This window comes from Pseudomonas sp. S2_E01, from assembly GCF_054668365.1.
In genome coordinates this window covers 5253719-5311389 of sequence record NZ_CP162762.1, presented here as the reverse complement: position 1 = coordinate 5311389, position 57671 = coordinate 5253719, and the positions used below count along the sequence as shown (strand labels likewise).

48 protein-coding genes and 3 pseudogenes (2 of these 51 running past the window's edge) are annotated in these 57671 nt (G+C 60.5%); 29 read left to right on the top strand and 22 right to left on the bottom strand.

Annotated features, from left to right (window positions below; translation table 11 throughout):
• From hutI to AB4O36_RS24415, 11 genes and pseudogenes are all read left to right on the top strand, one after another.
• Nucleotides 1–305, top strand: the final stretch of a protein-coding gene (gene hutI / locus AB4O36_RS24465) for an imidazolonepropionase (RefSeq protein WP_460118881.1). The gene continues 919 nt to the left of window position 1, outside the view; only the last 305 of its 1224 coding nucleotides appear in the window; its start codon lies beyond the left edge, outside the window; the stop codon is at nucleotides 303–305.
• The gene (hutG, locus tag AB4O36_RS24460; protein ID WP_460118879.1) at nucleotides 298–1101 is read left to right on the top strand and encodes an N-formylglutamate deformylase; all 804 of its coding nucleotides are present in this window, start codon (nucleotides 298–300) and stop codon (nucleotides 1099–1101) included. The genes hutI and hutG overlap by 8 nt, the downstream gene beginning before the upstream one ends.
• 419 nt (nucleotides 1102–1520) lie before the next feature.
• A complete protein-coding gene (locus tag AB4O36_RS24455; RefSeq protein WP_460142172.1) occupies nucleotides 1521–2468 on the top strand; it encodes a choline ABC transporter substrate-binding protein in 948 nt (315 codons plus the stop codon).
• Nucleotides 2469–2489: 21 nt separating this feature from the next.
• Nucleotides 2490–3416 (top strand): alpha/beta hydrolase, encoded by a 927-nt coding sequence (locus tag AB4O36_RS24450; RefSeq protein WP_460140456.1) that lies wholly within the window; start codon nucleotides 2490–2492, stop codon nucleotides 3414–3416.
• 104 nt (nucleotides 3417–3520) lie between these two features.
• Nucleotides 3521–4492, top strand: a complete 972-nt coding sequence (pip, locus tag AB4O36_RS24445; RefSeq protein ID WP_460140455.1) for a prolyl aminopeptidase — start codon at nucleotides 3521–3523, stop codon at nucleotides 4490–4492.
• Complete coding sequence (gene dtd / locus AB4O36_RS24440) at nucleotides 4489–4926, top strand: D-aminoacyl-tRNA deacylase (protein ID WP_460140454.1); 438 nt, start codon at nucleotides 4489–4491, stop codon at nucleotides 4924–4926. Before pip ends, dtd begins: the two co-directional genes overlap by 4 nt.
• Nucleotides 4927–5202: 276 nt before the next feature.
• The gene (locus AB4O36_RS24435; RefSeq protein WP_460118871.1) at nucleotides 5203–7026 is read left to right on the top strand and encodes a glucan biosynthesis protein G; all 1824 of its coding nucleotides are present in this window, start codon (nucleotides 5203–5205) and stop codon (nucleotides 7024–7026) included.
• Nucleotides 7019–9588 (top strand): annotated as a pseudogene (mdoH, locus tag AB4O36_RS24430) (glucans biosynthesis glucosyltransferase MdoH). Before AB4O36_RS24435 ends, mdoH begins: the two are co-directional and overlap by 8 nt.
• 222 nt (nucleotides 9589–9810) lie before the next feature.
• The gene (locus AB4O36_RS24425) at nucleotides 9811–10608 is read left to right on the top strand and encodes a transporter substrate-binding domain-containing protein (protein ID WP_460118869.1); all 798 of its coding nucleotides are present in this window, start codon (nucleotides 9811–9813) and stop codon (nucleotides 10606–10608) included.
• Nucleotides 10609–10751: 143 nt separating this feature from the next.
• On the top strand, nucleotides 10752–11711 hold the full coding sequence (locus tag AB4O36_RS24420) for an amino acid ABC transporter permease (protein ID WP_460140453.1): 960 nt from the start codon (nucleotides 10752–10754) through the stop codon (nucleotides 11709–11711).
• Nucleotides 11704–12438, top strand: a complete 735-nt coding sequence (locus tag AB4O36_RS24415; protein WP_460118865.1) for an amino acid ABC transporter ATP-binding protein — start codon at nucleotides 11704–11706, stop codon at nucleotides 12436–12438. The genes AB4O36_RS24420 and AB4O36_RS24415 overlap by 8 nt, the downstream gene beginning before the upstream one ends.
• 126 nt (nucleotides 12439–12564) lie before the next feature.
• Here the strand turns inward: AB4O36_RS24415 and AB4O36_RS24410 are convergent, their stop codons facing one another.
• From AB4O36_RS24410 to ubiE, 11 genes and pseudogenes are all read right to left on the bottom strand, one after another.
• The gene (locus AB4O36_RS24410) at nucleotides 12565–13278 is read right to left on the bottom strand and encodes a methyl-accepting chemotaxis protein (protein WP_460126845.1); all 714 of its coding nucleotides are present in this window, start codon (nucleotides 13276–13278) and stop codon (nucleotides 12565–12567) included.
• Nucleotides 13279–13422: 144 nt separating this feature from the next.
• Nucleotides 13423–14469, bottom strand: a pseudogene (locus AB4O36_RS24405) (methyl-accepting chemotaxis protein); the annotation flags it as partial.
• A gap of 93 nt (nucleotides 14470–14562) precedes the next feature.
• Nucleotides 14563–15270 (bottom strand): 16S rRNA (uracil(1498)-N(3))-methyltransferase, encoded by a 708-nt coding sequence (locus AB4O36_RS24400; protein WP_460140452.1) that lies wholly within the window; start codon nucleotides 15268–15270, stop codon nucleotides 14563–14565.
• Nucleotides 15267–16061 carry a twin-arginine translocase subunit TatC gene (tatC, locus tag AB4O36_RS24395; protein ID WP_460118861.1) on the bottom strand — a complete coding sequence of 265 codons (795 nt, stop codon included), beginning with the start codon at nucleotides 16059–16061 and terminating at the stop codon, nucleotides 15267–15269. Before tatC ends, AB4O36_RS24400 begins: the two co-directional genes overlap by 4 nt.
• Nucleotides 16058–16486, bottom strand: coding sequence for a Sec-independent protein translocase protein TatB (tatB, locus tag AB4O36_RS24390; protein WP_460140451.1), 429 nt, complete (start codon nucleotides 16484–16486; stop codon nucleotides 16058–16060). The genes tatC and tatB overlap by 4 nt, the downstream gene beginning before the upstream one ends.
• Before the next feature lie 10 nt (nucleotides 16487–16496).
• Nucleotides 16497–16775 carry a twin-arginine translocase TatA/TatE family subunit gene (locus AB4O36_RS24385; RefSeq protein ID WP_460118857.1) on the bottom strand — a complete coding sequence of 93 codons (279 nt, stop codon included), beginning with the start codon at nucleotides 16773–16775 and terminating at the stop codon, nucleotides 16497–16499.
• A 25-nt stretch (nucleotides 16776–16800) separates the two neighbouring features.
• Entirely contained in the window at nucleotides 16801–17133 is a 333-nt protein-coding gene (locus AB4O36_RS24380; RefSeq protein WP_460118855.1) for a phosphoribosyl-ATP diphosphatase, read from the bottom strand.
• Complete coding sequence (hisI, locus tag AB4O36_RS24375; protein WP_175375321.1) at nucleotides 17126–17527, bottom strand: phosphoribosyl-AMP cyclohydrolase; 402 nt, start codon at nucleotides 17525–17527, stop codon at nucleotides 17126–17128. Before hisI ends, AB4O36_RS24380 begins: the two co-directional genes overlap by 8 nt.
• A gap of 207 nt (nucleotides 17528–17734) precedes the next feature.
• Nucleotides 17735–19339, bottom strand: a complete 1605-nt coding sequence (gene ubiB, locus AB4O36_RS24370; protein ID WP_460140450.1) for a ubiquinone biosynthesis regulatory protein kinase UbiB — start codon at nucleotides 19337–19339, stop codon at nucleotides 17735–17737.
• Nucleotides 19336–19959, bottom strand: a complete 624-nt coding sequence (locus tag AB4O36_RS24365; protein ID WP_460118850.1) for a ubiquinone biosynthesis accessory factor UbiJ — start codon at nucleotides 19957–19959, stop codon at nucleotides 19336–19338. Before AB4O36_RS24365 ends, ubiB begins: the two co-directional genes overlap by 4 nt.
• Nucleotides 19959–20729: a bifunctional demethylmenaquinone methyltransferase/2-methoxy-6-polyprenyl-1,4-benzoquinol methylase UbiE gene (gene ubiE / locus AB4O36_RS24360; protein WP_460118848.1), complete on the bottom strand. Its 771-nt coding sequence runs from the start codon at nucleotides 20727–20729 to the stop codon at nucleotides 19959–19961. Before ubiE ends, AB4O36_RS24365 begins: the two co-directional genes overlap by 1 nt.
• A 153-nt stretch (nucleotides 20730–20882) precedes the next feature.
• Here ubiE and AB4O36_RS24355 point away from each other — a divergent pair, with 153 nt between their 5' ends.
• From AB4O36_RS24355 to AB4O36_RS24345, 3 genes are all read left to right on the top strand, one after another.
• Nucleotides 20883–21158, top strand: a complete 276-nt coding sequence (locus tag AB4O36_RS24355; RefSeq protein WP_460118846.1) for a polyhydroxyalkanoic acid system family protein — start codon at nucleotides 20883–20885, stop codon at nucleotides 21156–21158.
• 211 nt (nucleotides 21159–21369) lie between these two features.
• The gene (locus AB4O36_RS24350; protein WP_460118845.1) at nucleotides 21370–21792 is read left to right on the top strand and encodes a phasin family protein; all 423 of its coding nucleotides are present in this window, start codon (nucleotides 21370–21372) and stop codon (nucleotides 21790–21792) included.
• A gap of 10 nt (nucleotides 21793–21802) precedes the next feature.
• Nucleotides 21803–22765 (top strand): phasin family protein, encoded by a 963-nt coding sequence (locus AB4O36_RS24345; RefSeq protein WP_460140449.1) that lies wholly within the window; start codon nucleotides 21803–21805, stop codon nucleotides 22763–22765.
• A gap of 98 nt (nucleotides 22766–22863) precedes the next feature.
• On the opposite strand, the gene AB4O36_RS24340 is transcribed toward AB4O36_RS24345, so the two are convergent.
• The 10 genes and pseudogenes from AB4O36_RS24340 to AB4O36_RS24295 form a co-directional block, all read right to left on the bottom strand.
• Nucleotides 22864–23484: a TetR/AcrR family transcriptional regulator gene (locus tag AB4O36_RS24340; RefSeq protein WP_460118841.1), complete on the bottom strand. Its 621-nt coding sequence runs from the start codon at nucleotides 23482–23484 to the stop codon at nucleotides 22864–22866.
• A 58-nt stretch (nucleotides 23485–23542) separates the two neighbouring features.
• The gene (gene phaC, locus AB4O36_RS24335; protein WP_460140448.1) at nucleotides 23543–25225 is read right to left on the bottom strand and encodes a class II poly(R)-hydroxyalkanoic acid synthase; all 1683 of its coding nucleotides are present in this window, start codon (nucleotides 25223–25225) and stop codon (nucleotides 23543–23545) included.
• A gap of 111 nt (nucleotides 25226–25336) precedes the next feature.
• Nucleotides 25337–26191 (bottom strand): poly(3-hydroxyalkanoate) depolymerase, encoded by an 855-nt coding sequence (gene phaZ / locus AB4O36_RS24330; RefSeq protein WP_460118838.1) that lies wholly within the window; start codon nucleotides 26189–26191, stop codon nucleotides 25337–25339.
• 93 nt (nucleotides 26192–26284) lie between these two features.
• The gene (gene phaC / locus AB4O36_RS24325) at nucleotides 26285–27964 is read right to left on the bottom strand and encodes a class II poly(R)-hydroxyalkanoic acid synthase (protein WP_460118836.1); all 1680 of its coding nucleotides are present in this window, start codon (nucleotides 27962–27964) and stop codon (nucleotides 26285–26287) included.
• A gap of 250 nt (nucleotides 27965–28214) precedes the next feature.
• Entirely contained in the window at nucleotides 28215–28592 is a 378-nt protein-coding gene (locus AB4O36_RS24320; RefSeq protein ID WP_460118834.1) for a gamma-butyrobetaine hydroxylase family protein, read from the bottom strand.
• Between the two features lie 136 nt (nucleotides 28593–28728).
• Entirely contained in the window at nucleotides 28729–30063 is a 1335-nt protein-coding gene (gene hslU / locus AB4O36_RS24315) for an ATP-dependent protease ATPase subunit HslU (protein WP_460118832.1), read from the bottom strand.
• A gap of 55 nt (nucleotides 30064–30118) precedes the next feature.
• Complete coding sequence (gene hslV, locus AB4O36_RS24310) at nucleotides 30119–30649, bottom strand: ATP-dependent protease subunit HslV (protein ID WP_003186641.1); 531 nt, start codon at nucleotides 30647–30649, stop codon at nucleotides 30119–30121.
• A 237-nt stretch (nucleotides 30650–30886) separates the two neighbouring features.
• A pseudogene (locus tag AB4O36_RS24305) lies at nucleotides 30887–31573 on the bottom strand (SPOR domain-containing protein); the annotation flags it as partial.
• 12 nt (nucleotides 31574–31585) lie between these two features.
• Complete coding sequence (gene argS, locus AB4O36_RS24300) at nucleotides 31586–33322, bottom strand: arginine--tRNA ligase (protein ID WP_460140447.1); 1737 nt, start codon at nucleotides 33320–33322, stop codon at nucleotides 31586–31588.
• A 208-nt stretch (nucleotides 33323–33530) separates the two neighbouring features.
• Nucleotides 33531–35750: a primosomal protein N' gene (locus AB4O36_RS24295; RefSeq protein ID WP_460140446.1), complete on the bottom strand. Its 2220-nt coding sequence runs from the start codon at nucleotides 35748–35750 to the stop codon at nucleotides 33531–33533.
• Between the two features lie 286 nt (nucleotides 35751–36036).
• Here AB4O36_RS24295 and rpmE point away from each other — a divergent pair, with 286 nt between their 5' ends.
• From rpmE to AB4O36_RS24280, 3 genes are all read left to right on the top strand, one after another.
• On the top strand, nucleotides 36037–36255 hold the full coding sequence (rpmE, locus tag AB4O36_RS24290) for a 50S ribosomal protein L31 (protein WP_008025207.1): 219 nt from the start codon (nucleotides 36037–36039) through the stop codon (nucleotides 36253–36255).
• Between the two features lie 35 nt (nucleotides 36256–36290).
• Entirely contained in the window at nucleotides 36291–37082 is a 792-nt protein-coding gene (locus AB4O36_RS24285) for a thermonuclease family protein (protein ID WP_460140445.1), read from the top strand.
• A 179-nt stretch (nucleotides 37083–37261) separates the two neighbouring features.
• The gene (locus AB4O36_RS24280; RefSeq protein ID WP_460118822.1) at nucleotides 37262–38530 is read left to right on the top strand and encodes a malic enzyme-like NAD(P)-binding protein; all 1269 of its coding nucleotides are present in this window, start codon (nucleotides 37262–37264) and stop codon (nucleotides 38528–38530) included.
• Nucleotides 38531–38661: 131 nt separating this feature from the next.
• Here the strand turns inward: AB4O36_RS24280 and AB4O36_RS24275 are convergent, their stop codons facing one another.
• The gene (locus AB4O36_RS24275) at nucleotides 38662–41100 is read right to left on the bottom strand and encodes a penicillin-binding protein 1A (protein WP_460140444.1); all 2439 of its coding nucleotides are present in this window, start codon (nucleotides 41098–41100) and stop codon (nucleotides 38662–38664) included.
• A 216-nt stretch (nucleotides 41101–41316) separates the two neighbouring features.
• On the opposite strand from AB4O36_RS24275, the gene AB4O36_RS24270 reads away from it, so the two are divergent.
• From AB4O36_RS24270 to gbpA, 12 genes are all read left to right on the top strand, one after another.
• Entirely contained in the window at nucleotides 41317–42381 is a 1065-nt protein-coding gene (locus tag AB4O36_RS24270; protein WP_460118816.1) for a pilus assembly protein PilM, read from the top strand.
• The gene (locus tag AB4O36_RS24265) at nucleotides 42381–42947 is read left to right on the top strand and encodes a PilN domain-containing protein (RefSeq protein WP_460118814.1); all 567 of its coding nucleotides are present in this window, start codon (nucleotides 42381–42383) and stop codon (nucleotides 42945–42947) included. Before AB4O36_RS24270 ends, AB4O36_RS24265 begins: the two co-directional genes overlap by 1 nt.
• Nucleotides 42944–43567 carry a type 4a pilus biogenesis protein PilO gene (gene pilO / locus AB4O36_RS24260; RefSeq protein WP_460118812.1) on the top strand — a complete coding sequence of 208 codons (624 nt, stop codon included), beginning with the start codon at nucleotides 42944–42946 and terminating at the stop codon, nucleotides 43565–43567. Before AB4O36_RS24265 ends, pilO begins: the two co-directional genes overlap by 4 nt.
• Nucleotides 43564–44091 carry a pilus assembly protein PilP gene (locus tag AB4O36_RS24255; RefSeq protein ID WP_460118810.1) on the top strand — a complete coding sequence of 176 codons (528 nt, stop codon included), beginning with the start codon at nucleotides 43564–43566 and terminating at the stop codon, nucleotides 44089–44091. The genes pilO and AB4O36_RS24255 overlap by 4 nt, the downstream gene beginning before the upstream one ends.
• A 13-nt stretch (nucleotides 44092–44104) precedes the next feature.
• On the top strand, nucleotides 44105–46192 hold the full coding sequence (gene pilQ, locus AB4O36_RS24250; RefSeq protein WP_460118809.1) for a type IV pilus secretin PilQ: 2088 nt from the start codon (nucleotides 44105–44107) through the stop codon (nucleotides 46190–46192).
• A 4-nt stretch (nucleotides 46193–46196) separates the two neighbouring features.
• Nucleotides 46197–46715: a shikimate kinase AroK gene (aroK, locus tag AB4O36_RS24245; protein ID WP_460118807.1), complete on the top strand. Its 519-nt coding sequence runs from the start codon at nucleotides 46197–46199 to the stop codon at nucleotides 46713–46715.
• Nucleotides 46716–46867: 152 nt separating this feature from the next.
• Nucleotides 46868–47968 (top strand): 3-dehydroquinate synthase, encoded by a 1101-nt coding sequence (aroB, locus tag AB4O36_RS24240; RefSeq protein ID WP_460118805.1) that lies wholly within the window; start codon nucleotides 46868–46870, stop codon nucleotides 47966–47968.
• A 10-nt stretch (nucleotides 47969–47978) separates the two neighbouring features.
• A complete protein-coding gene (locus AB4O36_RS24235) occupies nucleotides 47979–49574 on the top strand; it encodes an AAA family ATPase (protein WP_460118803.1) in 1596 nt (531 codons plus the stop codon).
• 347 nt (nucleotides 49575–49921) lie between these two features.
• Entirely contained in the window at nucleotides 49922–54367 is a 4446-nt protein-coding gene (gene gltB, locus AB4O36_RS24230; protein ID WP_460118801.1) for a glutamate synthase large subunit, read from the top strand.
• 124 nt (nucleotides 54368–54491) lie between these two features.
• Nucleotides 54492–55910 carry an FAD-dependent oxidoreductase gene (locus tag AB4O36_RS24225; protein WP_460140443.1) on the top strand — a complete coding sequence of 473 codons (1419 nt, stop codon included), beginning with the start codon at nucleotides 54492–54494 and terminating at the stop codon, nucleotides 55908–55910.
• Between the two features lie 223 nt (nucleotides 55911–56133).
• Nucleotides 56134–57201: a uroporphyrinogen decarboxylase gene (hemE, locus tag AB4O36_RS24220; RefSeq protein WP_460118797.1), complete on the top strand. Its 1068-nt coding sequence runs from the start codon at nucleotides 56134–56136 to the stop codon at nucleotides 57199–57201.
• Between the two features lie 290 nt (nucleotides 57202–57491).
• Nucleotides 57492–57671, top strand: partial view of an N-acetylglucosamine-binding protein GbpA gene (gene gbpA, locus AB4O36_RS24215; RefSeq protein ID WP_460118795.1) — the 5' portion only. 1287 nt of this gene lie beyond the right edge of the window; 180 of the gene's 1467 nt are visible here — the first part of the coding sequence; it begins with the start codon at nucleotides 57492–57494; its stop codon lies off the right edge, out of view.

Below are 57671 nucleotides of genomic sequence, written 5' to 3'. Positions count from 1 at the left end.
CCATCGCCAGCGATCTTAACCCCGGCACGTCGCCGGCGTTGTCGCTGCGCCTGATGCTGAACATGGCCTGCACCTGTTTTCGCATGACTCCGGAAGAGGCCCTGGCCGGTGCGACCATTCACGCGGCCACCGCATTGGGCATGGCCCGGACCCATGGCTCGCTGGAAGTGGGCAAGGTGGCAGATTTCGTCGCCTGGCAAATCGATCGTCCCGCCGACCTGTCGTACTGGTTGGGCGGTGAGCTGGAAAAACGCGTCGTGCGTCACGGCGTTGAAACACACTTCCAGGAGAGCATTCGTGGATAAAGTTCTGAACTTCAAACAAGGCAGCGTGCCGTTGCTGATCAGCATGCCTCACGCCGGCGTGCGCCTGACCCCGGCAGTGGAAGCCGGGCTGATCGCGGACGCGAGAAGCCTGCCGGACACCGACTGGCATATCCCGACGCTGTATGACTTTGCTCACGAGCTGGGTGCCAGCACCCTGGCCGCAGAATATTCTCGGTTTGTGATCGACCTGAACCGCCCATCGGACGACAAACCGTTGTATGCCGGCGCAACGACTGGGCTGTATCCCTCGACCCTGTTTGATGGCATTCCATTGTTCCTGGAGGGCAAGGAGCCAACGGCGGCCGAGCGATCGACCTACCTGGAACAGGTTTGGACGCCGTATCACACAACTTTGCAGAACGAACTGGCACGACTCAAGGCTGAATTCGGTTATGCATTGTTGTTCGATGCGCACTCGATCCGCACGATCATCCCGCACCTGTTCGACGGCAAGCTGCCGGACTTCAACCTCGGCACCTTCAACGGCGCCAGTTGCGATCCGCAGTTGGCCACGCAACTGGAAGGCATCTGCGCACGGCACAGCGACTACACCCATGTGCTCAATGGTCGGTTCAAGGGTGGCCACATCACCCGGCATTACGGCAACCCGGCGGACAACATCCACGCGGTGCAACTGGAACTGGGGCAGAGCACCTACATGGAAGAGTTCGAACCGTTCCGCTACCGTCCGGACCTGGCGGCGCCGACCCAGGTGGTGCTCAAGGAGTTGTTGCAAGGATTGCTGGCCTGGGGGCAAGCACACTACAAGGCCTGACACCTTTGGGTGAAAGTGACGGCCCCATCGCTGGCAAGCCAGCTCCCACAGTGATTTACGGTGTTTACACAATTTGTGTTCCAACACCGGCCCACCCTGTAGGAGCGGGCTTGCCCGCGATGGCGGTGTGTCAGGCACCTTTGAGGGTGAATGTGTCGGCCCCATCGCTGGCAAGCCAGCTCCTACAGTGATTTACGGTGTTTACACAATTTGTGTTTCAACACCGGCCCACCCTGTAGGAGCGGGCTTGCCCGCGATGGCGGTGTGTCAGGTCACCTCAAACAGTCGCCACCGTGCAAATCTCGGTCGCCACAGGTCGCTTTTACCTTTCGTCTGCTGCGTAATGTTCTGCGCACGGTGCACAAAGACACCGAGCCCATAACAATCCGCTGCCGCACGAGAACGCCCTTATGACAAGCATCAAAGCTCTGTTTACCCGCTGTTTCTCCATCCTTTGCGGTACCGCTCTTCTGAGTACCAGTGCGCTGGCCAGTGATGACGCCTCGTGCAAGACGGTGCGCATGGGCGTGGTCAACTGGACCGACGTGATTGCCACCAGCGGCATGGCCGATGTGCTGCTCAACGGCCTGGGTTACGAAAGCAAACAGACCAGCGCCGTCCAGCAGATCATCTTCGCCGGCATCCGTGACAAGCGCCTCGACATATTCCTCGGTTACTGGAAACCGGCGATGGACAAGAATATTGCTCCCTTCCTTGAGGCCAAGCAGGTCCGGGTCTTGGCCAAGCCGAGCCTGGCCGATGCCCAGGCGACGCTCGCAGTGCCCGACTATGTCGCCGAGGCCGGGTTGAAAACCTTCGCCGACATTGCCAACTTCAAAGACAAGCTCGGCGGCAAAATCTACGGGATCGAGCCGGGCAGTGGCGCCAACACCACGATCAAAACCATGATCGAGACCAATCATTTCGGCCTCAAGGACTTCAAACTGATCGAGTCTGGTGAGGCGGGCATGCTGGCGGCCGTTCAGCGGGCGGTTAATCGTAAGGAGTTCGTGGTATTCGTTGGCTGGACGCCGCATCCGATGAACATCAACATGAACATCACCTACCTGACCGGCAGCGAAGACGTATACGGGCCCAACGAAGGCGCGGCGACCGTATCCACCGTGACGTCGCCGGACTATGCCGAGCGCTGCCCGAATGTGAACCGCCTGCTGGAAAACCTGACCTTCACCGCTGCTCAGGAAAGCCAGTTGATGGTGCCTATCATGGAGCGCCAGACCCCGCAGGATGTGGCCAGGAAATGGCTGCGAGATCATCCGGAGGATCTTCAGCGCTGGTTGGCCGGGGTCAGCAGTTTCGATGGCAAGGATGGCGTCGCCACCGTACAGGCCAGTTTGAAAAACTGATAGCAGCAGGGCTCCGGGCGAATGGCTAACTATCCGCTTTCCGAACAGATGATGGCGTTCGTCGACAAAACCATCGGCTTCAACAGCGCCGACAGCAGCCTCGCGGGCGTGCGCCGGGCCTACAGCGAGATGTGCCGGGCGTTTACCCCGGCACGACCTGGCGGCTTGTATGTGGTCGACTTCGAACTCGCCGGGGTGCGGGTGCGGGCGTATCAACCGCCATTGGCATCACCGCCCGCCGGTGATCCGTGCGTGGTGTACCTGCATGGCGGCGGTTGGGTAGTGGGGGATCTGGATTCCCATGATTTCATCTGCGCCGAGTGGGCGGCGACGCTCGGTGCGTTGGTCATCGCGGTCGATTATCGACTGGCGCCGGAGCATCCATTCCCCGCCGGGTTGCACGACTGCCTGGGTGTCTGGCGTGCGCTGAGAACCGGCCCCTTTCGCCTCGACCCCCAGCGTTCACTGGTGGCCGGCGACAGCGCAGGCGGCAATCTCGCCGCCGCGTTGTGCCTGGCCTTGCGCGATGCGGGTGAACCCCTGCCGGCGGCTCAAGTACTGATCTATCCAGGCCTGGGGGGTGATCACCGGCTGCCCTCGCGTGGCGAGTGCAGCGACGCACCCTTGCTCAGCAGCCGAGACGTCGAGGACTACCACGCCATGTACCTGGGAGCCCGGCCACCATGCGCCCATGCAATGCCGTTGCTGGCCGACAGTTTCAGCGGGTTGCCACCGGCATTGATCGCCGTGGCGCAATTCGATCCGCTGCGAGATGACGGCGTGCGCTACGCCGAACAACTCACGGCGGCAGGCGTTGCCACCACGTTGTACTACGGCGAAGGACTGGTTCACGGCAGTTTGCGTGGGCGCGGCCAGGTGCCCGAGGTCGACGCGCTGCATGAAACACTGGTCGGTTATCTGGCTAAAAAACTGACGACAGAACTCTGACTCAGCAAGGGCATGCTCATTGACGTAATTCGGGTTTATGATGCCGGACGGCAGAATGATAGAAGTCCCCCCAGGGATGACCTCGACCCCTTACGGAGCGCGCAATGCAGACTTTGTACCCGCAGATCAAACCCTACGCCCGGCACGATCTGGCTGTCGATGAAACCCACACCCTGTACGTCGATGAAAGCGGTTCACCGGAAGGTTTGCCGGTGGTGTTTCTCCATGGCGGCCCAGGTTCGGGGTGTGATGCACAGAGTCGCTGCTTCTTTGATCCCAACCTGTACCGCATTGTCACCTTCGACCAGCGCGGTTGCGGTCGCTCCACCCCGCACGCCAGCCTGGAAAACAATACCACCTGGGATCTGGTTGCAGACCTGGAGCGGATTCGCCTGCACCTGGGCATCGATAAGTGGGTAGTGTTCGGCGGTTCCTGGGGTTCGACCCTGGCGCTGGCTTATGCGCAAACGCATCCCGAGCGCGTCCACGGCCTGATACTGCGTGGGATTTTCCTGTCCCGTGCCGAGGACATTCACTGGATGTATCAGCAGGGCGCCAGTCGCCTGTTCCCCGATTACTGGCAGGACTACATCGCACCGATTCCGCCAGAAGAGCGGGGCGACCTGCTCAACGCCTTCCACAAGCGCCTGACCGGTAACGACCAGATCGCCCAGATGCACACGGCCAAGGCCTGGTCCACCTGGGAAGGGCGGATTGCGACGTTGCGTCCGAACCCGGTGGTGGTCGAGCGATTCACCGAACCGCAGCGTGCGCTGTCGATCGCCCGCATCGAATGCCACTACTTCGTTAATCACTCGTTCCTCGAAGAAAACCAGTTGATCCGCGACATGGACAAGATCGCCCATTTGCCCGGCGTGATCATTCACGGTCGCTATGACGCGATCTGTCCGATCGATAACGCCTGGACCTTGCATCAGAACTGGCCCAACAGCGAATTGCAGATCATCCGCGAGGCTGGCCACGTGGCGTCCGAGCCGGGCATCACCGATGCGCTGGTGCGCGCCGCCGACCAGATGGCTCGACGCCTGCTCGATCTGGCACCCGAAGAAGCATGAAGGGTCTGTTGCAGCGCGTGCGTAGCGCACGCGTCGAGGTCGCGGCAGAGGTGGTGGGCTCGGTAGGCCAGGGGTTGCTCGTGCTGGTCGCTGTAGAACCAGAGGACACTCGCGCCAGCGCCGACAAACTTCTGCATAAGCTGCTTAACTATCGGGTGTTCAGCGATGCCGAGGGCAAGATGAATCTGTCGCTGGCGGATGTCGGCGGTGGGTTGCTGCTGGTTTCACAATTTACCCTGGCGGCCGATACCAAGAGCGGGTTGCGACCGAGCTTTTCCACTGCTGCCCCTCCAGCGCTGGGTGAAGAGCTTTTTGATTATTTGCTGGAGAAAGCGAAACAGGTGCATGGCACTGTGGCATCAGGTAGATTCGGCGCCGATATGCAGGTGCATCTGGTCAATGATGGCCCGGTAACCTTCCTGTTACAGACTTGAAAGTGCTTGAAACAACTTTTTAAGGGCTTTTCGGCTGAAAACGGGGCGTTTTCGCGATAAATACTTTGTTGCACCTGATGCGTTGTAACGCGGCCTACTAGATAATCGCGCGCTACGCGGATCGGCGTTCGTTGGTCCATTTTGACTTAGGTAGAGACTTGTCCAGGACCTGTTGGGGAATCATTTAGCCCCATAGGAGTCGGAACAATGCTCGCCAACCTGGCGTATAGATAGCTAGCCGTTGGTTTATTGATCTGTTTTCGGCGAGGGTTGCTCGTGATTGTTAGTCCGTGTATTGCACCAAAATTGTCTGCCAAACGGTTGCGTAGCGCTCTGGTAGCGGGCTCGGCCCTGCTTTGCCTGCTCAGCGCTGGCCAGCTTTGGGCATTCAGTCTGGATGATGTGTCGGCCAAGGCAAAAGAGCTGGCCGGACAGAAATACGAAGCCCCGCGCAGTAACCTGCCGACCGAATTCCGCGAAATGAAATTCGCGGATTATCAAAAAATTCGCTTCCGCACGGAAAAAGCCGAATGGGCCGATCAGAAGAACCCGTTCAAATTGTCGTTCTACCACCAGGGTATGCATTTCGATACACCGGTGAAAATCAACGAAATCACGGCTAACACCGTCCAAGAGATCAAATACGACCCAAGTCGATTCGATTTCGGCGATCTGCAATTCGATCCAAAAGCCACCGAAAAACTCGGCTACGCCGGCTTTCGTGTGCTGTACCCGGTCAACAAGGCCGACAAGCAAGACGAAATCATGACCATGCTCGGCGCGAGTTACTTCCGCGTTGTCGGCAAAGGCCACGTTTATGGCTTGTCCGCGCGCGGCATGGCAATCGATACCGCGTTGCCGTCCGGTGAGGAGTTTCCGCGTTTCCGTGAGTTCTGGGTTCAACAGCCCAAGCCGGGCGACAAGCACCTGGTGATTTTCGCCCTGCTGGATTCCCCGCGCGCAACCGGTGCTTACCGCCTGACCCTGCGTCCTGGCAGCGACACCATTGTCGACGTCAAGGCACAGATGTTCCTGCGCGACCGCGTCGGCAAACTGGGCATCGCGCCGCTGACCAGCATGTTCCTGTTCGGCGCCAACCAGCCGTCCAAGGTCCTGAACTACCGTCGCGAGCTGCACGATTCCAGCGGCCTGGCCATCCATGCCGGCAACGGCGAGTGGATCTGGCGTCCCCTGAACAACCCGAAACATCTGGCCGTGAGCAACTTCTCGGTCGAGAACCCACGTGGTTTCGGCTTGCTGCAGCGTGGCCGCGACTTCAGCCACTACGAAGACCTCGACGACCGCTACGACAAGCGTCCAAGCGCCTGGATCGAGCCTAAAGGCGACTGGGGCAAGGGCACCGTCGATCTGGTCGAGATTCCGACCGCGGACGAAACCAACGACAATATCGTGGCGTTCTGGAGCCCGGAAACCCTGCCCGATCCTGGCAAACCGCTGGAATTCGGCTATCGCATGCACTGGACCATGGACGAGGCAGCCTTGCACTCGCCGGACAGCGCCTGGGTCAGCCAGACCCTGAAGTCCACCGGCGACGTCAAGCAGTCCAACCTGATCCGCCAACCGGACGGCAGCGTGGCTTACCTGGTCGATTTCGAAGGTCCATCGCTGGCGGCACTGCCACCTGACGCGGACGTGCGCAGCCAGGTCAGCGTCGGTGACAACGCCGAGCTGGTCGAGAACAGCGTGCGCTACAACCCGGAAACCAAGGGCTGGCGCCTCACCCTGCGCCTGAAGATCAAGGATCCGGGCAAGTCCACTGAGATGCGCGCTGCCCTGGTGCAGAGCATCGTCACGCCTGACCTGGCCAAAACGTCGCTTCCGGCGTCCAACTCCTCGGTGGCCAAGGCTGACAAGGTCGCTGCCAAGCAAGCGGAGAAAGTCGAGAAAGCCGAGAAAGATGCGAAGGCTGCCGAAGCCAAACCGGCCGACGCCAAGCCAGCCACCGATGCCAAGGACAAGGCCAACAACCATGACGCCCAGCAGCCTGCTGCCGACGCGGCCCCAGCCACACCGGAATCGGCCCCGACTGAAGAAGTCCTGACCGAGACCTGGAGCTACCAGTTGCCTGCCGATGAGTAATCCCCAAGTCCAGCCAGAATCGCTCTCGGAGTATCTGGCTCATTTACCGATGACCGACCAGCAGCGCGCGGAACTCGCGGGCTGCCAGTCCTTCAGTGAACTGCATCAGCGTTTGTCGTCGTCGACGTTCGACGCGCCTGCCGACGCCGCCCAGGCGTCCGTCGGCAAGCGTTTGATCCTGAGCAGCGCCGAAGAGTTACGCGAAGCCGAAATGCTGGTGCTCGACGCCAGTGGACGGGTGTGCCTGAAGGCGACTCCGCCGATCCGTCGGACCAAAGTCGTGCCAGAGCCTTGGCGCACCAACATCCTGGTGCGCGGCTGGCGTCGTATCACCGGTCGTACCAACCCGCCGAAGCCGCCCAAGGACGAAAACGTCCTGCCGGCTGCACGCTGGCGCACGGTCGGTTCGATCCGTCGCTACATCCTGCTGCTGTTGATGCTCGGCCAGACCATCGTCGCCGGCTGGTACATGAAAGGCATCATGCCGTACCAGGGCTGGTCGTTCGTCGACCTCAACGAAGTCCTGCATCAACCGTTTTTGCAAACGGCCACCCAGGTACTGCCGTATGCGCTGCAAACCAGCATCCTGATCATGTTCGGGATTCTGTTCTGCTGGGTATCGGCCGGCTTCTGGACCGCGTTGATGGGGTTTTTGGAACTGCTGACCGGGCACGATAAATATCGGATCTCCGGTAAAAGTGCCGGCAACGAGCCGATTCCAAAAGACGCACGCACCGCTCTGGTCATGCCGATCTGCAACGAAGACGTGCCACGGGTATTCGCCGGTTTGCGCGCAACGTTCGAGTCGGTGGCCGCTACGGGCGACCTGGATCGCTTCGACTTCTTCGTGCTCAGCGACAGTAACGATGCCGACATCTGCGTTGCCGAGCAGCAGGCCTGGCTGGACGTCTGCCGTGAAGCCAAGGGTTTCGGCAAGATTTTCTATCGTCGCCGTCGCCGTCGCGTGAAACGCAAGAGCGGTAACCTCGACGACTTTTGCCGTCGTTGGGGGGTGACTACAAGTACATGGTCGTGCTCGACGCAGACTCGGTGATGAGCGGCGAATGCCTGACCAGCCTGGTACGCCTGATGGAAGCCACGCCAGACGCGGGGATCATCCAGACCGCGCCGCGTGCTTCGGGCATGGACACGCTGTATGCGCGCATGCAGCAGTTCGCTACCCGTGTCTACGGCCCGCTGTTCACCGCCGGCCTGCACTTCTGGCAGTTGGGCGAGTCGCACTATTGGGGCCACAACGCGATCATCCGCATGAAGCCGTTCATCGAGCACTGCGCCTTGGCGCCGTTGCCGGGTAAAGGCGCGTTCGCGGGTGCGATCCTGTCCCACGACTTCGTCGAAGCCGCGCTGATGCGTCGTGCCGGCTGGGGTGTGTGGATTGCCTACGACTTGCCGGGCAGCTACGAAGAGTTGCCGCCGAACCTGCTGGATGAACTCAAGCGTGACCGTCGCTGGTGCCACGGCAACCTGATGAACTTCCGCCTGTTCCTGGTCAAGGGCATGCACCCGGTGCACCGTGCGGTGTTCCTGACGGGCGTGATGTCCTACCTGTCGGCGCCTTTGTGGTTTTTCTTCCTGGTGCTGTCGACTGCGCTGCTGGCGGTCAACACACTGATGGAGCCGCAATACTTCCTGGAGCCGCGTCAGTTGTATCCGTTGTGGCCTCAATGGCACCCGGACAAGGCGATTGCGCTGTTCTCGACCACGGTGGTGCTGCTGTTCCTGCCGAAGCTGTTGAGTGTCATCCTGATCTGGGCCAAGGGCGCGAAAGAGTTCGGCGGCAAGTTCAAGGTGACGATGTCGATGCTTCTGGAGATGCTGTTCTCCATGCTGTTGGCACCGGTGAGAATGATTTTCCACACCCGTTTCGTTCTCGCCGCGTTCCTTGGCTGGGCCGCGACCTGGAACTCGCCAAAGCGTGACGACGACTCCACTCCGTGGAGCGAAGCGGTCAAGCGCCACGGCCCGCAAACCTTGCTGGGTTTCCTGTGGGCGTTGTTGGTGATCTGGCTGAACCCGAGCTTCCTCTGGTGGTTGGTGCCAATCGTCGGTTCGCTGATGTTGTCGATCCCGGTATCGGTGATTTCCAGCCGTGTCGGCCTGGGCCTCAAGTCCCGTGACGAAAGCCTGTTCCTGATCCCTGAGGAATACAATCCGCCACAGGCGCTGCTGGCCACTGACCAGTACACCCACGAAAACCGTTATCACGCGCTCAAGGACGGCTTTGTCCGTTCGGTGGTCGATCCTCAGCAGAACGCCTTGGCGTGCTCGCTGGCGACTTCGCGTCACCGCGAGGCCGAGCCGATCGAGTATCTGCGCACCGAACGGGTTCGCCATGCGTTGAAGGTGGGCCCGGAGGGCCTGACCAATAACGAGCGTGTGCAACTGCTCAGCGACCCGGTTGCCCTGGCGCGATTGCACGAGCAGGTCTGGAGCGAAGCTCACCCGGCGTGGCTGGAAGCCTGGCGCAAATCGGTGAAGGCCGATCCCCATGCGCCGCTGCTGCCGCTCAAGCCGTTGAGCGTCGAGCCACAGCTGGCCTGATGAAAAAAACCCGCGAAAGCGGGTTTTTTTTGCTTTGCCGATTGACCGTTGCGCTGATATCCGCCAACAAATCCTGCTTAAGCCCTTGTGCAAACGAGCGAGTGCGTTAGCATCCGTCCCCGAATTGGTGCGCCCGGGCAATTTTTGTCCGTATCGACGGATTTTCCCGCTGGGAACCGGCGATTGCGTGCCTCATAACGCAATGGTTTTGGGGACATGATGATGAAGAAGTATCTCTCGATGCTGCTGGTCGGCGTCACGGCATTGGTTGCAGTCAGCGCAGCGCAGGCCGGCGCCATCGACGACGCGGTCAAGCGCGGCACGCTGAAAGTCGGTATGGACCCGACCTACATGCCGTTCGAAATGACCAACAAGCGCGGCGAGATCATCGGTTTCGAAGTCGACATCCTCAAGGCCATGACCAAGGCCATGGGCGTCAAGCTGGAGCTGGTGTCCACGGGTTACGACGGCATCATCCCGGCACTGCTCACCGACAAGTTCGACATGATCGGCAGCGGCATGACCCTGACCCAGGAACGCAACCTGCGCCTGAACTTCAGCGAACCCTTCATCGTGGTTGGCCAGACCCTGCTGATCCGCAAGGAACTGGAAGGCACCATCAAGTCCTACAAAGACCTGAACACGGCTGACTACCGCATCACCTCCAAGCTCGGCACCACCGGCGAGATGGTGGCCAAGAAGCTGATCTCCAAAGCCAAGTACCACGGCTACGACAACGAACAGGAAGCCGTGCTCGACGTGGTCAACGGCAAGGCCGATGCGTTTATCTACGACGCGCCGTACAACGTCGTGGCGCTGACCAAGGTTGGCAACGGCAAACTGGTATTCCTCGACAAGCCGTTTACCTACGAGCCGCTCGCGTTTGGCCTGAAGAAGGGTGACTACGACAGCATCAACTTCATCAACAACTTCCTGCACCAGATCCACGAAGACGGCACCTACGATCGTATCCATGACAAGTGGTTCAAGAGCACTGAATGGCTCAAGGACATGGAATAAGGTTCAGGTCGTCTAGACCGAGTCGCCTGCATCGCGAGCAATCGAGCGTCGAGCGGCTGCTCCTACAGTAGACCGCGTTCCCCTGTAGGAGCGGGCTTGCCCGCGATGACGGCCTGACAGGCAACACAATTTCCGGAACTGCAATGAAACAGAAAAAAGCCCAATGGCCCTGGCACGCACTCACCGTGCTGGTGCTGATCGGCCTGGCCGGCGGCCTGTACTACGCCACCTCGCTGATGTCCTACGAGTGGCGTTGGAACCGCGTGCCGCAGTACTTCGCCTACCACGCCGAAGAGTCCCAGCGTGCCGCCGACATCTCCACCGTCAGCGATCTTGTGCATAACGGCGGCAAGGCCGAAGTGACCCTGCGCAACGACGCGGGTGACGAGCAGCGCGTGATCGTCGACGAAAACAGCCTGCAAGTCGCCCAGGGCGATGATGTGGCGGAAGGCGACGTGATCGGCGTGACCCGTCATTGGGCGGCCGGGCCGCTGTTGTGGGGGCTCTGGACCACGTTGTGGCTGTCGGTGGTGTCGGGCGTGCTGGGGCTGTTGATCGGGCTCGCGACAGGCTTGTGCCGCCTGTCGAGCAACCCGACCCTGCGTGACCTCTCGACCATTTACGTCGAGCTGGTGCGCGGCACGCCATTGCTGGTGCAGATTTTCATTTTCTACTTCTTCATCGGCACGGTGATGAACCTGTCCCGGGAGTTTGCCGGGGTCGCCGCCCTGTCGCTGTTCACCGGGGCGTATGTCGCCGAGATCATCCGTTCTGGCGTGCAGTCGATCGCCCGTGGCCAGAACGAGGCCGCGCGCTCCCTTGGCTTGAGCTCGGGCCAGTCGATGCGTCATGTCGTGTTGCCGCAAGCGTTAAAACGCGTGCTGCCTCCGCTGGCCGGGCAATTCATCAGTCTGGTCAAGGACACCTCTCTGGTGTCGGTGATCGCCATCACCGAGCTGCTCAAGAGCGGCCGCGAAGTCATCACCACTTCGTTTTCGCCGTTTGAGATCCTGTTCTGTGTGGCTGGCCTGTATTTGTTGATCAACCTGCCGCTGTCGAAAATCGCCGGTCGGCTTGAGCGGAGGCTCGCGCAAAGTGATTGAAGTCCGCGATCTGGTAAAAGTCTTCGACACTCGGGGGCAGGTGGTGCGCGCGGTCGACCATGTGTCGACCCACGTGGCCAAGGGCGAAGTGCTCGTTGTCATCGGCCCGTCAGGTTCTGGCAAGTCGACCTTCCTGCGCTGCCTCAATGGCCTGGAAGAATTCGACGCAGGCTCGGTGAGCATCGACGGCCTGCAACTGGCCGATCCGAAAACCGACATCAATGCCTACCGCCGCGAAGTCGGCATGGTGTTCCAGCACTTCAACCTGTTCCCGCACATGACCGTGCTGGAAAACCTGTGCCTGGCGCAAAAAGTCGTGCGCAAGCGCGGCAAGAAGGAGCGCGAGGCCAAGGCCCTGGCGTTGCTGGAAAAGGTCGGTATCGCGCAGAAAGCCCACGAGTTTCCCTCGCGCCTGTCTGGCGGCCAGCAGCAGCGCGTAGCGATTGCCCGGGCGCTGGCGATGGAGCCCAAGGTCATGCTGTTCGACGAGCCGACCTCAGCCCTCGATCCGGAAATGGTCGGCGAGGTACTCGATGTCATGAAAAACCTGGCCCAGGAAGGCATGACCATGGTCTGCGTGACTCATGAGATGGGGTTTGCGCGGGAAGTGGCCGATCGTGTGCTGTTCTTCGATCACGGGAAGTTACTGGAAGATGCCTCGCCGGCAGAGTTCTTCGATGCGCCGAAGGATCCGCGGGCCCAGGCCTTCCTGCGGCAGGTCCTTTAGGCCCTATCGCGGGCAGGCTCGCTCCCAGAGTGTTTGGCGGTGAACACAAGCGAAGCCCCTGTGGGAGCGGGCTTGCCCGCGATGGCATCACCTCGGTTTCGAGTGAACCGAGGTTTTTGAATCACCTCAAACCTTGAACCTGCCCACCAGCATCTGCAAATGCGTCCCCAGCCGTGCAAGCTCAATGCTGGACGCCGCCGTCTCTTCACTCGCCGCCGAGGTCTGTTCGGACACATCACGCACGTTCAGCACGCTGCGGTTAATCTCTTCGGCCACTGCGCTCTGCTGTTCGGCTGCTGCGGCGATCTGCTGGTTCATCGACTGGATCGCCGACACGGTGCGAGTGATGCTTGCCAGTGATCCACCCGCACGACGGGTCAGTTCGACGCTGCTGTCGGTCAGGGTGCGGCTGTTGTCCATGATGGTCGCCACTTGCTGGGTGCCGTTTTGCAGGCCGACGATCAGCTCTTCGATTTCTTCGGTGGACTTTTGCGTGCGTTGGGCGAGGCTGCGGACCTCGTCGGCCACCACCGCAAAGCCACGCCCGGCTTCACCGGCACGGGCTGCCTCGATGGCGGCGTTGAGCGCCAGCAGGTTGGTTTGTTGTGCCACGGACTTGATCACGTCAAGGACGCTGCCGATTTTGTCGCTTTCGCGCTTGAGGTCACCCATGGCCTCGGTGGAATTGCCGACTTCCTGGGCCAGGCGTTCGATCTGGGCGATGGCTTCACCCACCACCTTGTCGCCTTCGCGAGCCTGCTGATCGGCAGCCACTGCGGCTTCGGACGCTTCCTCGGCGTTGCGTGCGACTTCCTGCACGGTGGCAGTCATCTCATTCATGGCCGTCGCTACCTGATCGGTCTCGACTTTCTGGCTGTTGACCCCGGCGCTGGTTTGCTCGGTCACGGCGGACAGTTCTTCGGCGGCGCTGGCGATTTGCGTGACGCCATCACTGATGCCGCCGATCAGCTCGCGCAGGCCGACAGTCATGCTCTGCATGGCGCGCTGCAGCTGGCCGAGTTCGTCCTGGCGCGAGGACTCAAGGTTCTGGCTCAGGTCGCCGGCGGCGACGCGCTCAGCCACTTTCAGGGTCTGGCTCAGTGGGATGACGATCTGCCGGGTGATCGCCCAGGCGGCAAACAGGCCGAAGACGAGTGCCAGGGCGGTGGCCAACAGCAACAGGTTCCTGGCGTGCGCCGCATCGGTGTCGCGCACGATAGTCTGCGAGGCGGTGAGCTTCTGGCTGACGTCGACCAGGATTTCGCCTTGCGCTTTCATGCGTACCAGGGCAGCGGCGGTCGCCACCTGGGAATCACGAAATTGAGTGACGGCGGCCCGGTAGGTTTTGAACGATTCGCTGGCCTGTTGCAGGCCGGCGGTGTACTGGGGCGGCAATTTCGAGGGCAGGGTATCGAGGTAGTTCAAGGCGTTGGCAATGGCGTCCAGCGCCGGTTGCTCGGCGTCGGCCTTGCCACTGTAGGTGTAGCCGCGCACTTGATAGCGCGACTGCTGCAACAGTTTGCCGGCCTCGACCACACTGTTGAAATCAGCGACGTTGTCGCCTTGCAGTAACGCTTTTTCGATTTCCGCCACCCGGGCCACGGCATTGTCGGCTGAGGCACCGAGCTTGCTGCGCGCATCTTCACGGTTGGCACCCGCCTGGGCCATGGCGGCAAAAGCTTGCTTGTATTCGCTGACGGCCGCCAGTTGCTGGTCGACCATGGCTGCGTCGGCAGGTTGTTCGATCATTGCGCGGGCGGTTTTCAAGCCGGTATCGAGTTGGCCGAGCAGGTCGTTGACCGTGCCCGTGCCTTGTTCACCACGGCGCATTTCGTAGTCCAGGCGGGCTACGCGCAGGTCTTTGGTCAAGTCGTTGAGGCTGGCAATGTACCCGAGCTTGTCGCCTCGGTTTATCACCTCACCCAGGCCGGTCCAGCCTGTAAAGGTGATCAGCAACGTCAGCAACAGCACCAAGCCGAAGCCGACACTCAGTTTGCGATTGACGCTAACGTTTCCCAGCTTTTCGGCCATCCATCGGTACATGCTGCAACTCTCCGGACCAAACATTGGTTTTATGGGAGTTGTATCGGCAGGTGAAATGGATTCTGTAGGGGCGTGCGAGCTCTAGAACAGCCGGGAAAGCAGCGCTGTGACGGCGGTTTCGACCCGCAGAATGCGCTCGCCAAGCTGCACCGGTTGCAAGCCGGATTTGGCCAGCAGGTCGATTTCGTAGGGGATCCAGCCACCTTCCGGTCCGATGGCCAACGTCACCGGCTCGTCGAGGCCGCGAGGGCAGGGCGGGTAATCGCCGGGGTGGCCGACCAGGCCGAGGGTGCCTTCGCTGATCGCCGGCAGTCGGTCTTCGACGAACGGCTTGAAGCGCTTCTCGATCACCACCTCGGGCAGGGCAGTGTCCCGGGCTTGTTCAAGGCCGAGGATCAGCTGCTCGCGAATCGCCTCCGGCTCCAGGAACGGTGTCTGCCAGAAGCTCTTCTCGACGCGGTAGCTGTTCACCAGCACGACACGCGGCACACCCATGGCAGCAAGGGTCTGAAACACCCTGCGCAGCATCTTGGGGCGTGGCAGGGCCAATACCAGGGTCATGGGCAGCTTGGCTGGCGGTGGCTGGTCGAGGGTGACTTGCAATTCGGTTTCGTTGGTGTCCAGGCGCATCACCTGCGCGGACCCCATCAGCCCGCCGATACGCCCGACACGCAACCTGTCCCCCACTTCACAGCGGTGGACTTCCTGCATGTGCGTCAACCGGCGATCTCGCAGGATCACCCGGTCGTGCGCAATGAAGTCGGCCTCTTCGAGGAGCAGCAGGTTCACGCCTGGGTCGCTGGCGGCTGGTCGTTGTGGTCGTCGACCGGCTGATCGTCAGGGTGATCGCCCCGTTTGCTGATCAGGCCGCCGAACAGGACGCCGATTTCAAACAGCAACCACATTGGCACGGCCAGTAACGTCTGCGAGAAGATGTCCGGCGGTGTCAGGATCATGCCAACCACGAAGCAGCCGATGATCACGTAGGGGCGGATTTTCTTCAGGTATTTGACGTCGACCACGCCGATCCACACCAGCAATACCACGGCCACCGGGATTTCGAAGGCTACGCCGAAGGCGAAGAACAGTGTCATGACGAAGTCGAGGTAGCTGGTGATGTCGGTCATCATCTCCACGCCGGCCGGGGTCGCGGCGGCGAAAAACTTGAAGATCAGCGGGAACACCAGGAAATAGGCGAAGGCCATGCCTGCATAGAACAGCAGGATGCTCGACACCAGCAGGGGCACTGCGATGCGCTTCTCATGCTTGTACAGGCCCGGCGCGATGAAGCCCCAGATCTGGTGCAGGATCACCGGGATCGCCAGGAACAGCGAGACCATCATGGTCAACTTCAATGGCGTCAGGAACGGCGACGACACATCGGTGGCGATCATCGTCGCGCCTGTCGGCAGGTACTGGCGCAACGGCGTGGAGACGAAGGTGTAGATCTGCTGGGTGAAGGCGAACAACCCGGCAAAGATGATGAAGATCGCCGCTACGCAGCGCAGCAGGCGGGTACGCAGCTCGGTGAGGTGCGAAACCAGCGGCATGTGCTGGTCATTTTCAGGAAGATCGCTCATGAGACTCGCGGCGGCTGTGTAGGGTCTTGAGGGGCCGGCGCCGAAGGCGCAGCCGCGGGTGCTACAGGTTCGACGGGGGCGGTGACCACTGCGGGCGCCGGTTCGACAGGCACTGTTTCAGCGACGGACGTGGCGGCGGTTGGCGTGGCCTCGGGCGGAACCGGTGTCGGCTCCTGCTGGGTCGGCGTGAAAATCTTCCGAGCCTCCTGCTCCAGCGACAGAATGTGCTCGTTGTGCAGTTGCCGACGAATCTCGTCGGCACCGATTTCACGTTCAACTTCCTGTTTGATCGCATTGAAGCTGCGCTTCAGGCGCCCGACCCACAGTCCGGCGGTGCGCGCAGCACCCGGCAGGCGCTCGGGACCCAGCACCAGCAGGGCAACGAGGCCGACGAGCAGCAGTTCAGAGAAGCTGATACCAAACATTAGTCAATGCTCACACGTCTTTGCGGATCGGCTCTTCGACTTTTTGCGCCTGCACGTCGATGGTGTGCGGCTGGTTCACAGCCTGGGTGGTCTGTGGCTGAACAGGTGGCACCGGTTGCGCAGGTGTAGCGGCGGGGTCAGCCGGCTTCTCGTCGTCGTTCATGGCCTTGCGAAAGCCCTTGATCGACTCGCCGACATCAGTGCCGAGGTTTTTCAGTTTTTTGGTGCCGAACACCAAAACCACAACAACGAGGATAACGATCCAGTGTTTCCAGTCAAAAATGCCCATGTTGCTGCTCCTCTCAAAAGGTTGTTCAGGCGGACGGGCGCGAGGCTTTCTCAGCGTGTCCGGACAGACCGAAGCGACGGTCCAGTTCATCGAGTACAGCCTGTGGATGCTGCCCCAGTTGGGCGAGCATGACGAGGCTGTGGAACCACAGGTCGGCGGTCTCGTAGATCACATCGCTGCAGTCGCCGCTGACGGCGGCATCCTTGGCGGCAATGATGGTCTCGACGGACTCTTCGCCGACTTTCTCCAGAATCTTGTTCAAACCCTTGTGGTACAGGCTGGCGACATACGAACTGTCGGCAGCGGCACCTTTGCGCTCTTCCAGCACCTGCGCGAGGCGGGTCAGGGTGTCACTCATGTTTGTGTCCTGCGCTATAGATGGCGTGCGGGTCTTTCAGGACCGGGTCGACGGTTTTCCAGTCGCCGTTCTCGAAAACACGGTAAAAGCAGCTCTGGCGGCCGGTATGGCAGGCGATATCGCCGATCTGCTCGACCATCAGGATGATCACGTCGGCGTCGCAGTCCAAGCGCATCTCGTGCAGGGTCTGCACATGGCCGGACTCTTCGCCCTTGCGCCACAGCTTGCCACGGGAACGCGACCAATAGATGGCGCGGTTCTCGGCGGCGGTCAGTTCCAGCGCTTCACGGTTCATCCAGGCCATCATCAGGACGCGCCCGGTCTTGTGATCCTGGGCAATGGCCGGTACCAGGCCATCGGCATCCCACTTGATCTCGTCCAGCCAGTTGGTCATCTTCAGTTCCTGAAGCAGCTGCAAGCTATAAGCTTCAAGCTGCAAGTAAAAGCAAATCCGCTTTGGTCTTGCGTGATTCTAACGTTGCATACGTGCAGGCATAAACCCAAAGTGGGAATTCACTATGCCACTTGAAGCTTGAAGCTTGAAGCTTGAAGCTTGAAGCTTGAAGCTTGAAGCTTGAAGCTTGAAGCTTGAAGCTTACGCTCATCTTCGCACGATGAGATACAAGCCGACCGCCATCATGATACCGGCCGGCCAGTAAGCCAGTTCGTTCAGCGGCCCTCCCGCAGCGAGGATAGCCCCGCCTGCCAGATGAGCCGTGCCGAGCAGGCGCAGGAACCAGTCGTCGCGTCGGCGATGCCAGGGTGGTGGCGGGTCGTAGGCGTGGGGCTGGGACATGCGTTCGAGCAGGTCACGCGCCATGTTGGCCAGGTGCGGCAACTGTTCGAATTGGCTTTGCACGTTGCCGAGCAGGGCCTTGGGGCTGACGCGCTCACGCATCCAGCGCTCGAGGAACGGCTGCGCGGTGTTCCACAGGTCCAGGTCCGGGTACAACTGACGGCCCAGGCCTTCGATGTTCAATAGGGTTTTCTGCAACAGGACAAGCTGCGGTTGCACTTCCATATTGAAACGCCGGGCGGTTTGGAACAGGCGCATCAGCACCTGGCCGAAGGAAATATCTTTTAACGGTTTTTCGAAGATCGGCTCGCACACAGTGCGAATTGCCGCTTCGAATTCGTTGAGTTTGGTCTCGGCTGGCACCCACCCCGAATCGATGTGCAACTGCGCCACGCGCCGGTAATCGCGCTTGAAAAAAGCGAACAGGTTGCGTGCCAGGTAGTCCTGGTCTTCCGGGGTCAGGCTGCCGACGATCCCGCAGTCAATGGCAATGTACTGCGGGCTCCACGGGTTGACGGTGCTGACGAAGATGTTGCCGGGGTGCATGTCGGCGTGAAAGAAGCTGTCGCGGAAAACCTGAGTGAAGAAAATTTCCACGCCGCGCTCGGCGAGCATTTTCATGTCGGTGCGCTGGTCGGCAAGGGTCGCCAGATCCGTGACCTGAATTCCGTAGATGCGCTCCATCACCAGCACTTTTGGCCGGCACCAGTCCCAATAGACCTGCGGTACGTAGAGCATCGGCGAGCCTTCGAAGTTGCGCTTCAACTGGCTGGCGTTGGCCGCCTCGCGCAACAGGTCGAGTTCGTCATAGATGGTTTTTTCGTAGTCGCTGACCACGTCCACCGGGTGCAGCAGGCGCGCATCGGCCGAAAGTTTCTCCGCAGCTCGGGCGAGGATGAACAGCCACGCCAGGTCTTGGGCAATCACCGGCTTGAGGCCGGGACGGATCACCTTGACCACCACTTCTTCGCCGGTTTTCAGTTGCGCGGCGTGCACCTGCGCTACCGACGCCGAGGCCAATGGTTCGACGTCGAAGCGGCTGAACACTTCACTGATCTTCTTGCCCAGCTGTTCTTCGATCAGCTTGACCGACACCTGGGAATCGAACGGTGGCACGCGGTCCTGAAGCAGCATCAACTCGTCGGCGATGTCTTCCGGCAGCAGATCGCGACGGGTGGAGAGGATCTGCCCGAACTTGATGAAGATCGGTCCCAGGTCCTGCAGCGCCAGACGCAGACGTGCACCTCGGCTCAGGTCCGTTTTCTTGCGCGGGAACCAGCGCCACGGCAGGGCATAGCGCAGCGCCAGCAGGAACCACGGCAGCGGCAGGTCGAACAGCAGGTCATCGAGGCGATAACGAATCACAACGCGCTGGATGCGCAACAAACGGCGGACGGCAAGCAGCTTCATGCGTTATCGCTTGGGTCTAGGGATCGGGAAAGGCGCTCGACACGCGCCTCGAGACGTTCCAGATCGAGCTTGATCCGGTCCAGTTCACTGAAACGGGCTTCAGCTTCGCGCTGACCGACGAGGGTACGCGATTCTTCGGCCAGGTATTCGCCCAGGTTCTGGCCCAGGCTGGAAAATCCTTGCTGATACCAGCGAGCGCGACTGCGCAGGTGACCGCCCACCAGTTGCGTGGCGACCGGTCCCAGCCAGCGCGAGAGCTCGTACTCCCAGTCCAGCTCCAGGTCCTGGAGGATGGCGGCCAGCTCCAGCAGCACACTGCTGTCACCGTCGAGTTCGACTTCAGGGCCGTGCAGGACCGCAGTTTTGTCCTTGCTCAGCGCCAGCTTTATCAGGCTGGCAGCGGGGGCGCGCAAGGTGCAATCAGCGCCGCTTTCCCATTGAGAGGCGAGCATCAAGCCTTCGTCGCTGGGCAGGATGTGTAAATGCAGCGCCGGGCTGCGGCACTCGACGGCGATCACTTTGCCGCTCAAATGCGCCAGCCGCGGCAGCGCCGTGCTGTCGAGACGCAGCACCCGGTTCAGGCCGAGTTCAACGCTGGCGAGCAGTCCGGCGAGCAGCATCAGGGCTTGATGCCACGGTGCAGGGCGACGATGCCTGCGGTCATGTTGTGGTAAGTCACGCGGTCGAAACCGGCCTCGACCATCATCGACTTCAGGGTTTCCTGATTCGGGTGCATGCGGATCGATTCGGCCAGATAGCGATAGCTTTCCGAGTCGTTGGTCACCAGCTTGCCCACCAGCGGCATGAAGGCGAACGAGTAGGCGTCGTAGGCCTTGGACATGAGTGCGTTGGTCGGCTTGGAGAACTCCAGCACCAGCAGACGGCCGCCAGGCTTGAGCACGCGCAGCATGGAACGCAGGGCGTCTTCCTTGTGCGTCACGTTGCGCAGGCCGAAGGCGATGGTCACGCAATCGAAATGATTGTCAGGGAACGGCAGTTTTTCCGCGTCGGCCTGAACGAATTCGACATTGCCGGCCACACCCAGGTCCAGCAGGCGGTCACGACCGACCTTGAGCATGGACTCGTTGATGTCGGCCAATACCACGTGGCCAGTCGGGCCAACCAGGTGCGAGAATTTCTTGGTCAGGTCGCCGGTGCCGCCAGCGATATCGAGCACACGGTTGCCGCTGCGCACGCCCGACAGTTCAATTGCAAAACGCTTCCACAGACGGTGCATGCCGCCCGACAAGAGGTCATTCATCAAGTCGTACTTGGCCGCTACCGAGTGGAACACCTCGGCGACTTTTTCCGCTTTTTGGCTTTCCGGAACGTTTTTGAAGCCGAAGTGAGTGGTGGGTTCGGCATCGCTGCCTTTGCGCTGATCAGTCATATCGCTGTCACCAGAAGAGAATGCGGGCATTCTAATCCCGGTGGCCGGCTTTGTCTTGGCAAGGCTGCAGGTAAGATAGGCAATCACTGGGACGTTTTGCCGCATCGGCGGTCAATATGCCCAAGTAGCGTACCCATAAACAGGAGTCATTTGATGGCCCGTATTACTGTTGAACGTGCCCACGACCTGGGCAAGGAAGCGGCCCGCGAGAAGGCTGACAAGCTGGCGCAGAAGCTGTCCGATCAGTATGGCCTGGAGCCGCAATGGTCCGGCGACACCCTGAATCTCAAGCGTTCGGGGGTTAAAGGCGCGGTGCATGTGGCGGATGATTCGATCCGCGTCGAAGTGGAGCTGGGCCTGATGATGTCGGCCATGAGCGGCATGATCAAAGCGGAAATCGAGAAGGCGCTGGATAAGGCGTTGGTGTAACCGACTCGTGAGTTGAATACTTTCCCTGTGGGAGCGAGCAAGTCGAATCGTCGCACTGCCGCTCCCACAGGATCACCATCATCTCCTACATCCCCGTCCATTGTTTTGTGTCAGTTGTTAGGGTGCCCTTTCTAATTATTCTCCTTACGTTGTGCATGAGCCCGACTCTTTCCCGGGCAGTTCCTCAAACCTTCTGCGCGTGAGGTGCACCATGGCCAAAGTAATTTTGAAGAAAAAAATCGACGCTTCGACAACGGCTCTGAGCGACGTGAAATCCTATGCCCGCAAGATCTGGCTGGCAGGCCTGGGCGCCTACACCAAGGTCGGTCAGGAGGGCAGCGAGTACTTCCAGGAGTTGATCAAGGAAGGTCAACTTGTTGAAAAGAAAGGCAAAAAATTAGTTGCCGAAAAACTTGTAGCGGCTAATACCGAGATCGATGAAGCCAAGAGTGAAGTGAGCACTTTCAAAGGCAAGGTCGAAGTTCAACTCGATAAAGTAGAGAAGGCTTTTGACTCGCGTGTCGCAAGTGCCTTGAATCGTATCGGCATTCCGTCTAAACATGACGTTGAGGCACTCTCTGTCAAGCTCGATGAGCTGACGGCATTGCTCGAACGCGTCGCGCGTAAATCTTAAGGAGAACGGGATGGCTGGTAAAAAGAACACCGATAAAGAAGGCAGCTCGTGGATTGGGAAAGTCGAAGACTACTCCCGCAAGATCTGGCTGGCTGGCTTAGGCGTGTACTCGAAGATCGACACTGACGGCAGCAAACTCTTCGATGCATTGGTCAAAGACGGCGAGAAAGCCGAGAAGCTCACCAAGAGCGCTGTCGGCAAAGGTGTCGATGCCGCCAAGGATTCCGCGTCCTCGGCTAAATCTCGCATCTCCGGTGTGAAAGACCGTGCACTGGGCAAGTGGGACGAACTGGAAGGTGCTTTCGACAAGCGCCTCAACAGCGCGATTTCGCGCCTGGGCGTACCGAGCCGTAATGAAGTCAAGGCGCTGCACAGCAAGGTCGATACCCTGACCAAGCAAATCGAAAAACTCACCGGTGCCAAGGTTGCACCTGTAGCGGCCAAAACCGCTGCTGCCAAAACTGCTACCAAGACGGCTGCCAAGCCTCTGGTAAAAGCGGCGGCCAAACCGGCTGCCAAGCCTGCCGCAAAAGCAGCCGCCAAGCCGGCGGCGAAAACCGCAGCGGCCAAACCTGCAGCTACCAAGGCAGCGGCCAAACCCGTTGCCGCGAAAGCGGCAGCAAAACCTGTAAAACCTGTGACCAAGGCAGCCGCCAAGCCTGCTGCCAAACCGGCAGCCGCAGCGGCTAAACCGGCTGCGAAGCCAGCCGCGAAACCTGCAGCAAAACCCGCTGCCAAGACTGCGGCTGCCAAGCCGGCCGCCAAGCCTGCGGCAAAACCTGCCGCTGCGAAAAAACCTGCAGTGAAAAAACCGGCGGCGCCGAAAGCCGCTGCCGCAAAACCAGCAGTGGCTGCCGCCAAACCGGCAACCCCGGCGACTGCGGCCAGCACCACCAACTCCGCTGCCGCTCCAACGCCTGCTGTCACCCCGACTGCCGCGCCAGCTTCTTCGACGCCAACCAGTCAGTCCTGATTCCAGGGCTCAAGAAAACGCCCGGCCTGCGAAGGTCGGGCGTTTTTGTTTATGCGTGAGTCACTGCTTTTTACCTGTAGGAGCGAGCATGCTCGCTCCTACAGGGGATCTTCGAGATATTGCAGCGCCATCTGCTCGGTTGCGGCCTTGATCGGCGGCAGCAGGTGCGGGGCCACCAGCATCATGATCTGGTAGACCACCAGCCTGACCTCGCCCACGCGATCGATGATGCGCTGATAGTCCAGCGAGAACAGCAGCGTCAGGGTGATCTGCTCCACCAACTGCCCTAATGCCTGTGTGTCGCTGACCAGTTGCCCTTGCGCCTTCAGCCTTGCCAGCAAGGACGCCAGCGTGCGTTTGAGTGCGTTGAGCAGGTTGCGTATGCCTTTGGCCAGTTTCGGCAGGCGCCCGGCCAGGTTTGACAGGTCCTGGAACAGAAACCGGTAATGCGCCAGGCGCTCGACGATCAGGTGCAGGAACAGCCAGTAATCTTCCGGTGCCAGTTCCACATCGCCAGGTGGGTCGAGCAGTGGCGAGAGCTCGGCCTGGAAGCGCTCGAACAGTCCGAGGATCAGCGGTTCCTTGCCGTGGAAGTGGTAATAGAGGTTGCCCGGGCTGATGCCCATTTCGTTGGCAACTTCCATGGTGGAGACGTTCGGTTCGCCCTTCTGGTTGAACAATTGCAGGGCACATTCGAGGATCCGGTCGCGGGTTTTCATCCAGTCTTCTTAATGTCAGGTCATGCCACGGCCAGTCCTGGCCGTGGTGCGTTGAGCGTCAGCGCACTCGCACGTAAGTGCCGGGTGCCGCTTCCATCGGTGGATAATTCTGGTTGCCCAGAGCCATGTGGGTGTCCTTTTGTGCGCCCGAGCGTTCCTGAATCCAGGCCAGCCATTGCGTCCACCAACTGCCTTCGACTTGCTTGGCATCGTAGTACCACGCACGCGGGTCGCTGCTCAGTTTGGTGCTTTCGATGAAATTGGCTTTCGGGTTGGAAGGTGGGTTGAGGATGCTTTGCACATGGCCACTGTTGGCCAGCACAAAGCGTCGCTCGCCACCCAGCAGCAGCGTCGAGCGATACACCGCATCCCACGGCGTGATGTGGTCGTTGATGCCGGCGACGCTGAAACTGTCGACGGTGACTTTCTGCAGATTGATGGGAGTGCCGCATACTTCGAGGCCGCCCGGGTGGCCCAGCGGGTTGTGTTTGAAGAAGTCCAACAAGTCGCCGTGAAGCGCTGCCGGCAGGCGCGTGGTGTCGTTGTTCCAGTAAAGGATGTCGAACGCCGGCGGCTCCTTGCCCAGCAGGTAGTTGTTGACGAAGTAGCTCCAGATCAAGTCGTTTGGGCGCATCCAGGCGAACACCCTGGCCATGTCGCGACCGTCCAGCACGCCTTTTTGATAGGAGCGCCGCTTGGAGGCTTCCAGCGTCTGTTCGTCGGCAAACAGGGTGGCAGGGCTGTCCATCTGGCTGTCGAGCAGGCTCACCAGATAGGTTGCGCTGCTCACTCGGCGAATCTGCCGCTTGGCTTGCAGGTGACCTTGCAGTGCGGCGATGGTCAGTCCGCCGGCGCACGCGCCCATCAGGTTGACCTCACGGGCGCCGGTGATCGCCCGGCACACGTTCATCGCCTCTTCCGCTGCCTCCACATAGCTCGACAGGCCCCATTCGCGATGGCGAACATCCGGGTTGCGCCAACTGATCATGAAGGTCTGCAGGCCGTTTTTCAGGGCAAACTGGACGAAACTGTTGCTCGGGCTCAGGTCGAAAATGTAGTACTTGTTGATCTGCGGCGGCACCACCAGAAGCGGTGTGGAGTATTGCTTCTCGCTCATCGGCTTGTACTGGATCAGCTCCAGCAGCTCGTTGCGAAACACCACCGAACCATGGGTGGTCGCCACGGTTTTACCGACCTCGAAGGCCTGCTTGGTCACTTGTCTGGGCAGGCCGTCGTTGTGCAGGAAGTCATCGACCAGATGACTGATGCCGCGAACCAGGCTGTTGCCACCCGAGTTGAAGATTTCCTTGACCGCCAGTGGATTGAGCAGGGTGTTAGACGGCGACACGGCATCGCTGAGCAGGGAAAATACAAAGTGGGCGCGGAGGCGATCGTCAGGGGGCATGTCGCTTTCGTCGATCCAGCTACTGACCTGTTTCTGCCAGCTCAGGTAGGCCTGCAGGCTGCGGCGATAGGACGGATTGAGGCTCCAGGCCGGGTCGCTGAAACGACTGTCACGAGGGTTGGTTGGGTGCAGGGTTTCGCCCAGCAATACGCGCCCCAGTTGTCCGCCCAGTTTCAAGGCATGCCTGGCGCTGTGCATTGGATTGCGCAATCCGTGTGCAGCCACGCTGCGCAAGGTCGAAACCAGATCCCGACCACGCAAACCGGTGATGGCGCTCTGTGCGTTGATGAACGCGGCGGGAGTGGGCGAAAACTCCCTTGCTGGCTTGTCGCGCATGACTCAACACTCCTTCGTCTTCAGGCCAAAACAAACACCGAACCAGAACACCATAGACGCTGTTACGGGTTGTTGCGCGGCGTGGCCTCCTGCCCGCCGATAGGCAACGGGCTAACCGCCCAGTGGTGCTGGATGGGGATGCATCACGGCGCGTTGCCGTTCCTCCTCGAGGAACTTCATGATGATCGGCGCCACGGCTTCGGCGCGGGTGATCAGGAACAGATGCCCGTCGTCGATGATGTGCAACTGAGCATTGGGAATGCGCCAAGCCAGCATGCGCATGTTGATCAGCGGGATGAGCGGATCATCGTCGCCGGCCAGCACCAGGGTCGGCTGGTGGATCTTGTGCAGCCAGTGGATGCTGGTCCAGCCGAGGCCGGCGAACAGCTGCCAGTAATAACCGAGCTTGCCAGCCGAACGGACTTTGGCGGCGTGACTGGCAGCCAGGGTCGGGTCGCGACGGAACGACCCGCCGTAGATCATCGGAGCGATGCGGATCACGTGCGACGGCTGGATATAGCGTCGTGGGCTGGCCATCATCCACAGCACTTTCGGTTTGCCCGGCACCATCACTGCACCCGCCGCCGTGGCGGCCAGCACCAGCTTTTTGCAGCGTTCCGGGTAGTCGTGGGCGAACTGCTGAGCGAGGGCGCCGCCCCAGGAGACGCCAATCACGTTGACTTGCCCGTAGTCGAGATAGTCGAGCATGCGCGCCGTGAGCTTGGCGAGGCCAGGAAATCGGTACGGTCGGCTGGGCGTTGATGAGCCGCCGACGCCGGGGACGTCGAACGCGATGACTTCGAGGTCAGGGTCCAGCGCGGCGACGAACGGAAACACCAGCTCCAGGTTGGCGCCGATGCCATTGAAAATCAGCAAGGGCGTCATGTGAGATTTGCCGGGGCGCACCGCCGTCCGGAGGGTCTGGCCATCCAGGTCTACGGTACGAAAAATGTACGGTTGCGGCATGGTCAGGCCTTTTGGGGCAGTGAAGAGCAGCCACAAGCTGCAAGCCGCAAGCAGGTCATGCTCAGCTTGCGGCTTGTAGCTTGCGGCTCGCCACTATCTTTCATGTACGTAAGTCCCCGGCGCGGCCTCGCCCGCCGGATACGCCTTGTTGCCCAATTTTACCGGGGCCTTCTTCATTTCGCCCGAACGGGCGGCCTGCCAGGCCTGCCAGTGCAGCCACCAGGAGTCGGTATGCTTGGTAGAGTTTTCCTGCCACTCTTCGGCCGACGTCGAGGTCTCGGTGTTGGTCATATAACGTGATTTCGGGTTGCCCGGCGGGTTCAGGATGCTCTGGATGTGCCCGCTGCTGGACAGCACGAACTCGACGTTGCCGCCGAACAGTTGCGCCGACTTGTAGCAGCACTTCCACGGTGTGATGTGATCGGTGGTGCCCGCCAGGGAAAAGATGTCGGCCTTGACCTGCTTGAGGTCGATCGGCGTGCCGCACACTTCCAGTGCGTTGGGGCGAATCAATGGGTTGCTCTTGAACATTTCGATCAGGTCGCCGTGAAACGCGGCGGGCAGACGCGTGGTGTCATTGTTCCAGAACAGGATGTCGAACACCGGCGGCTCGTTGCCCAGCAGGTAATTGTTGACCCAGTAGTTCCAGATCAGGTCGTTGGGGCGCATCCAGGCGAAGACTTTCGCCATGTCTTTTCCTTCCAGCACGCCGGCCTGGTAGGAGTGTCGCTTGGCCGCTTCCAGGGTCTGTTCGTTGACGAACAGGGCCACATCGGTGTCCAGAGTGGTGTCCAGCACGCTGACCAGCAGGGTCAGGGCGTTGACCTTGTTCTCGCCGATTGCGGCGTAGTGGCCCAGCAACGCGGTGCACGTGATGCCGCCGGAGCAGGCACCGAGCATGTTCACGTCTTTACTGCCGGTGATCGCGGTGACCACGTCAACCGCTTCCTTGAGCGCCTCGATGTAGGTCGACAGGCCCCACTCACGCTGTTCCTTGGTCGGATTGCGCCAGCTGACGATGAAGGTCTGCACGTTACTGCGCAGGCAGAAGCGTGCCAGGCTTTTTTCGGGGCTGAGGTCGAATACATAAAATTTGTTGATTTGCGGCGGCACCACCAGCAGCGGGCGTTCATGTACCTGCTCAGTGATGGGCTTGTACTGGATCAGCTCCAGTACGTCGTTGCGGAATACCACCGCGCCCTCGGTCACGCCCAGGCTCTTGCCGACCTCGAAGGCGCCCATGTTGACCTGGCTGGGCATACCGTTGTTGTGCACCAGATCCTTGGCCAGGTGCGACAAGCCATCGAGCAGGCTCTTGCCACCGGTTTCAAAGAAGCGTTTTACAGCCGCCGGGTTGGCTGCGCTGTTGGTCGGGGCCATGGCCTCGGTCATGAGGTTGATTACAAAGTGCCCACGGCTGACATCGTTGGGCGACAGGCTGCTGTCGTCGATCCAGTCGTGAAGCTCCTTGCGCCACGCCAGATAGGTTTGCAGATAACGTTTGTAGAGCGGATTCTGGCTCCAGGCAGGGTCAGCGAAGCGACGGTCATCGCCTGCCGGTTGCAGCTCAGACTTGCCGAGCAGGACATTCTTGAGCTCCAGGCCGAAATGCGCGACGTGCTTGGCGCTGTGAATCGGTTGCTTGATCGCTTGCCTGAGTACCATTCGAGCAGAGGCCAGTAGATCCTTTCCACGCAGCCCAACGACAGGATTCAACCCCAGGGTGTTTTCCGAGGCCTGAAACTTCAAGTCATCGTTATTCTGTTTACTCATCTACGACGCTCCATTGTCCTGAGACGAGTACCCGGTCCTGCTGTGTAGTCACACAGCGAATGCCTGGTACTACTGCTCGGGTGACCGTTGATTCTGCGATTGCACATCAAGGCGCACTGCAGGGAACTTGCCAGCTCCATTGGTTACCCGAGTTTAATTTTTTTCGCAAGCAGGCCAATGAGTGGCCTCGCGGCCAAACATTCAAACAAATGAAATTAGAAAATGCCCTCTAATGAGCAAGAGGCACAGGCTAGAGCATCAGCTTGACTACCGACTCGCTGGGGTCGCGGCTCTTGCCGGCGCTTTTCAGTTCGGCGAGATAATCGTTCCACAGATCCTCCTGACGAACGCCCAACTGGTACAGGTAGTCCCAGGTGAACAGCCCGCTGTCGTGGCCGTCGTCGAAGGTCAATTTCAGTGCGTACTGGCCGGCCGGCTCGACCTTGGTCAGTCCTACGCCGATCTTGCCAAATTGCAGGATAGGTTTGCCGTGGCCCTGGACCTCGGCGGAGGGGGAGTGCACGCGCAGGAATTCAGCGGGCAGGTGATGCTCCTCGCCCGAAGCGTATTTCAGCGACAGGGTTTTCGAGGCTTTGTGCAGTTTGATGTCGGTGGGGAGTTGGGTCATGGCCAAAATTCCGCGGGGAATGGAACCCTGTAGGAGCGAGCATGCTCGCGATGGTCGTCAACGATTACGCTGGCTGTCTGACTGCCCGTGTTGTCTGGACATCCATCGCGAGCATGCTCGCTCCTACAGGTCTGGCTTACAGGATATAACGGGACAGGTCTTCGTTCTGCGCCAATTCGCCCAGATGGCTGTTGACGTACTCTGCGTCGATCTCGATGACCTTGTCGTCATGGGCGCTGGCCAGGTCGCCAGCGCTGAACGAGACCTCTTCGAGCAGGCGTTCGAGCAGCGTGTGCAGGCGACGCGCACCGATGTTCTCGGTTTTCTCGTTGACCTGCCAGGCGATCTCGGCGATGCGCTTGATGCCGTCCGGCTTGAACTCGATGCCCAGGCCTTCGGTTTTCAAAAGCGCGCAATACTGCTCGGTGAGCGACGCATGCGGTTCACTGAGGATGCGCTCGAAGTCTTGCGGCGACAGCGCCTTGAGCTCGACACGAATGGGCAGACGACCCTGCAGCTCGGGCACCAGGTCGCTCGGTTTGCTCAGGTGGAACGCGCCAGAGGCAATGAACAGGATGTGGTCGGTCTTGACCATGCCCAGCTTGGTATTCACGGTGCAGCCTTCGATCAGTGGCAGCAAATCGCGCTGTACACCTTCACGGGAGACATCGACACCGCCGGCATTGCCGCGCTTGGCGACCTTGTCGATCTCGTCGATGAACACGATGCCGTGTTGCTCGACTGCTTCCAGTGCCTTGGCTTTCAGCTCTTCATCGTTGACCAGGCGGCTCGCTTCTTCATCGCGAACCAGTTTCAGCGCTTCCTTGACCTTGAGCTTGCGGCTCTTGCGCTTGCCCTTGCCCATATTGGCGAACAGGCTCTGCAACTGATTGGTCATCTCCTCCATGCCCGGTGGCGCGGAGATATCGACGCCTGCCACTTCGGCGACTTCGATTTCGATCTCCTTGTCATCCAACTGGCCTTCGCGCAGGCGCTTGCGAAACAGTTGGCGGGTATTGGAATCGGTCGACGGCGCGGCTTCTTCATTGAAACTGCGAGCCGGTGGCAGCAGCGCGTCGAGAATGCGCTCTTCGGCGGCGTCTTCGGCGCGGTGGCGAACCTTGGTCATTTCCTGTTCGCGAAACAGCTTGATCGCGGCGTCGGCGAGGTCACGGATGATCGATTCGACATCGCGGCCGACATAGCCGACTTCGGTGAATTTGGTCGCTTCGACCTTGATGAACGGCGCATTGGCCAATTTGGCCAGGCGACGGGCGATCTCGGTTTTGCCGACACCGGTCGGGCCGATCATCAGGATGTTCTTGGGCGTTACTTCAACGCGCAGCTCTTCAGGCAGCTGCATCCGACGCCAGCGGTTGCGCAGGGCAATGGCGACGGCGCGCTTGGCATCGTCCTGGCCGATGATATGGCGGTTGAGTTCGTGGACGATTTCGCGGGGAGTCATGGACATAGTAATTGACGGTCCTCAAGCAGAAACAAGCCGTGGCACAGGGGCCGCGTCAGGCTTATTCAGCGAGATCCTGCTCCTCAATGGTCTGGGTGTGGTTGGTGAATACACAAATGTCGCCGGCGATGCCAAGGGCGGTCTCGACGATTTCACGGGCCGACAAATCGGTTTTCTTCAGCAGGGCGCTGGCCGCAGCCTGTGCATAGGCGCCCCCGGAACCCATGGCAATCAGGCCATCTTCGGGTTCGACCACATCGCCGTTGCCGGTGATGATCAAGGAGGCGTCCTTGTTGGCGACGGCAAGCATGGCTTCGAGGCGGCTGAGGGAGCGATCGGTACGCCATTCCTTGGCCAGTTCGACGGCGGCGCGAACCAGGTGGCCCTGATGCTTCTCGAGCTGGCCTTCGAAGCGTTCGAAGAGGGTAAAGGCGTCAGCGGTGGCGCCGGCAAAACCGGCAATGACCTGACCGTGGTACAGACGGCGAACTTTCTTCGCATTGCCTTTCATCACGGTATTGCCAAGGGAAACCTGGCCGTCGCCGCCCATGACGACTTTGCCGTGGCGGCGAACTGAAACGATGGTGGTCAAGGGAGAGTCTCCACGCAGCGGGGCGAAAATGCCTTCTGCAAACTCATATGGGGGTGGTGCGGGGGATTTCAACTGCGGGGTGGGGGAGGGGACGAGTGGTGGTCGAGGGAGGGGTGCGTTGTGTGGGCGGGCGCCATCGCGGGCAAGCCCGCTCCTGCAGTGGATAGTGTGAATCCACAATACCCTGTGGGAGCGGGCCTGCTTGCGATGAACGATAACGCGATACAGCTGGAAGAATCAGCGGTTCTGGCGTTGTTGTAACAACAGGTTGCTAAATCCGGCCCCAGCCAATTGTTTCTGCGCTGTGGTCAGTTGTTCACGATTGCTGAACGGCCCGACCAGCACCCGATACCAGGTCTCGTCTTTAACCGTGCCAGATTCCACCGCGACCGCCTGCCCCAACAGAATGATCTGCGCCCGCACCTTATCCGCATCGGCTTCCTTGCGGAATGAACCCGCTTGCAGGAAATATTTGGTCACCGGTGCTGCCTTGGCCACCGGTGGGGCTGGCGGCGGCGTGATGCCAGCCAGCGCAGCCTGGGCGCGTGCGGTATCGATTTTCGCCGCTTCCGCTGGCGTCACCGGCGTAGTCGGCACGGCTGGCGTCGGCGGGGTTTTCTCAGGTACGGCATCCGGCGGCACAATGACTTCCGACTCCGGCAGCAGGGTGTAGAAGTCGTACTTGGGTTTTACCGGCTGCGTGGGGCTCGGCGGCGTCTTGTTGGCTTCGGCGATCCTGGTCGCTTTCTGCTGTTCGATTTTCTCGCGCTTGACGCTGTCGCTGCCCTTGCCCGGCTCCAGTTTCATGAGGAACACGATGAATGCGCCGACCGTCAGGCCGATGGCCATCCACAACCAACCCGGGATCGGTTTTTTCGCTGGAGCTTGGTAACGGCTGGCGCCACGCTTGGGTGCAGGTTTTTCTTGGCAGCCAACTTACATACGCTCCAGAGTTTCCAGACCCAAGAGTTCCAGGCCTTGCTTGAGGGTGCGACCCGTCAGCGCAGCGACGCGCAGGCGGCTCTGCATCTGAGCTGGGGTATCGGCGCTGAGAATCGGGCAGTTCTCGTAGAAGCTGGAGAACAGGCCGGCGACATCGTACAGGTAGGCGCATAGGGTATGCGGCGTGCCCTTCTCGGCGACGTTGTTGAGCACTTCGCTGAATTGCGCCAGTTTTGCGGCCAATTCCAGTTCCTGGGCGGCTTCGAGGACGATGTGGCCGTCGACTTCGCTGAACGTCTTGCCGAGCTTGCGGAACACGCCAGCCACGCGGGTGTAGGCGTACAGCAGGTACGGCGCGGTGTTGCCTTCGAAGTTGAGCATCAGGTCGAAGTTGAAGCTGTAATCGCTGGTGCGGTGTTTCGACAGGTCGGCGTATTTCACCGCGTCGATGCCCACCACCTTGGCGATGTTGCGCAGCTCGGTTTCGGCCAGCTCCGGATTCTTGTCCTTGACCAGCGTGTAGGCGCGTTCCTGGGCTTCGGTCAGCAGGTCGATCAGCTTCACGGTGCCGCCATCACGGGTCTTGAACGGACGGCCGTCGGAACCGTTCATGGTGCCGAAGCCCATGTGTTCCATGTCCATCGGGTGCGTGACGAAACCGGCCTTGCGTGCCACGGCGAACACTTGCTGGAAGTGGAGGGCCTGGCGCTGGTCGACGAAATACAGCGCACGATCGGCCTTGAGCTTGCCGCTGCGATAGCGCACGGCTGCCAGGTCGGTGGTGGCGTAGAGGTAGCCGCCGTCAGCCTTGACGATGATCACGGGCAACGGATCGCCGTCGGCATTCTTGAACTCGTCGAGGAACACGCACTGCGCGCCGTTGCTCTCGACCAGCATGCCGGCGGCCTTCAGGTCGTTGACCACGTTGATCAGGTCGTCGTTGTAGGCGCTTTCGCCCATCACGTCGGCCATGGTCAGTTTGACGTTCAGCAGCTCGTAGATTTTCTGGCAGTGGGACAGCGAGATGTCCTTGAACTTGGTCCACAACGCCAGGCATTCGGCATCGCCGGCCTGCAGCTTGACCACCAGGCCACGGGCGCGGTCGGCGAATTCTTCGGATTCGTCGAAGCGCTTCTTGGCGGCGCGATAAAAGTTCTCCAGGTCCGACAGCTCTTCGCTGGTGATCGGGTTTTCCTGCAGGTAGGCCATCAGCATGCCGAACTGGGTGCCCCAGTCGCCTACGTGGTTCTGGCGAATCACCTCGTCGCCGAGGAATTCCAGCACGCGAGCCACGCCGTCGCCGATGATGGTCGAGCGCAAGTGGCCGACGTGCATCTCCTTGGCCAGGTTGGGGGCCGACAGGTCGACCACGGTGCGCTGGGCCGGGCCGGCCTTGCGTACGCCGAGGTGTTCGTCGGCGAGGGCGGCGTCCAGGCGTGCAGCCAGGGCCTGGGTGTTCTGGAAGAAATTCAGGAAGCCAGGACCGGCGATTTCGACCTTGGATACGTTTTCGTCGGCGGGCAACGCGGCGATGATTTTCTCGGCCAGGTCACGTGGCTTCATGCCGGCCGGCTTGGCCAGCATCATGGCGATATTGCTGGCGAAATCGCCGTTTTTCTTGTCGCGCGAGTTTTCCACCTGGATCGCCGGCGACAGGCCTTCAGGCAACACACCTTCGTTGACGAGTTGGGTGATGGCTTGTTGGATCAACTGGCGGATGGTGTCTTTCATGGTCTTCTCTTTCGACCGCAGGCGCGGCGGCGCATCATGCGCTGGTGGAAAAACTGGGCATTATCCGTTGCCGAGGCGGGCTTGCCAACCTTAGCAGGTGGGTTGGGGATGTGTGGTGACTATTCGTCCCAAATCGCGGGCGAGCCCGCTCCTAAAGGGGGCGAGCTCTACTGTAGGAGCGAGCATGCTCGCGATAGCCATCTTCAGGTCAATACAAATCCACAGGGTCAACATCCAAAGACCACCGCACCGCCCGCCCACTCGGCATCTGCTCCAGCACCAGCAACCAGCTGGCCAGCAGCCGATGCAGCGGAGCTCGTGCCGTGGCCTGCAACAGCAACTGCGCGCGGAAGCGCCCGGCGCGGCGCTCCATGGGCGCCGGCACCGGCCCCAACAGTTCAATGCCGCCCAGATTCTGCTCGGCGAGCAAACGCTCGGCCTCGCTGCAGGCTTCATCCAGGAAGCCTTCGGCCTGACCCGGTTTGTGCGCCTCGGCGCGCAGTAAAGCCAGGTGCGCGAACGGCGGCAGGCCGGCGGCGCGGCGCTCGCTCAGCGCCTGTTCGGCAAAGGCGAAATAACCCTGCTCGGTCAATTGCACCAGCAGGGGATGGTCAGCGAGGTGGGTCTGGATGATTACCCGGCCCGGTTCCTCGGCCCGTCCGGCACGGCCAGCGACCTGCACGATCAACTGCGCCATGCGTTCGCTGGCGCGGAAGTCGCCGGAAAACAGCCCGCCATCGGCATCGAGAATCGACACCAGGGTCACCCGCGGGAAATGGTGCCCCTTGGCTAGCATCTGCGTGCCCACCAAAATACAGGGCTGGCCTTTTTGAATGGTCGCGAACAGTTGGTTCATCGCGTCCTTGCGCGACGTACTGTCGCGGTCGACGCGCAGCACCGGGTAATCGGGAAACAGAATGGCCAGCCGCTCTTCGGCGCGTTCGGTGCCGGCACCCACCGGGCGCAAATCGACCTTGTCGCATTTCGGGCACTGTCGTGGCGTGCGTTCGACATAACCGCAATGGTGGCAGCGCAGTTCACCGTAACGCTGGTGCACGGTCATGCGCGCATCGCAGCGCTGGCATTCGGACATCCAACCGCAGTCGTGACACAGCAGGGTGGGAGCGAATCCTCGGCGGTTGAGGAATACCAGTACTTGTTGCCCGGCGGCCAGGGTCTGGCCGATGGCCTGCTGCATCGGCCCGGAGATGCCGCTGTCCAGTGGTCGGCTTTTGACATCCAGGCGCAGGAATCGTGGCTGCTTGGCGCCACCGGCGCGCTCGTTGAGGCGCAGCAGACCATAACGGCCGGTGTAGGCGTTGTGCAGGCTTTCCAGGGACGGTGTGGCGGACCCGAGCACAATCGGGATGTTTTCCTGCCGCGCGCGGACCAGTGCCAGGTCCCGGGCGTGATAACGCAGGCCTTCCTGCTGCTTATAAGAGCCGTCGTGCTCTTCGTCGATGATGATCAGGCCGGGATTTTTCATCGGTGTGAACAGCGCTGAACGGGTGCCAATGATGATGTCGGCCTCCCCGTCCCGGGCGGCGAGCCAGGCGTCCAGCCGCTCGCGATCATTGACGGCCGAGTGGAGCAGGGCGATCCGGGCATTGAAGCGCTGTTCGAAGCGCGCCAGGGTTTGCGGGCCGAGGTTGATCTCCGGGATCAGCACCAGGGCCTGCTTGCCGGACTCCAGGGTTTCACGAATGAGCTGCAAATAGACTTCGGTCTTGCCGCTGCCGGTGACGCCGGCCAGCAGGAACGCGTGATAGCTGTCGAAACCGGCGCGGATGGCCTCGTAGGCCGCGCGTTGTTCGGTGTTGAGCGGCAGTTCCGGTTGGGCGAGCCAATGTTCGTGGCGCACGCCGGGCGCGTGCCGACGGATTTCGACCTGGACAAGTTCCTTGGCCAGCAGCAGATCAAGGCTGTCCTTGCTCAGCATCAACTTGCTCAGCAGTGCGTGAGCAACGCCGTGGGGGTGCTGGGCCAGGGTCGCCAGCGCCTCACGCTGACGGGGTGCCCGGGCAATGCGCGGGTCATCCAGGCGGGCGCCGGGGGCGGCGGACCAGAACCGCTCCTGGCGTGCTTCGGCCAGCTCGCCCTGACGCAACAACACCGGCAGCGCCCAACTCAGGGTATCGCCCAGGCTGTGCTGATAATACTGGGAGGTCCACAGGCAGAGTTTGAATAGCGCGGGTGGCAGGGGCGGCGTCGCATCGAGCAGGGCCAGCGCCGGCTTGAGCTTTTCTGCCGGGACTTCACTGGTATCGGCGACTTCCACCAGAATCCCGATCATCTCCCGCCGACCGAACGGCACCCGCAGGCGCATGCCCGGCTGCAATTGGGCGCGCGGGACCCCGGCCGGGGCGCGGTAGTCGAACAGGCGGCGCAGCGGCGAAGGGAGGGCGAGGCGCAAAATGGCGTCGGGCACGCGGGATCTCGATAAACAGGTGAAATTGGGCGCGACCTGATTCTGTAGGAGCGAGCTTGCTCGCGATGGCGTCGGGTCAATCAACCGGATGTTGAATGTTCCGGCCTCTTCGCGGGCAAGCCCGCTCCTACAGGAGTCTGGGGTGCTTTGGGCCGGGAGCCTAGCAGACGGTCGGTAGAAGGGACAGCTTGCGCGAATGACATTGTCTGGTAGAATCCGCGGCCTAATTACGTGCGGTATTCAACAATAGTGTTGGGTGGCGGCACGCTAGCCTGAGGAAAACACCATGAAAGCTGATATCCATCCAGAATACCCAGCAATTGCTGTTACCTGCAGTTGCGGCAACAAGTTCGAAACTCGTTCGACCTTCGGCAAAGCCCTGGCGATCGACGTTTGCAACGAATGCCACCCGTTCTACACCGGTAAGCAAAAGACTCTGGACACTGGCGGCCGCGTACAGCGCTTCGCCGACCGTTTCGGTGCTTTCGGCGCGAAAAAGGCCTAAGGCCTGTCAACTTGGGAAGCCGTTACGGTTTTTCCATGCTGATGAAAAAGGCGTCCCTTGTGGGCGCCTTTTTTGTGTCCGCGATTTGGCTCTCCGCTGCCCAGGCCTTCTGCCCGGCACCGAGTGGCCTGGCTTCGGTCGTGGTTCAGCGGGTAGTGGATGGCGACACCCTGCGGCTCGAGGATGGCCGCAGCGTACGCATGATTGGCTTGAATACCCCGGAGCTGGGCAAGAAAGGCCGCTCCGACGAGCCCTTCGCCCTGGCCGCGCGCAAACGGCTCGAAGCATTGGTGGCCGCCAGCGACGGGCGGGTCGGATTGTTACCCGGTAAAGAAAGCAAGGACCGTTACGGCCGGACCCTGGCCCATGTCTTCGGTGCCGACGGCGCCAATCTTGAAGCAAAAATGCTCGCCGAAGGCCTGGGATTTCTGGTGGCGGTTGCCCCAAATGTTGATTTTGTCGACTGCCAGCAAGCGGCGGAACGCAGTGCGCGCAAGGCTGGGCTCGGCTTATGGCGACAGTCGCCTGTGCTGAAAGCGGATCAGATCAGCGCGTCTGGTTTTGCGGTGCTCAGAGGACGTGTGAGCAAGGTTCAACGCAATCGTGGCGGAATCTGGATCGAATTACAGGATTCGATTGTGTTGCGTGTTGCACCCAATCTTCTGGATCGCTTCGATGCGGCGTCGCTGGAAAACCTGAAAGGCAAGCAAATCGAGGCACGCGGCTGGGTACTGGACCGCTCGCGCCGCGGTGGGCTCAAACAAGGTCAGGCACGCTGGATGTTGCCACTGACTGATCCGGCGATGATCGAAGCGGTCCCTGGCTAAAAAATTGTAGACATTTTTAAAGGCGATTGTGAACAGTGCGCCCCTTGTGTTCCGTGGCTCTTGGCCCAAAGTCGTAGAGCAGGGCGCTTGACAGGGGTGACCGGTCAGTCTTGTGGGGACTTTGCGAGGCGCGTATCCTCGCTGACCAGTCTGTCCAACAGTAAAAGCGGAATGCCCACATGTCTGATCTGAAAACTGCCGCTCTCGAGTATCACGCCAATCCTCGTCCAGGAAAGCTGAGCGTCGAACTCACCAAGCCCACCGCTACCGCCCGCGACCTGTCGCTGGCCTACAGCCCCGGCGTAGCCGAACCAGTGCGCGAAATTGGTCGCGACCCTGAGCTGGCCTACAAATACACCGGTAAAGGCAACCTGGTTGCAGTCATTTCCGATGGCACCGCTATTCTCGGCCTGGGTAACCTCGGCCCATTGGCTTCCAAGCCGGTCATGGAAGGTAAAGGCGTGCTGTTCAAGCGCTTCGCCGGCATCGACGTGTTTGACATCGAAGTCGATTCCGAAAGCCCGCAGGCCTTCATCGACACCGTCAAGCGCATCTCCATCACCTTCGGTGGCATCAACCTTGAAGACATCAAGGCACCTGAGTGCTTTGAGATCGAGCGCGCCCTGATCGAGCAGTGCGACATCCCGGTATTCCACGATGACCAGCACGGCACCGCTATCGTCACCGCAGCCGGCATGATCAACGCCCTGGAAATCGCTGGCAAAACCCTGCCGGACGCCAAAATCGTCTGCCTGGGCGCCGGTGCGGCCGCCATCTCCTGCATGAAATTGCTGGTGAGCATGGGTGCCAACATCGAAAACATCTTCATGGTTGACCGTACCGGCGTGATCCACTCCGGCCGTGACGACCTGAACCAGTACAAGGCTGTCTTCGCCCACGCGACCGACAAGCGCACCCTGGCTGATGCCCTGCAAGGCGCAGACGTGTTCGTTGGCCTGTCCGGTCCGAACCTGCTGAGCGCTGAAGGCCTGAAGTCCATGGCGGCCAACCCGATCGTGTTCGCGTGCTCGAACCCTGATCCGGAAATCTCCCCTGAGCTGGCCCACGCCACTCGCAACGACGTGATCATGGCCACCGGCCGTTCGGACTACCCGAACCAGGTCAACAACGTGCTGGGCTTCCCGTTCATCTTCCGTGGTGCCCTGGACGTTCGCGCCAAGCGCATCAACGAAGAAATGAAAGTCGCGGCGGCCAACGCTCTGCGCGAACTGGCCAAGCTGCCAGTGCCTCAGGAAGTGTGCGACGCCTACGGCGGCATCAAACTGGAATTCGGTCGTGAGTACATCATCCCGAAACCAATGGACGCCCGTCTGATCACCCTGATCTCCGACGCCGTGGCCAAGGCCGCGATCGAGACCGGTGTGGCGACCCTGCCGTATCCGAAGAACTACCCGCTGAAAAGCGTGGATGACGTGTTCAACGGTTAAGAGCAGCCGCCCATAAAAAACCCAGCCAAGTGCTGGGTTTTTTTATGGGCTCAAGCTTCAAGCTGCAAGCTGCAAGTTGAAGCATTCTGCCTTCACTTGCAGCTTGCAGCTCAAAGCTTACCGCTGCCCCTCTAGAACAAATCGATCGGCGCCGCCTCGTCCGCCGGCAGCGGGCTGCCAGGGGCTGTGCCGTTACCCAGCTCGTTGACCGACGGTGGTGTGTCTTCGGCCTTGAACAGCTCGAAATACGCCCCTGGCGTGCTTGGCGTGGCCGCACGGCCGCTGATCGGGTCGACTCGCAGGCTGAGGATGCCTTCAGGCTCTGGTTGTGTGTGCGGCGGCTTGTCCTTGAGTGCGGCGGACATGTAGTTCATCCAGATCGGCAGGGCGACGGTGCCGCCGAATTCACGCTTGCCAAGGCTTTCCGGCTGGTCGAAACCGGTCCACACCGTCGTCACGTAGTCCGCGTTGTAGCCCGAGAACCAGGCGTCCTTGGATTCGTTGGTGGTCCCTGTCTTGCCCGCGATATCGGAGCGACCCATGGCCAGCGCGCGGCGGCCGGTGCCCAGCTTGATCACGTCCTGGAGCATGCTGTTGAGGATGTAGGTGGTTCGGCCATCGACGATGCGCTCGGCCACGGCTGGTACCTGCGGGGCGGGTTGACCTTCGGCTTCGCCGGGCGTGGCGTTGACCGTGAAGGCCTGCGTGGCCGGTGCTGCAATGCCATCCGAGGCGGCTTCGCCTTTGGGGACGCTCTGCGGATTGGCAACGAACAGGACGTCGCCATTGCGGCTTTCGATCTTGTCGATAATGAACGGCGTGATCTTGTAGCCGCCGTTGGCAAAGGTGCTCCAGCCGGTGGCGATTTCCATTGGGGTCAGCGTCGCCGTGCCCAGCGCCAGGGACAGATTGCGTGGCAGGTCCTGCTTGTTGAAGCCGAACTTGCTGATGTAGTCGATGGTGCGATCAACACCCAGCGCCTGCAGCAGGCGGATCGACACCAGGTTGCGCGACTTGTACAGCGCTTCACGCAGGCGGATCGGGCCGAGGAAGGTGTTGGTGTCGTTCTTGGGGCGCCAGACTTTGTCCAGGTATTCGTCGACGAACACGATGGGCGCATCGTTCACGAGACTGGCGGCGGTGTAGCCGTTATCCAGTGCCGCGCTGTAAACGAATGGCTTGAAGCTCGAGCCCGGCTGGCGCTTGGCCTGCATGGCGCGGTTGTAGTTGCTCTGTTCGAAGGCGAAGCCGCCGACCAGCGAACGAATCGCGCCGTTCTGCGGGTCGAGGGACACCAGTGCGCCCTGCGCCTGCGGGATCTGGCTGAATTTGAGCGAGTTGTCCGCCTGGCGCTGCACGCGAATCAAATCGCCGACCTGGGCCACGTCCGCTGGCTGCTTGGGGTTGGCGCCCATGCTGTTGGTGTTGAGGAATGGCCGCGCCCACTTCATGGTGTCCCAGCCCACGTGCTCGCTGCCGCTACGGGTCAACACTTGCAGGCCGGTCTTGTCGACCTGGGTCACGATGGCGGGCTCGAGGCTGCTGATCGTGCGCTGCTTGGTCAATTCGGTGGCCCAGGCTTCGCGAGTCTTGCCCGGCAAGCGCGATTCAGGGCCGCGATAACCGTGACGTTGGTCATAGGTCATCAAGCCTTCGTGCAGCGCGTTGTTGGCCATTTCCTGCAAGTTGCTGGGCACGGTGGTGGTGACGCGGAAACCTTCGGTATAGGCGTCGCTGCCGTAGCGACCGACCATTTCGGCGCGGGCCATTTCAGCGATGTAAGGGGCGTTCACTTCCGGCGTCGGCACGTGATAACTGGCGTTCAAAGGCTCGTTGATCGCGGCGGTGTAGTCGCTCTCGCTGATTTTCCCGAGCTTGTACATGCGCCCCAGGATCCAGTCACGACGCTCCTTGCTGCGCGCCGGATTGGCCAGCGGGTTGAAGCGCGATGGGGCCTTCGGCAGGCCGGCAATCATCGCCATCTGCGCCAGGCTGATGTCGCGAATCGACTTGCCGTAATACACCTGTGCCGCCGCCTCGATGCCGTAGGCACGGTTACCCAGGTAGATTTTGTTGACGTACAGCTCGAGGATTTCGTCCTTGGTCAGCTGACGTTCGATTTGCAGGGCGAGCAGGATTTCCGTGGTTTTTCGCGAAAAGCTGCGCTCGCTGGTCAGGAAGAAGTTCTTCGCCACCTGCATGGTGATGGTGCTGCCGCCGGATTGAATGTGACCGCTTTTGACCAATTGGGTCGCGGCGCGCATCAGGCTGCTTGGGTCGACACCATAGTGGTTGGCAAAATTGTCATCTTCGGCGCTCAACAGCGCATTAATGAAATTGGGCGGAATGTCGGCGAAACGGATCGGCGTGCGGCGCATTTCGCCAAATTCTGCGATCAACTTGTTATCGCTGCTGTAGACCCGAAGAGGAATCTGCAACTGAATGCTTCTCAACGCCTCCACAGACGGCAATCCGGGGCTAAGGTAAAGAAATGCGCCACTCAGACCCAGAAGCAGTCCGCAGAAAACGGCGACGATGGACCAACCGATAAATTTCAGCAGACGAATCAAGACTTTGAGATATCCAGGGCAAAAAATGATTGAGGCATCAAGGTTCAGATAACGAGGAGAACGACCCGCGCTTAACGAAAAAAGCGGAGAAAAACGTTGGGCATTATAAGCATTTTTCCATCGGGGGCGTCATTCGCACTGCGGGCGAGACGGATGGATGGAACGCAATGGACATTACAGAGTCCGTAACTCACGGAAAGTCATAGGGAATTGGTAGTGCCAGGACTCTTCAATAAAAAAGCCAATCTGCTGCTGGGGATCGACATCAGTTCCACGTCGGTGAAACTTCTGGAGTTAAGCCGCCAGGGCGAGCGCTACCGCGTCGAGGCCTATGCGGTCGAGCCGTTGCCCGCCAGTGCGGTGGTCGAGAAGAATATCGCCGAGCTCGAGGGCGTGGGCCAGGCACTGACGCGCGTGTTGCTCAAGGCCAGAACCGGACTGAAGAGCGTGGCGGTGGCGGTGGCCGGGTCGGCGGTGATCACCAAGACCATCGAGATGGATGCCGGTCTTTCCGACGACGAGATGGAAAACCAGCTCAAGATCGAGGCCGACCAGTACATTCCTTATCCGCTGGACGAAGTCGCCATCGATTTCGAAGTCCAGGGCGCATCGGCGCGTAACCCCGAACGGGTTAATGTGCTGCTGGCAGCCTGTCGCAAGGAAAACGTCGAAGTCCGCGAGGCTGCCCTTGCACTGGCGGGGCTGACTGCCCGTGTGGTCGATGTCGAGGCGTATGCACTGGAGCGTTCATTCGGTTTGATGGCCAGCCAATTGGCTGCCTCCCAGGCGCAACTGACGGTCGCCGTGGTCGACATCGGCGCCACCATGACCACCCTCAGCGTGCTGCACAACGGCCGCATCATCTATACCCGCGAGCAATTATTCGGCGGGCGCCAATTGACGGAAGAAATCCAGCGCCGTTACGGCCTGACGTTCGAACAGGCGGGGCTGGCCAAGAAACAGGGCGGCTTGCCCGACGATTACGTGAGTGAAGTCCTGCAGCCATTCCGCGATGCGCTGGTGCAGCAGGTATCGCGTTCGTTGCAGTTTTTCTTCGCCTCTGGCCAGTACAACGCAGTGGACTACATCCTTCTGGCCGGCGGCACCGCTTCAGTCCCCGGGCTGGATCGCCTGATCGAGCAGCGACTGGGCACGCCAACTCAGGTAGCCAACCCTTTCTCGGACATGGCCCTGAGCAGCAAGGTCAATGCCGGAGCCCTGGCCAGCGATGCGCCGGCGTTGATGATCGCCTGCGGTCTGGCCCTCAGGAGTTTCGACTGATGGCGCGGATCAACCTTTTACCCTGGCGCGAAGAGCTGCGCGAGCACCGCCGCAAGCGTTTCCTGCTGGCATTGGCCGGTGTACTGGTGGGGTCGATCGGTGCGGTGTTGATTGCCGGACAGGCAATCAGTGGCGCCATTGACCGCCAGGTCACGAGGAACAACTACATCAGCGAGCAAATTGTCGCAGTCGATGAGCGGATCAAGCAGATCAGCGACCTCAAGGCCCGGCGTCAGCAACTGGTCGAACGGATGCGCATCATCCAGGACCTGCAGGGCAATCGTTCCATCAGCGGGCGTATTTTTGACCAGTTGGCGCGAACCCTGCCGGACGGGGTGTATTTCACCGAGGTGAAGATGGAGGACAAGACCCTCTCCATTGTCGGCGCGGCTGAATCGAACAATCGCGTGTCTGACCTGATGCGTAACCTGGATGCATCGGACTGGTTCGACGCGCCCACGCTGACGGAGGTCAAGGCAGCCACTGCTGGCCAGCCGGACCAGGCCAACGTCTTCCAGTTGACCGTTCGCCAGACCCGGCCAGCTGCCGAGGAGGCCGTTCAATGAGGCCGGCTGAATGGCTTGAAGGGTTGCGCAAGATTGACATCAATGACCTGGATACCAGCAACATGGGGTCCTGGCCCCCCGCCATCAAGGCGGTGGTCGGGATCCTGCTGGCGCTCATGGTGCTCGCGTTGGGCTACAACTTTTCCGTGAGCGACCTTGAAAACCAGCTCCAGCTCAAGCGTCAGGAGGAGACGACGCTAAGGGAACAATTCGCCAACAAAGTGCACATGTCGGCGAACCTGGAGTTGTATATCCAGCAGATGAAGGAAATGGAAAATTCCTTCGGCGTGCTGTTGCGTCAATTGCCCAGCGACACCGAAGTACCGGGCCTGCTGGAGGACATCACCCGGACCGGTCTGGGCAGTGGCCTGGAGTTCGAGGAAATCAAGCTGCTGCCCGAGGTCACCCAACAGTTCTATATCGAGTTGCCGATCCAGATCACCGTCACGGGCGCCTATCACGACCTTGCCACCTTCGTCAGCGGCGTCGCCGGATTGCCACGAATCGTCACCCTGCACGACTTCGACATCGCTCCCGTCAACCCCGAGGGCGGTCCGAAACTACGCATGAGCATTCTGGCCAAGACCTACCGCTACAACGACAAGGGGCCGCAAAAATGAGCCCGATTCGTACAGGGGTAGTGATCGCAGCGATGGCTGTCCTGGCCGGGTGTGGCAACGGCAATGACTTCCACGACCTGGACGCCTACATGAATGAAATGCGTCTGCGTGCGCCGGGCAAGATTGAACCAACCCCGACGTTCCGGTCATACCCCACGTTCACTTATGACGCGGCGAACCTGCGCAGCCCGTTTTCCCGACAGGTCAAAGTCGATCCAGCGGGCCAGAAGCTCGGCTCGCGCAACGTCAAACCCGACCCCAATCGGGTGAAGCAGTACCTCGAAGGCTTCAACATCGAGCAGTTTGAAATGGTCGGCACAATCTCCAATGCCGCGGGCTCATTCGCGCTTTTGCGTGGAGCGGGTGGTGTGCATCGGCTGAAAGTCGGCGATTACCTGGGGCGCAACGACGGGCGGATTGTCGCCATCAGCGCCTCCCAAGTCGATGTGGTCGAAATCGTTCCCGATGGCCAGGGCACCTGGCTGGAGCGGCCGCGGACCATCCCTTTGAAAGAGCACTCATAGTGGAACTCGGATAATGAACAGGATTTTCGCAACCTTCGGAATTTCGCTATGGATAGCGTTGATGTCACCGATGGTACTGGCGGCCAACCTCAAGGCGCTGGATGTCGCGGCGTTGCCCGGTGACCGCATCGAGTTGAAATTGTCGTTCGATGGCACCCCTCCTCAGCCCCAGGGTTACACGACCGAACAACCGGCCCGGATTGCACTGGACCTGCCCGGCGTGGCCAATCAGTTGGCGAGAAAAACCCACGACCTGGGCGGTGGCAATGCCCGCAGCGCCACGGTGGTGGAGGCCAAGGGGCGTACGCGGCTGATCATCAATCTCACGCAGTTGACCCCGTACACCGCGAGGGTCGAAGGCAATCAGGTGTTTGTGGTGGTCGGCCGTGGTCCCAGTGCCCAGGCGTCCTCTCCCGCCGCCAAGCCCTCGCGTGCGGCCACGGCCTCGGCGGCGCCCGCCAAAAGCTATGCGCCAGTGAGCAAGGCTATTCGCGGCGTGGATTTCCAGCGCGGCACCCAGGGCGAGGGCAACGTGGTCATCGACTTGTCCGACCCGTCCATTGCCCCGGACATTCAGGAGCGCGATGGAAAGATCGTCCTGGGGTTCCCCAGGACCCAACTGCCGGAACCGTTGCGGGTGCGCCTGGACGTCAAGGATTTCGCCACGCCCGTGCAATTCGTCAGCGCCAGCGCCACCGGTGATCGGGCCACCATCGTCATCGAGCCCAGCGGCGCTTTCGACTATTCCACCTATCAGACCGATAACAAGCTGACCGTCAGCATTCGCCCGATGACGGTCGACGACCTCCAAAAACGCAACGCCGAGCGATTTGCCTATACCGGCGAAAAACTCTCGCTGAACTTCCAGGACATCGACGTGCGCTCGGTGCTGCAACTGATTGCCGACTTCACCAACCTGAACCTGGTCGCCAGCGACACGGTGCAGGGAGGCATTACCCTGCGCCTGCAGAATGTGCCGTGGGACCAGGCGCTGGACCTGGTGCTCAAGACCAAGGGCCTGGACAAGCGCAAGATCGGTAACGTGTTGCTGGTGGCGCCAGCCGATGAGATTGCCGCCCGCGAACGCCAGGAGCTGGAGTCGCAAAAGCAAATCGCCGAGCTCGCACCGCTACGTCGGGAACTGCTGCAGGTCAATTACGCCAAGGCGGCCGATATCGCCAAATTGTTCCAATCGGTGACCAGTGCCGAGGCGAAAGTCGACGAGCGCGGGTCGATCACTGTCGATGAGCGGACCAACAATATCATTGCCTACCAAACCCAGGATCGCCTTGACGAGTTGCGCCGAATCGTGGCGCAGCTGGATATCCCGGTGCGCCAGGTGATGATCGAGGCGCGGATTGTCGAAGCCAACGTCGACTACGACAAGAGCCTGGGTGTGCGCTGGGGTGGTTCAGTCCAGAACAAGGGCAACTGGAACACGTCCGGCGTCAGCAACGGCGCGAATGGATCGACGACCATCGGTACGCCGGGCAGCACCGGAACCAACACACCGTTCGTCGACATGGGCACCACGGCCAATACCTCGGGGATCGGCATCGCGTTCATCACCGACAATGTGTTGCTGGATCTCGAACTGACGGCCATGGAGAAAACCGGTAACGGTGAAATCGTCTCGCAGCCCAAGGTGGTCACGTCCGACAAGGAGACGGCGAAAATCCTCAAGGGTACCGAGATCCCCTACCAGGAAGCCGCCTCCAGCGGCGCGACTTCGGTCTCGTTCAAAGAGGCCTCGCTGTCGCTGGAAGTGACACCGCAGATTACGCCGGACAATCGCATCATCATGGAGGTCAAGGTCACCAAGGACGAACCGGACTACCTCAACAAAGTGCAGGATGTACCGCCCATCAAGAAAAACGAGGTCAACGCCAAGGTTCTGGTCAACGACGGCGAGACCATCGTGATCGGTGGCGTTTTCTCAAATACTCAGAGCAAGGTTGTAGATAAGGTGCCATTTCTTGGCGATGTGCCGTATCTTGGCCGCCTTTTCCGGCGTGATGTGGTTTCGGAGAAAAAATCCGAGCTGCTGGTGTTTCTCACTCCGCGTATCATGAACAATCAGGCGATTGCTGTGAGTCATTGATTCTGTGCGAAATTTGATTCTTGTTGGACCGATGGGCGCTGGAAAAAGCACCATCGGCCGGTTGCTGGCCAAAGAGCTGCGCCTGCCGTTCAAAGATTCCGATAAGGAAATTGAATTGCGCACGGGCGCGAATATCCCATGGATTTTCGATAAGGAAGGCGAACCAGGTTTCCGTGATCGAGAGCAGGCGATGATTGCCGAGCTGTGTGATTGCGATGGCGTGGTGCTGGCCACCGGGGGCGGCGCGGTCATGCGCGAAGCCAATCGTCGGGCATTGCACGCCGGTGGTCGGGTGGTTTATTTGCATGCCTCGGTCGAACAACAGGTCGGTCGTACTGCACGCGATCGCAATCGTCCTCTGTTGCGTACTGCCGACCCGGCCAAGACCCTGCGTGACCTGCTAGAGTTGCGCGACCCGCTGTACCGGGAAATCGCCGACCTGGTGGTGGAAACCGACGAGCGACCGCCGCGGATGGTGGTGCTCGACATTCTCGAGCGCCTGAACCAGCTGCCTCCCCGTTAAAGCACGGCGCGAAATGCGCTATCCTCGGCGTCCTGCCATAACTGCCAAGTTGTGGCGGATGGCTACTGAACGGCGTCACACCAGCAGATGCCGTGGATATTCGTTTAATAACTTAGGCAGGACGCCTGATTCCATCTTCACTGTGGGGACACATGCAGACACTCAAGGTCGATCTAGGCGAGCGCAGCTACCCGATTCATATTGGCGAAGGTTTGTTGGATCAACCCGAGCTGCTGGCCCCGCATATTCGCGGTCGGCAGGTGGCGATCATCTCCAACGAAACCGTTGCGCCGCTCTATCTCGAACGTCTGACCCGCAGCCTTGCCCAGTTCTCTGTCGTTTCCATAGTGTTGCCCGACGGCGAAGCCTTCAAGAACTGGGAAACCCTGCAACTGATTTTCGATGGTCTGTTGACCGCGCGGCATGATCGGCGCACCACGGTCGTCGCCTTGGGCGGCGGTGTGATCGGTGACATGGCCGGCTTTGCGGCTGCCTGTTACCAACGCGGTGTCGATTTCATCCAGATCCCGACCACGCTGCTGTCGCAAGTCGACTCTTCGGTGGGGGGCAAGACCGGCATCAATCATCCGTTGGGCAAGAACATGGTCGGCGCCTTCTATCAGCCGAACGTGGTGCTGATCGATACCACTACGCTCAATACCTTGCCGGTCCGGGAGTTGTCTGCGGGCCTGGCGGAAGTCATCAAGTATGGGCTGATCTGTGATGAGCCGTTTTTGACCTGGCTTGAAGAAAACGTCGATCGCCTGCGTGCCCTCGATCAGGTCGCCCTGACGTATGCGATCGAACGTTCCTGCGCGGCCAAGGCGGCGGTGGTCGGTGCCGACGAAAAGGAAAACGGTGTTCGTGCCACCCTCAATCTCGGCCACACGTTTGGCCATGCCATCGAAACCCATATGGGCTATGGTGTGTGGCTACACGGTGAAGCCGTGGCTGCTGGCACCGTAATGGCCCTGGAGATGTCTGCACGCCTGGGCTGGATCACCGAACAGGAGCGCGATCGCGGCATTCGTCTGTTCCAGCGCGCTGGCTTGCCAGTCATTCCGCCCGAGGAGATGACTGAAGCCGATTTTCTCGAACACATGGCAGTTGACAAGAAAGTGATCGACGGTCGTTTACGCCTGGTGCTGCTGCGCCACATGGGCGAAGCGGTAGTGACCGACGATTATCCGAAAGAGGTTCTACAGGCCACGCTGGGAGCGGACTACCGCGCCCTGGCTCAGCTTAAAGGTTAATGAGATTCCGATGACCAGTTTGCATGCCGACGAGGCTTTCCTCGGCCATTACCAGTTAAGTCACGACCCTTTCGCTCCACGGGTACCGGGCTTCAAATTCTTCCCGGCCCAGCGCAAGCCGGTATTGGGGCAGTTGCACCACCTGGCCCGTTACAGCCAGTTGTTGCTGGTGGTCACCGGGCCGCAAGGTAGCGGCAAGACCCTGTTGCGACAGGCGCTGGTCGCCAGTACCAATAAACAATCGGTACAGAGCGTGGTGGTTTCCGCTCGTGGCGCAGGTGATGCGGCCGGCGTACTGCGGCAAGTAGCCCAGGCGCTGAATGTCGAGCAGGCGGAGATCGGGCCGATCCTGGCCCAGGTCGTGCAGCTCGCTTTGACCGGGCAGGAAGTCTACTTGCTGGTCGATGACGCCGAGCAGCTCGACGAGTCTGCACTGGAAGCCTTGATGGAGCTGGCCGCCGGAGCGCCCGAGGGGCGACCGCACGTGTTCCTGTTCGGCGAATCCTCGCTGATTGCACAGCTGGAAGCGTTGACCCTTGAGGAAGAGCGCTTTCACGTCATCGAGCTGCAGCCTTACACCGAAGAAGAGACCCGCGAGTATCTGGACCAACGGCTCGAAGGGGCGGGGCGCGGTATCGAACTTTTCACCGCCGACCAGATCTCTGATATTCACGAAAGCTCCGATGGTTGGCCTGGCAACATCAATCAGGTCGCCCGCGATGCAATGATCGAAGCCATGATCGCCAGCCGCTCAGCGGTCAAACGTCCAAGTATGGGGTTCAACATGCCGAAGAAACACGTATTGGCGATTTCCGCCGTCGTCGTGGTCGCGGTCGCTGCCGCCTGGTTGATGCCGGGTCGCAGCAAGGCACCGACCACTGGCGCCCCTGCCAACGAACAGGCGCAGTTGCCGCTGGGGCAGGGCACGCCGCAACCTAACGGCGGTGGCGCGCCAGCCGTGGAGTTCGCCGGTAACTCGCAACCGATGCCATTGCCGCTGGTCGGCAATTCGCAGCCGGTCATGCGCGGCCCGCTTGCTGAAGCAGCCGGTGGTATCACCGAAGGCGACGATGGCGTGCCAGTCGAAGGTTCCAGCAATACGCCGCCCACCGTAACCACCACTGCGCCACCTGAAGGCGTCCCTGCTGGCCCGGCCCCGACGCCTACCGCCAAACCGCTTCCTGCACCGACTCAGGTCGCTACGGCCAAGCCAGTTCCGACCGCGCCAGCGGTTAAACCGGCTCCAGCACCTGCCAAGCCAGCCGCCGTGGCGACCGCCAAACCGGCCGAGAAACCGGCAGCCGCGGCCAAGTCTGCGGGTGGCACTTGGTATGCTGGCCAGCCGACGAGCAACTACGTGGTGCAGATCCTCGGCACCAGTTCCGAAGCAACCGCGCAAAACTTCGTCAAGGAGCAGGGCGGCGAGTATCGTTATTTCAAGAAGGTGCTCAACGGTAAACCGCTTTACGTGATCACCTACGGTAACTTCGCCAACCGCGATGCAGCCGTATCTGCCATCAAGGCCTTGCCAGCGAAGGTTCAGGCTGGTAAACCTTGGCCTCGCACTGTCGCCAGCGTCCAACAGGAACTGGCAGCAACTCGCTGAAGATTCGGCGGCCTTACCCAGGCCGCCTCTCCCGGCACCTCAAAATTTCTGCAGCGCATGCGGCTTCCGGGCCGCGTGCGTTGTGGTGTCTGCGTCATAGTAGTCTTTGAGTCGTGCGGTCAAAATTAAAAAAAGTTTTGACTAGCACAGCAGATCGCTTTAAACCTTTCACAAATGCGACATGGATTTGCGACATTTCGTCGTCAAATTTGTGAGGCTTCGTGTCGGTGTGTACAATGACCTCCCTTTTGCCCCTGCAAAGCTGGCGTACGTTCGGCGCGGGCGGTAAGTGGTTGAATTGAAAAGAAATTTGCTTCGATAAGAAGCAGCCTGGTGAGAAAGTGTCTATGAAAGCAGGTCTGTACCAACCAGATGAATTCAAGGATAACTGCGGTTTCGGCCTGATAGCCCATATGCAGGGCGAACCCAGTCATACCCTTTTGCAAACGGCCATTGAGGCCCTGACCTGCATGACCCACCGCGGTGGGATCAACGCCGACGGCAAGACCGGTGACGGTTGCGGTCTGCTCATTCAGAAGCCGGATGTGTTCCTGCGTGCGATCGCCCAGGAAACCTTCGGCGTTGAACTGCCCAAGCAATATGCGGTGGGCATGGTCTTCTTCAACCAGGACCCGGCAAAAGCCGAAGCCGCTCGCGAGAACATGAACCGCGAGATCCTGGCCGAAGGCCTGACGCTGGTCGGCTGGCGTAAAGTGCCGATCGACACCAGCGTACTCGGCCGTCTGGCCCTCGAACGCCTGCCACAAATCGAACAGGTGTACATCGGTGGCGAAGGCCTGAGCGACCAGGACATGGCGGTCAAGCTGTTCAGCGCCCGTCGTCGTTCGTCCGTGGCCAACGCCGCCGACGTCGATCACTACATCTGCAGCTTTTCCCACAAGACCATCATTTACAAAGGCCTGATGATGCCGGCGGACCTGTCCGCCTTCTATCCAGACCTGGGTGATGAGCGCCTGCAAACCTCGATTTGCGTGTTCCACCAGCGCTTTTCCACCAACACCCTGCCGAAATGGCCGCTGGCCCAGCCATTCCGCTTCCTCGCCCACAACGGCGAGATCAACACCATCACCGGTAACCGCAACTGGGCCCAGGCCCGTCGCACCAAGTTCACCAACGACCTGATGGATCTGGAAGAGCTCGGCCCGCTGGTCAACCGTGTGGGCTCCGACTCCTCGAGCATGGACAACATGCTCGAGCTGATGGTCACCGGCGGCATCGACCTGTTCCGTGGCGTGCGGATGATCATTCCGCCGGCGTGGCAGAACGTCGAGACCATGGACCCGGACCTGCGCGCATTCTACGAATACAACTCGATGCACATGGAGCCGTGGGACGGTCCGGCTGGCGTGGTCATGACCGACGGTCGCTACGCGGTGTGCCTGCTCGACCGTAACGGTCTGCGCCCGGCGCGTTGGGTCACTACCAAGAACGGCTTCATCACCCTGGCGTCCGAAATCGGCGTCTGGAACTACCAGCCTGAAGACGTGATCGCCAAAGGTCGCGTTGGACCGGGCCAGATCTTCGCCGTGGACACCGAAACCGGGCAGATCCTGGACACCGATGCGATCGACAACCGCCTGAAGTCCCGTCATCCATACAAGCAATGGCTGCGCAAGAACGCCCTGCGCATCCAGGCGACCATGGAAGACAACGATCACGGTTCGGCTTTCTATGATGTCGACCAGCTCAAGCAGTACATGAAGATGTACCAGGTCACGTTCGAAGAACGCGACCAAGTGCTGCGCCCCCTGGGCGAACAAGGCTACGAAGCCGTGGGCTCGATGGGCGACGATACGCCGATGGCCGTGCTGTCCCAGCGCGTGCGCACGCCGTACGACTATTTCCGCCAGCAGTTCGCGCAGGTCACCAACCCGCCGATCGACCCGCTGCGTGAAGCCATCGTCATGTCGCTGGAGATCTGCCTCGGTGCCGAGCGCAACATCTTCCAGGAGTCGCCGGAGCATGCCTCGCGCGTGATCCTCAGCTCGCCGGTCATTTCCCCGGCCAAATGGCGCTCGCTGATGAACCTCGATCGTCCTGGCTTTGAGCGCCAGATCATCGACCTCAACTACGACGAGAGCGTCGGTCTTGAAGCGGCCGTGCGCAATGTGGCCGATCAGGCTGAAGAAGCCGTTCGTGCCGGTCGCACCCAGATCGTGCTGAGCGACCGCCACATTGCCCCGGGCAAGTTGCCGATCCACGCGTCCCTGGCGACCGGTGCGGTGCATCACCGCCTGACCGAGAAAGGCCTGCGTTGCGATTCCAACATTCTGGTGGAAACCGCGACCGCTCGCGACCCGCACCACTTTGCCGTGCTGATCGGTTTCGGCGCCTCGGCGGTCTACCCGTTCCTGGCTTACGAAGTGCTGGGCGACCTGATCCGTACCGGTGAAGTGCTGGGCGACCTCTATGAGGTGTTCAAGAACTACCGCAAGGGCATCACCAAGGGCCTGCTCAAGATCCTGTCGAAGATGGGTATCTCCACCATCGCCTCGTACCGCGGTGCACAACTGTTCGAAGCCATCGGCCTGTCCGAAGAAGTGTGCGACCTGAGCTTCCGTGGCGTGCCGAGCCGCATCAAGGGCGCGCGTTTCGTCGATATCGAAGCCGAACAGAAAGCCCTGGCTGTCGAAGCCTGGAGCCCGCGCAAGCCGATCCAGCAAGGTGGCCTGTTGAAGTTCGTCCACGGTGGCGAGTACCACGCGTACAACCCGGATGTGGTCAACACCCTGCAAGCCGCCGTGCAGCAAGGCGACTACAGCAAGTTCAAGGAATACACGGCGCTGGTGGACAACCGTCCGGTGTCGATGATCCGCGACCTGTTCCGGGTCAAGACCCTGGATACGCCGCTGGACATCAGCGAGATCGAGCCGCTGGAATCGGTGCTCAAGCGCTTCGACTCTGCGGGCATCTCCCTGGGCGCCCTGTCGCCGGAAGCCCACGAAGCCCTGGCCGAAGCCATGAACCGCCTCGGTGCGCGTTCCAACTCCGGCGAAGGTGGTGAAGATCCGTCGCGCTACGGCACCATCAAAAGTTCGAAAATCAAGCAGGTCGCCACCGGTCGTTTTGGTGTGACTCCGGAATACCTGGTCAACGCCGAAGTGCTGCAGATCAAGGTGGCCCAGGGCGCCAAGCCCGGCGAAGGTGGTCAGTTGCCCGGCGGCAAGGTCAATGGTTTGATCGCCAAGCTGCGTTATGCGGTCCCGGGCGTGACCCTGATTTCGCCTCCACCGCACCACGATATCTATTCGATCGAAGACTTGTCGCAACTGATTTTCGACTTGAAACAAGTCAACCCGAAGGCGCTGGTCTCCGTGAAGCTGGTGGCGGAAGCGGGCGTTGGCACCATCGCCGCCGGTGTGGCCAAGGCCTACGCGGACTTGATCACCATCTCCGGCTACGACGGTGGCACCGGTGCTTCGCCGCTGACCTCGATCAAATACGCGGGCGCGCCGTGGGAACTCGGTCTGGCCGAAACCCACCAGACCCTGCGCGGCAATGATCTGCGCGGCAAGGTCCGTGTGCAGACCGACGGCGGCCTGAAGACCGGCCTCGACGTGATCAAGGCAGCCATTCTCGGGGCGGAAAGCTTCGGCTTCGGCACTGCGCCAATGATTGCGCTGGGCTGCAAATACCTGCGTATTTGCCACCTGAACAACTGCGCCACCGGCGTTGCGACCCAGAACGAGAAGCTGCGCAAGGATCACTACATCGGCACCGTCGACATGGTGGTGAATTTCTTCACCTACGTCGCCGAAGAAACCCGTGAGTGGCTGGCCAAGCTGGGCGTGCGTTCGCTCGAAGAGTTGATCGGCCGTACCGATCTGCTGGAAGTCCTCGAGGGTCAGACCGCCAAACAGCATCACCTGGACCTGACCCCGCTGCTGGGCAGCGACCATGTCCCTGCGGACAAGCCGCAATTCTGCGGTGTGGATCGCAACCCGCCATTCGACAAGGGCCTTTTGGCCGAGAAGATGGTCGAGATGGCCATGTCTGCCATCAACGACAAGAGCGGCGGCGAGTTCACCCTGGACATCTGCAACTGCGACCGTTCGATCGGTGCGCGGATTTCCGGGGAAATCGCACGCCAATACGGCAACCAGGGCATGGCAGGCGCGCCGATCACCTTCCGCTTCAAGGGAACGGCCGGCCAGAGCTTTGGCGTGTGGAACGCCGGTGGCTTGAACATGTACCTGGAAGGCGATGCCAACGACTACGTCGGCAAGGGCATGACCGGCGGCAAGCTGGTCATCGTTCCGCCAAAAGGCAGCGCCTACAAGACCCAGGACAGTGCCATCGTCGGCAACACCTGCCTGTACGGCGCCACTGGCGGCAAGCTGTTCGCCGCCGGTACTGCGGGCGAGCGTTTCGCCGTGCGCAACTCCGGTGCCCACACCGTGGTGGAAGGCACCGGCGATCACTGCTGCGAATACATGACCGGTGGTTTCGTCTGCGTCCTGGGCAAGACCGGTTACAACTTTGGTTCTGGCATGACCGGTGGTTTCGCCTACGTGCTTGACCAGGACAACACCTTCGTTGACCGGGTCAACCACGAACTGGTGGAAATCCAGCGGATCAGCGGTGAAGCGATGGAAGCCTATCGCAGCCACCTGCAACGTGTGCTGAACGAGTACGTCGAGGAGACCGACAGCGAGTGGGGTCGTGAACTCGCCGAGAACCTCGATGATTACTTGCGTCGTTTCTGGCTGGTCAAACCGAAGGCAGCGAACTTGAAATCTCTGCTCACCAGTACTCGTGCGAGTCCGCAATGACGACGCAGCTGCAAGCGGCAAGCTTTTAGCCGCAAGTTAACGGCAGTGCGCGATATGCCTGCACACGTGATTGTCTTGCAGCTTGAAGCTTGTAGCTTCGAGCTGCTGTAAAGAGGTTTTGAAGATGGCCGAACGTCTCAGCAACGACTTCCAATTCATCGACGTCGGGCGCAAAGATCCGAAGAAGAAACTGTTGCGTCAACGCAAGAAAGAGTTCGTGGAGATCTACGAACCCTTCAAGCCCCAGCAGTCGGCCGACCAGGCCCACCGCTGCCTGGGTTGTGGCAACCCGTATTGCGAATGGAAGTGCCCGGTGCACAACTTCATTCCGAACTGGCTGAAGCTGGTGGCCGAGGGCAACATCCTCCAGGCCGCCGAGCTGTCGCACCAGACCAACACCCTGCCAGAGGTCTGCGGCCGGGTGTGCCCTCAGGATCGTCTGTGTGAAGGTGCTTGCACCCTCAACGACGGTTTTGGTGCGGTAACCATCGGCTCGGTCGAGAAGTACATCACCGACACCGCGTTCGCCATGGGCTGGCGCCCGGACATGTCCAAGGTCAAGCCGACCGGCAAGCGTGTGGCGATCATTGGTGCGGGACCTGCCGGCCTGGGCTGTGCCGACGTGCTGGTGCGTGGTGGCGTGACCCCGGTGGTGTTCGACAAGAACCCGGAAATCGGTGGCCTGCTGACTTTCGGCATCCCTGAGTTCAAGCTGGAAAAGACCGTGCTGAGCAATCGTCGCGAAGTTTTCAGCGGCATGGGCATCGAATTCCGCCTCAACACCGAGGTGGGCAAGGACGTGACCATGGAGCAACTGCTCGCCGAATACGATGCCGTGTTCATGGGCATGGGCACCTACACCTACATGAAAGGTGGGTTTGCCGGTGAGGACCTGCCGGGCGTTTACGACGCGCTGGATTTCCTGATCGCCAACGTCAACCGCAACCTGGGCTTTGAAAAGTCGCCGGAAGATTTCGTCGACATGAAAGGCAAGAAGGTCGTGGTACTCGGTGGCGGCGACACGGCGATGGACTGCAACCGTACCTCGATCCGCCAGGGCGCCAAGTCGGTGACCTGTGCCTATCGTCGTGACGAAGCGAACATGCCTGGCTCGCGTAAAGAGGTGAAAAACGCCAAGGAAGAAGGCGTGAAGTTCCTCTACAACCGCCAGCCAATCGCCATCGTCGGCGAAGACAAGGTCGAAGGTGTGAAGGTGGTCGAGACCCGTCTCGGCGAGCCGGATGCACGCGGCCGTCGTAGCCCGGAGCCGATCCCGGGCTCCGAAGAGATCATCCCGGCCGACGCCGTGGTCATCGCCTTCGGCTTCCGCCCAAGCCCGGCGCCGTGGTTCGAACAGTTCGAGATCCAGACCGACAGCCAGGGCCGCGTGGTGGCCCCGGAACAAGGCCAGTACAAGCACCAGACCAGCAACCCGAAGATCTTCGCCGGTGGCGACATGGTGCGCGGTTCCGACCTGGTAGTGACAGCGATCTTCGAAGGCCGAAATGCGGCTGAGGGGATTCTGGATTATCTGGGCGTCTAATGACGCAATACCCCCTGTAGGAGCGAGCTTGCTCGCGATGAGGGTGTGTCAGTCAATACATCAATGACAGATACACCGCTATCGCGAGCAAGCTCGCTCCTACAGTTGTTTTGGTGGATCGAAACCGCGACAAATTGCCCCTATAGACAAAAGGCTCCGCTCTTGCCGTGCCTTTTGTCTCGCGCTCTGAGAAAATGCCCCCACTTTTTTTCCGGATGCCGACATGACTGCCCTGAAGAACGACCGTTTCCTTCGCGCCCTGCTCAAGCAACCTGTAGACGTCACGCCCGTGTGGATGATGCGTCAGGCCGGTCGCTACCTGCCTGAATACCGCGCCAGCCGTGCCAAGGCCGGCGACTTCATGAGCCTGTGCATGAACCCGGCGTTCGCTTGCGAAGTCACCCTGCAACCGCTCGACCGCTACCCGCAACTGGACGCGGCGATCCTGTTCTCCGACATCCTGACGATCCCGGATGCCATGGGCCAGGGCCTGTATTTCGAAACCGGCGAAGGCCCGCGCTTCAAGAAAGTCATCAGCACGATGGCCGACATCGAGGCCTTGCCAATCCCGGACCCGCACAAAGACCTCGGTTACGTCATGGACGCGGTCAGCACCATCCGCCGTGAACTGAACGGCCGTGTGCCGCTGATCGGCTTTTCCGGTAGCCCATGGACCCTCGCTACCTACATGGTCGAAGGTGGTTCGTCGAAAGACTTCCGCAAGACCAAGGCCATGCTCTACGACAACCCGCAAGCCATGCACCTGCTCCTGGACAAGCTCGCGCAGTCGGTCATCAGCTACCTCAACGGCCAGATCAAGGCCGGTGCGCAAGCGGTGCAGATTTTCGACACCTGGGGCGGCAACCTGTCGGCGGCTGCCTACCAGGAATTTTCCCTGGCCTACATGAAAAAAATCGTCAGCGGCCTGATCCGCGAGCACGAAGGTCGCAAGGTGCCGGTCATCCTGTTCACCAAGAACGGCGGTCTGTGGCTGGAAAGCATCGCCGATGCGGGTGCCGACGCGCTGGGCCTGGATTGGACCTGTGACATCGGCAACGCCCGCGCTCGCGTCGGTGACAAAGTCGCGCTGCAAGGCAACATGGACCCGACCGTGCTCTACGCCAAGCCGGAAGCGATTCGCGCCGAAGTCGGGCGCATTCTCGCCAGCTATGGCAAAGGCAGCGGCCACGTGTTCAACCTCGGCCACGGCATCACCCCGGAAGTCGATCCGGAGCACGCCGGCGCGTTCCTGCGCGCGGTCCATGAGTTGTCGGCGCAGTATCACGAGTAAGTTTTGCTCGTGACACAAAGGCCTGTCCTGGCTCACGCCGGACAGGCTTTTTTGCATCTGTTAAACAGGCGGAGTGTGTTGAATTTGCGTTTGTAAGATTGTTCTGTGGCGCTATTCAGGCAAGTGAATCAGGCAGATTAATCCCCTTGAAAGCAGAGACTTCTCCTACATAGAAGTTGCTTGCATCTCGGTAAGGTTCCAGACCTTCGTTCGGTCCTCCATCGAACGAAACCGCGAGTAGCCGCGCCGTCAGGCGCGCTGATTATCGATAAGCAGTCTGGAATCCAATGATGAAAAAAATGATCTTCAGGGGTGGTGCATTCACGGCATGCACTTCCTCGATGCTCCTGTTATCGGCAATGCTGGCGTCCCAAGGCGCATACGCCCATGGTTATCTCGAAGCACCGCCTTCGCGGGCGGCGCTGTGCCAAAAAGGCTTGAACACTAATTGTGGTGGCGCGCAATACGAA

Bases quoted from the DNA above. Each gene is read 5' to 3' on its own strand.
- AB4O36_RS24410 (WP_460126845.1), bottom strand. From the start codon at position 13,278: ATGAATGAGATGACTGCCACCGTGCAGGAAGTCGCACGCAACGCCGAG.
- AB4O36_RS24345 (WP_460140449.1), top strand. From the start codon at position 21,803: ATGGCTGGTAAAAAGAACACCGATAAAGAAGGCAGCTCGTGGATTGGG.
- AB4O36_RS24285 (WP_460140445.1), top strand. From the start codon at position 36,291: ATGCTGATGAAAAAGGCGTCCCTTGTGGGCGCCTTTTTTGTGTCCGCG.
- AB4O36_RS24225 (WP_460140443.1), top strand. From the start codon at position 54,492: ATGGCCGAACGTCTCAGCAACGACTTCCAATTCATCGACGTCGGGCGC.
- ubiE (WP_460118848.1), bottom strand. From the start codon at position 20,729: ATGACTGATCAGCGCAAAGGCAGCGATGCCGAACCCACCACTCACTTC.
- pilQ (WP_460118809.1), top strand. From the start codon at position 44,105: ATGAACAGGATTTTCGCAACCTTCGGAATTTCGCTATGGATAGCGTTG.
- hemE (WP_460118797.1), top strand. From the start codon at position 56,134: ATGACTGCCCTGAAGAACGACCGTTTCCTTCGCGCCCTGCTCAAGCAA.
- dtd (WP_460140454.1), top strand. From the start codon at position 4,489: ATGAAGGGTCTGTTGCAGCGCGTGCGTAGCGCACGCGTCGAGGTCGCG.
- AB4O36_RS24255 (WP_460118810.1), top strand. From the start codon at position 43,564: ATGAGCCCGATTCGTACAGGGGTAGTGATCGCAGCGATGGCTGTCCTG.
- phaC (WP_460140448.1), bottom strand. From the start codon at position 25,225: ATGCGCGACAAGCCAGCAAGGGAGTTTTCGCCCACTCCCGCCGCGTTC.
- AB4O36_RS24425 (WP_460118869.1), top strand. From the start codon at position 9,811: ATGAAGAAGTATCTCTCGATGCTGCTGGTCGGCGTCACGGCATTGGTT.
- AB4O36_RS24385 (WP_460118857.1), bottom strand. From the start codon at position 16,775: ATGGGCATTTTTGACTGGAAACACTGGATCGTTATCCTCGTTGTTGTG.
- AB4O36_RS24280 (WP_460118822.1), top strand. From the start codon at position 37,262: ATGTCTGATCTGAAAACTGCCGCTCTCGAGTATCACGCCAATCCTCGT.
- hisI (WP_175375321.1), bottom strand. From the start codon at position 17,527: ATGACCAACTGGCTGGACGAGATCAAGTGGGATGCCGATGGCCTGGTA.
- tatB (WP_460140451.1), bottom strand. From the start codon at position 16,486: ATGTTTGGTATCAGCTTCTCTGAACTGCTGCTCGTCGGCCTCGTTGCC.
- hslU (WP_460118832.1), bottom strand. From the start codon at position 30,063: ATGTCCATGACTCCCCGCGAAATCGTCCACGAACTCAACCGCCATATC.
- AB4O36_RS24320 (WP_460118834.1), bottom strand. From the start codon at position 28,592: ATGACCCAACTCCCCACCGACATCAAACTGCACAAAGCCTCGAAAACC.
- ubiB (WP_460140450.1), bottom strand. From the start codon at position 19,339: ATGAAGCTGCTTGCCGTCCGCCGTTTGTTGCGCATCCAGCGCGTTGTG.
- AB4O36_RS24350 (WP_460118845.1), top strand. From the start codon at position 21,370: ATGGCCAAAGTAATTTTGAAGAAAAAAATCGACGCTTCGACAACGGCT.
- AB4O36_RS24340 (WP_460118841.1), bottom strand. From the start codon at position 23,484: ATGAAAACCCGCGACCGGATCCTCGAATGTGCCCTGCAATTGTTCAAC.
- tatC (WP_460118861.1), bottom strand. From the start codon at position 16,061: ATGAGCGATCTTCCTGAAAATGACCAGCACATGCCGCTGGTTTCGCAC.
- AB4O36_RS24450 (WP_460140456.1), top strand. From the start codon at position 2,490: ATGGCTAACTATCCGCTTTCCGAACAGATGATGGCGTTCGTCGACAAA.
- AB4O36_RS24380 (WP_460118855.1), bottom strand. From the start codon at position 17,133: ATGAGTGACACCCTGACCCGCCTCGCGCAGGTGCTGGAAGAGCGCAAA.
- phaC (WP_460118836.1), bottom strand. From the start codon at position 27,964: ATGAGTAAACAGAATAACGATGACTTGAAGTTTCAGGCCTCGGAAAAC.
- AB4O36_RS24365 (WP_460118850.1), bottom strand. From the start codon at position 19,959: ATGCTGCTCGCCGGACTGCTCGCCAGCGTTGAACTCGGCCTGAACCGG.
- aroB (WP_460118805.1), top strand. From the start codon at position 46,868: ATGCAGACACTCAAGGTCGATCTAGGCGAGCGCAGCTACCCGATTCAT.
- pilO (WP_460118812.1), top strand. From the start codon at position 42,944: ATGAGGCCGGCTGAATGGCTTGAAGGGTTGCGCAAGATTGACATCAAT.
- AB4O36_RS24235 (WP_460118803.1), top strand. From the start codon at position 47,979: ATGACCAGTTTGCATGCCGACGAGGCTTTCCTCGGCCATTACCAGTTA.
- gltB (WP_460118801.1), top strand. From the start codon at position 49,922: ATGAAAGCAGGTCTGTACCAACCAGATGAATTCAAGGATAACTGCGGT.
- pip (WP_460140455.1), top strand. From the start codon at position 3,521: ATGCAGACTTTGTACCCGCAGATCAAACCCTACGCCCGGCACGATCTG.
- phaZ (WP_460118838.1), bottom strand. From the start codon at position 26,191: ATGCCGCAACCGTACATTTTTCGTACCGTAGACCTGGATGGCCAGACC.
- AB4O36_RS24355 (WP_460118846.1), top strand. From the start codon at position 20,883: ATGGCCCGTATTACTGTTGAACGTGCCCACGACCTGGGCAAGGAAGCG.
- argS (WP_460140447.1), bottom strand. From the start codon at position 33,322: ATGAAAGACACCATCCGCCAGTTGATCCAACAAGCCATCACCCAACTC.
- AB4O36_RS24265 (WP_460118814.1), top strand. From the start codon at position 42,381: ATGGCGCGGATCAACCTTTTACCCTGGCGCGAAGAGCTGCGCGAGCAC.
- AB4O36_RS24420 (WP_460140453.1), top strand. From the start codon at position 10,752: ATGAAACAGAAAAAAGCCCAATGGCCCTGGCACGCACTCACCGTGCTG.
- rpmE (WP_008025207.1), top strand. From the start codon at position 36,037: ATGAAAGCTGATATCCATCCAGAATACCCAGCAATTGCTGTTACCTGC.